The 49925-nt window shown below is 28.6% G+C and carries 54 protein-coding genes; 47 read left to right on the top strand and 7 right to left on the bottom strand.

Going from position 1 to position 49925, the window contains the following annotated elements:
- A partial coding sequence (locus tag N4A48_RS05485) for an IS3 family transposase (RefSeq protein ID WP_293664828.1) occupies positions 1 to 101 on the top strand: 101 nt, incomplete at its 5' end.
- Positions 102 to 668: 567 nt separating this feature from the next.
- On the opposite strand, the gene N4A48_RS05480 is transcribed toward N4A48_RS05485, so the two are convergent.
- Both N4A48_RS05480 and N4A48_RS05475 read right to left on the bottom strand, forming a co-directional pair.
- Positions 669 to 1220: a hypothetical protein gene (locus N4A48_RS05480; RefSeq protein WP_293664822.1), complete on the bottom strand. Its 552-nt coding sequence runs from the start codon at positions 1218 to 1220 to the stop codon at positions 669 to 671.
- Between the two features lie 224 nt (positions 1221 to 1444).
- On the bottom strand, positions 1445 to 2098 hold the full coding sequence (locus N4A48_RS05475) for a hypothetical protein (protein WP_293664821.1): 654 nt from the start codon (positions 2096 to 2098) through the stop codon (positions 1445 to 1447).
- A 454-nt stretch (positions 2099 to 2552) separates the two neighbouring features.
- On the opposite strand from N4A48_RS05475, the gene N4A48_RS05470 reads away from it, so the two are divergent.
- The 3 genes from N4A48_RS05470 (at position 2553) to N4A48_RS05460 (ending at position 5589) form a co-directional block, all read left to right on the top strand.
- Complete coding sequence (locus N4A48_RS05470; protein ID WP_293664820.1) at positions 2553 to 4022, top strand: hypothetical protein; 1470 nt, start codon at positions 2553 to 2555, stop codon at positions 4020 to 4022.
- Between the two features lie 134 nt (positions 4023 to 4156).
- Entirely contained in the window at positions 4157 to 4303 is a 147-nt protein-coding gene (locus N4A48_RS05465; protein ID WP_293664819.1) for a 2-oxoglutarate translocator, read from the top strand.
- A 212-nt stretch (positions 4304 to 4515) separates the two neighbouring features.
- Entirely contained in the window at positions 4516 to 5589 is a 1074-nt protein-coding gene (locus N4A48_RS05460) for an AI-2E family transporter (protein ID WP_293664818.1), read from the top strand.
- Between the two features lie 214 nt (positions 5590 to 5803).
- Here N4A48_RS05460 and rpmB read toward each other — a convergent pair whose 3' ends face one another.
- Positions 5804 to 5995: a 50S ribosomal protein L28 gene (rpmB, locus tag N4A48_RS05455; RefSeq protein WP_248483483.1), complete on the bottom strand. Its 192-nt coding sequence runs from the start codon at positions 5993 to 5995 to the stop codon at positions 5804 to 5806.
- A 213-nt stretch (positions 5996 to 6208) separates the two neighbouring features.
- On the opposite strand from rpmB, the gene N4A48_RS05450 reads away from it, so the two are divergent.
- From N4A48_RS05450 to N4A48_RS05425, 6 genes are all read left to right on the top strand, one after another.
- Positions 6209 to 6565 (top strand): Asp23/Gls24 family envelope stress response protein, encoded by a 357-nt coding sequence (locus N4A48_RS05450; RefSeq protein WP_293664816.1) that lies wholly within the window; start codon positions 6209 to 6211, stop codon positions 6563 to 6565.
- A 54-nt stretch (positions 6566 to 6619) separates the two neighbouring features.
- Positions 6620 to 8203: a DAK2 domain-containing protein gene (locus N4A48_RS05445; RefSeq protein ID WP_293664826.1), complete on the top strand. Its 1584-nt coding sequence runs from the start codon at positions 6620 to 6622 to the stop codon at positions 8201 to 8203.
- Between the two features lie 79 nt (positions 8204 to 8282).
- On the top strand, positions 8283 to 10337 hold the full coding sequence (gene recG, locus N4A48_RS05440) for an ATP-dependent DNA helicase RecG (RefSeq protein WP_293664815.1): 2055 nt from the start codon (positions 8283 to 8285) through the stop codon (positions 10335 to 10337).
- Between the two features lie 15 nt (positions 10338 to 10352).
- Positions 10353 to 10907, top strand: a complete 555-nt coding sequence (gene rsmD / locus N4A48_RS05435) for a 16S rRNA (guanine(966)-N(2))-methyltransferase RsmD (protein WP_293664814.1) — start codon at positions 10353 to 10355, stop codon at positions 10905 to 10907.
- 1 nt (position 10908) lies between these two features.
- Positions 10909 to 11397: a pantetheine-phosphate adenylyltransferase gene (coaD, locus tag N4A48_RS05430; protein WP_293664813.1), complete on the top strand. Its 489-nt coding sequence runs from the start codon at positions 10909 to 10911 to the stop codon at positions 11395 to 11397.
- A gap of 2 nt (positions 11398 to 11399) precedes the next feature.
- Positions 11400 to 11837: an ATPase gene (locus N4A48_RS05425; RefSeq protein WP_293664812.1), complete on the top strand. Its 438-nt coding sequence runs from the start codon at positions 11400 to 11402 to the stop codon at positions 11835 to 11837.
- A 128-nt stretch (positions 11838 to 11965) separates the two neighbouring features.
- Here N4A48_RS05425 and N4A48_RS05420 read toward each other — a convergent pair whose 3' ends face one another.
- Complete coding sequence (locus tag N4A48_RS05420; protein WP_293664810.1) at positions 11966 to 13162, bottom strand: sporulation integral membrane protein YlbJ; 1197 nt, start codon at positions 13160 to 13162, stop codon at positions 11966 to 11968.
- 190 nt (positions 13163 to 13352) lie between these two features.
- Here N4A48_RS05420 and N4A48_RS05415 point away from each other — a divergent pair, with 190 nt between their 5' ends.
- The 5 genes from N4A48_RS05415 (at position 13353) to N4A48_RS05395 (ending at position 19854) form a co-directional block, all read left to right on the top strand.
- Positions 13353 to 13811, top strand: coding sequence for a chemotaxis protein CheX (locus N4A48_RS05415; RefSeq protein WP_293664809.1), 459 nt, complete (start codon positions 13353 to 13355; stop codon positions 13809 to 13811).
- 251 nt (positions 13812 to 14062) lie between these two features.
- A complete protein-coding gene (locus tag N4A48_RS05410; RefSeq protein WP_293664825.1) occupies positions 14063 to 14668 on the top strand; it encodes a GAF domain-containing protein in 606 nt (201 codons plus the stop codon).
- 154 nt (positions 14669 to 14822) lie between these two features.
- The gene (locus N4A48_RS05405; RefSeq protein ID WP_293664808.1) at positions 14823 to 16997 is read left to right on the top strand and encodes a DNA topoisomerase III; all 2175 of its coding nucleotides are present in this window, start codon (positions 14823 to 14825) and stop codon (positions 16995 to 16997) included.
- A 20-nt stretch (positions 16998 to 17017) separates the two neighbouring features.
- Positions 17018 to 17848, top strand: a complete 831-nt coding sequence (locus N4A48_RS05400) for a CvfB family protein (RefSeq protein WP_293664807.1) — start codon at positions 17018 to 17020, stop codon at positions 17846 to 17848.
- Positions 17849 to 17955: 107 nt separating this feature from the next.
- Positions 17956 to 19854, top strand: coding sequence for an ABC-F family ATP-binding cassette domain-containing protein (locus N4A48_RS05395; RefSeq protein ID WP_293664806.1), 1899 nt, complete (start codon positions 17956 to 17958; stop codon positions 19852 to 19854).
- A 364-nt stretch (positions 19855 to 20218) separates the two neighbouring features.
- Here the strand turns inward: N4A48_RS05395 and N4A48_RS05390 are convergent, their stop codons facing one another.
- Positions 20219 to 21487 (bottom strand): nucleotidyltransferase, encoded by a 1269-nt coding sequence (locus N4A48_RS05390; RefSeq protein WP_293664805.1) that lies wholly within the window; start codon positions 21485 to 21487, stop codon positions 20219 to 20221.
- Between the two features lie 427 nt (positions 21488 to 21914).
- On the opposite strand from N4A48_RS05390, the gene N4A48_RS05385 reads away from it, so the two are divergent.
- The 11 genes from N4A48_RS05385 (at position 21915) to fabF (ending at position 30824) form a co-directional block, all read left to right on the top strand.
- Complete coding sequence (locus tag N4A48_RS05385) at positions 21915 to 23108, top strand: acetate/propionate family kinase (RefSeq protein ID WP_293664804.1); 1194 nt, start codon at positions 21915 to 21917, stop codon at positions 23106 to 23108.
- A 122-nt stretch (positions 23109 to 23230) separates the two neighbouring features.
- A complete protein-coding gene (locus tag N4A48_RS05380) occupies positions 23231 to 23743 on the top strand; it encodes a YceD family protein (protein ID WP_293664803.1) in 513 nt (170 codons plus the stop codon).
- A 13-nt stretch (positions 23744 to 23756) separates the two neighbouring features.
- The gene (gene rpmF, locus N4A48_RS05375; RefSeq protein WP_099188088.1) at positions 23757 to 23933 is read left to right on the top strand and encodes a 50S ribosomal protein L32; all 177 of its coding nucleotides are present in this window, start codon (positions 23757 to 23759) and stop codon (positions 23931 to 23933) included.
- A gap of 126 nt (positions 23934 to 24059) precedes the next feature.
- On the top strand, positions 24060 to 24617 hold the full coding sequence (gene fapR / locus N4A48_RS05370) for a transcription factor FapR (RefSeq protein ID WP_293664801.1): 558 nt from the start codon (positions 24060 to 24062) through the stop codon (positions 24615 to 24617).
- 13 nt (positions 24618 to 24630) lie between these two features.
- Positions 24631 to 25641, top strand: coding sequence for a phosphate acyltransferase PlsX (plsX, locus tag N4A48_RS05365; RefSeq protein ID WP_293664824.1), 1011 nt, complete (start codon positions 24631 to 24633; stop codon positions 25639 to 25641).
- On the top strand, positions 25634 to 26629 hold the full coding sequence (locus N4A48_RS05360) for a beta-ketoacyl-ACP synthase III (RefSeq protein WP_293664800.1): 996 nt from the start codon (positions 25634 to 25636) through the stop codon (positions 26627 to 26629). Before plsX ends, N4A48_RS05360 begins: the two co-directional genes overlap by 8 nt.
- Before the next feature lie 11 nt (positions 26630 to 26640).
- Positions 26641 to 27570: an enoyl-[acyl-carrier-protein] reductase FabK gene (gene fabK, locus N4A48_RS05355; protein WP_293664799.1), complete on the top strand. Its 930-nt coding sequence runs from the start codon at positions 26641 to 26643 to the stop codon at positions 27568 to 27570.
- Positions 27571 to 27581: 11 nt separating this feature from the next.
- Positions 27582 to 28535: an ACP S-malonyltransferase gene (fabD, locus tag N4A48_RS05350; protein ID WP_293664798.1), complete on the top strand. Its 954-nt coding sequence runs from the start codon at positions 27582 to 27584 to the stop codon at positions 28533 to 28535.
- Positions 28535 to 29299, top strand: coding sequence for a 3-oxoacyl-[acyl-carrier-protein] reductase (gene fabG / locus N4A48_RS05345; RefSeq protein WP_293664797.1), 765 nt, complete (start codon positions 28535 to 28537; stop codon positions 29297 to 29299). Before fabD ends, fabG begins: the two co-directional genes overlap by 1 nt.
- 40 nt (positions 29300 to 29339) lie before the next feature.
- The gene (acpP, locus tag N4A48_RS05340) at positions 29340 to 29564 is read left to right on the top strand and encodes an acyl carrier protein (protein ID WP_277730988.1); all 225 of its coding nucleotides are present in this window, start codon (positions 29340 to 29342) and stop codon (positions 29562 to 29564) included.
- Positions 29565 to 29585: 21 nt separating this feature from the next.
- On the top strand, positions 29586 to 30824 hold the full coding sequence (gene fabF / locus N4A48_RS05335; protein WP_293664795.1) for a beta-ketoacyl-ACP synthase II: 1239 nt from the start codon (positions 29586 to 29588) through the stop codon (positions 30822 to 30824).
- Between the two features lie 38 nt (positions 30825 to 30862).
- Here fabF and N4A48_RS05330 read toward each other — a convergent pair whose 3' ends face one another.
- Both N4A48_RS05330 and N4A48_RS05325 read right to left on the bottom strand, forming a co-directional pair.
- Positions 30863 to 31330: a hypothetical protein gene (locus tag N4A48_RS05330; protein WP_293664794.1), complete on the bottom strand. Its 468-nt coding sequence runs from the start codon at positions 31328 to 31330 to the stop codon at positions 30863 to 30865.
- A 285-nt stretch (positions 31331 to 31615) separates the two neighbouring features.
- Positions 31616 to 32998 (bottom strand): hypothetical protein, encoded by a 1383-nt coding sequence (locus tag N4A48_RS05325; protein ID WP_293664793.1) that lies wholly within the window; start codon positions 32996 to 32998, stop codon positions 31616 to 31618.
- 164 nt (positions 32999 to 33162) lie between these two features.
- On the opposite strand from N4A48_RS05325, the gene spoIIIAA reads away from it, so the two are divergent.
- The 21 genes from spoIIIAA to spo0A all read left to right on the top strand — a co-directional run.
- The gene (gene spoIIIAA / locus N4A48_RS05320) at positions 33163 to 34134 is read left to right on the top strand and encodes a stage III sporulation protein AA (RefSeq protein ID WP_293664792.1); all 972 of its coding nucleotides are present in this window, start codon (positions 33163 to 33165) and stop codon (positions 34132 to 34134) included.
- Positions 34127 to 34642 carry a stage III sporulation protein AB gene (locus N4A48_RS05315; protein WP_293664791.1) on the top strand — a complete coding sequence of 172 codons (516 nt, stop codon included), beginning with the start codon at positions 34127 to 34129 and terminating at the stop codon, positions 34640 to 34642. Before spoIIIAA ends, N4A48_RS05315 begins: the two co-directional genes overlap by 8 nt.
- 53 nt (positions 34643 to 34695) lie before the next feature.
- Positions 34696 to 34899 carry a stage III sporulation protein AC gene (spoIIIAC, locus tag N4A48_RS05310; RefSeq protein WP_330665052.1) on the top strand — a complete coding sequence of 68 codons (204 nt, stop codon included), beginning with the start codon at positions 34696 to 34698 and terminating at the stop codon, positions 34897 to 34899.
- A gap of 15 nt (positions 34900 to 34914) precedes the next feature.
- Positions 34915 to 35301, top strand: coding sequence for a stage III sporulation protein AD (spoIIIAD, locus tag N4A48_RS05305; protein WP_293664790.1), 387 nt, complete (start codon positions 34915 to 34917; stop codon positions 35299 to 35301).
- A 10-nt stretch (positions 35302 to 35311) separates the two neighbouring features.
- Complete coding sequence (spoIIIAE, locus tag N4A48_RS05300) at positions 35312 to 36466, top strand: stage III sporulation protein AE (RefSeq protein WP_293664789.1); 1155 nt, start codon at positions 35312 to 35314, stop codon at positions 36464 to 36466.
- 12 nt (positions 36467 to 36478) lie between these two features.
- Positions 36479 to 37039, top strand: a complete 561-nt coding sequence (locus N4A48_RS05295) for a stage III sporulation protein AF (RefSeq protein ID WP_293664788.1) — start codon at positions 36479 to 36481, stop codon at positions 37037 to 37039.
- Positions 37040 to 37053: 14 nt separating this feature from the next.
- Complete coding sequence (locus N4A48_RS05290; RefSeq protein ID WP_293664787.1) at positions 37054 to 37611, top strand: stage III sporulation protein AG; 558 nt, start codon at positions 37054 to 37056, stop codon at positions 37609 to 37611.
- Between the two features lie 13 nt (positions 37612 to 37624).
- Positions 37625 to 38320, top strand: coding sequence for a SpoIIIAH-like family protein (locus tag N4A48_RS05285; protein ID WP_293664786.1), 696 nt, complete (start codon positions 37625 to 37627; stop codon positions 38318 to 38320).
- 63 nt (positions 38321 to 38383) lie between these two features.
- The gene (locus tag N4A48_RS05280; protein WP_293664785.1) at positions 38384 to 38749 is read left to right on the top strand and encodes an Asp23/Gls24 family envelope stress response protein; all 366 of its coding nucleotides are present in this window, start codon (positions 38384 to 38386) and stop codon (positions 38747 to 38749) included.
- Between the two features lie 70 nt (positions 38750 to 38819).
- Positions 38820 to 39224 (top strand): transcription antitermination factor NusB, encoded by a 405-nt coding sequence (gene nusB / locus N4A48_RS05275; protein ID WP_293664784.1) that lies wholly within the window; start codon positions 38820 to 38822, stop codon positions 39222 to 39224.
- Positions 39208 to 40167, top strand: a complete 960-nt coding sequence (locus N4A48_RS05270; RefSeq protein WP_293664783.1) for an O-sialoglycoprotein endopeptidase — start codon at positions 39208 to 39210, stop codon at positions 40165 to 40167. The genes nusB and N4A48_RS05270 overlap by 17 nt, the downstream gene beginning before the upstream one ends.
- 2 nt (positions 40168 to 40169) lie before the next feature.
- The gene (gene xseA / locus N4A48_RS05265; protein ID WP_293664782.1) at positions 40170 to 41369 is read left to right on the top strand and encodes an exodeoxyribonuclease VII large subunit; all 1200 of its coding nucleotides are present in this window, start codon (positions 40170 to 40172) and stop codon (positions 41367 to 41369) included.
- Between the two features lies 1 nt (position 41370).
- Positions 41371 to 41583 carry an exodeoxyribonuclease VII small subunit gene (gene xseB, locus N4A48_RS05260; protein ID WP_293664781.1) on the top strand — a complete coding sequence of 71 codons (213 nt, stop codon included), beginning with the start codon at positions 41371 to 41373 and terminating at the stop codon, positions 41581 to 41583.
- A 3-nt stretch (positions 41584 to 41586) separates the two neighbouring features.
- Positions 41587 to 42477, top strand: coding sequence for a polyprenyl synthetase family protein (locus N4A48_RS05255; protein WP_293664780.1), 891 nt, complete (start codon positions 41587 to 41589; stop codon positions 42475 to 42477).
- 17 nt (positions 42478 to 42494) lie between these two features.
- Positions 42495 to 42944, top strand: a complete 450-nt coding sequence (locus N4A48_RS05250) for a divergent PAP2 family protein (protein ID WP_293664779.1) — start codon at positions 42495 to 42497, stop codon at positions 42942 to 42944.
- Between the two features lie 189 nt (positions 42945 to 43133).
- The gene (dxs, locus tag N4A48_RS05245) at positions 43134 to 44990 is read left to right on the top strand and encodes a 1-deoxy-D-xylulose-5-phosphate synthase (protein ID WP_293664778.1); all 1857 of its coding nucleotides are present in this window, start codon (positions 43134 to 43136) and stop codon (positions 44988 to 44990) included.
- A gap of 15 nt (positions 44991 to 45005) precedes the next feature.
- Entirely contained in the window at positions 45006 to 45815 is an 810-nt protein-coding gene (locus N4A48_RS05240) for a TlyA family RNA methyltransferase (protein ID WP_293664777.1), read from the top strand.
- Between the two features lie 16 nt (positions 45816 to 45831).
- Positions 45832 to 46278: an arginine repressor gene (locus tag N4A48_RS05235; protein ID WP_293664776.1), complete on the top strand. Its 447-nt coding sequence runs from the start codon at positions 45832 to 45834 to the stop codon at positions 46276 to 46278.
- A gap of 15 nt (positions 46279 to 46293) precedes the next feature.
- Complete coding sequence (gene recN / locus N4A48_RS05230; protein ID WP_293664775.1) at positions 46294 to 47982, top strand: DNA repair protein RecN; 1689 nt, start codon at positions 46294 to 46296, stop codon at positions 47980 to 47982.
- A 114-nt stretch (positions 47983 to 48096) separates the two neighbouring features.
- On the top strand, positions 48097 to 49110 hold the full coding sequence (gene spoIVB, locus N4A48_RS05225) for a SpoIVB peptidase (protein ID WP_293664773.1): 1014 nt from the start codon (positions 48097 to 48099) through the stop codon (positions 49108 to 49110).
- Positions 49111 to 49197: 87 nt separating this feature from the next.
- Positions 49198 to 49925, top strand: a 728-nt coding sequence (spo0A, locus tag N4A48_RS05220) for a sporulation transcription factor Spo0A (RefSeq protein ID WP_293664772.1), incomplete at its 3' end; no start/stop codon positions are given.

Below are 49925 nucleotides of genomic sequence, written 5' to 3'. Positions count from 1 at the left end.
TTAAACAATACATGACTTATTATAATAACTATAGATATCAGTGGGGATTAAAGAAGATGACTCCTGTCCAATACAGAAATCATCTTCTTAATGTAGCATAGTCTTTTTTAAATTGTCCTTTACAAAGGGTACAGATTATATATTTTAATACCCTTTATTTTTTATCCTATAGGAAATTATATCATTTTTTGCTTTGTGGATAACTTGTTAAAAAAGCTATATTTTCAACTATTTTTGAGCAACGGAGCCTGTAAGGCTCGTTGGCGACATGAGTCACCGCGTTAGCGAGTAGACGAATTTTTTATTAGTGAATTGATTTGTTTTTTTGGTACTACGTCTAAACATAAGAATTAAAACATATATTAATTAATCTGAGTCTTTGATGTAAATAGAAGAATATTTTGCTAATATAATGGTTATAAAAGCACCAATATAATATGAATATAAAGATAAAAGTCCTATAAAATTGCATATTTTTCTTTCTAACTTATAAATATTATATATATGTATACCAATAATATTATATATGATTGGACCTAGTGATAGTAATATAAAAATACGGCGTGTTTCAAAAAACACTTAAATAGCCTGACACATTTAAAAAAGAGCATGCTAAATAAAGGTAATTTATTACCATTTTTTTACTTGCAATTTACATAAAATATAAACTAATAGCCTAAAATTTCTAAGGGTTGGGGGTATTCTTTTCCAGTTAATAGTTCGATAGGACTTTTTCCTACGCGTTCTTTGCAACGACTACGTCTGTATTTTCTAGTATTAAAGTAAAACTGTAATAAATCTAAGAATTTATCATTAACAGTTCTTTTTAGAAATAAATAAGGACGAATCAAACTATTAATACATTCTACTATACTACTAGCTCTAACAACAGTTTTTATAAATAGTTTAAATTTATCTCTGATATATGAATACTTTTCTCCTAGCATTAGGCCTATTCTTCCCTCGATAATATTATACATTTTACTGTCTTTAGAATATTTTTTCTGATTCCACATCAAGTACAAAGCTTCAATATCAATTTCTTCCTTTTGAGCAAAGTCCTCCATATTTTTTTCAGCTGAACGAACAAAAGTCAGAAGATTTTCTTTATGGTTTCTTAAATATTTAATTCCATCTTTAAGATACTTATTTTTATTCTCCAGTTTTTCTAGTTCAACTAGAGCGTAGTCTATAAGAAAAATACGGTCATTATAGTTCAATCCACCTATTTCAAATGCTTCTCTAATCCAGTCATATAAGGTATTTGCTGTATCATAAATATCTATAAGTTCTATGGATTTTAATGATGCTTTTTCATATGCTTCAAGATATTTATCACTATTCTTACTAAAGGCTTTTAAGCACTTTTTCTTTAACTTATACTCGTTATTAATAGCTTTATAGGTAGTTCTTTCTAATCTAAAAATACCAGAGGATATTTTTTTTAATGCATGAAAAATATCGTCTTGGATATTGATTCCTGAAAAAGCATATTGTACTCCTTTTTAATTCCCATAGCCCCATCATTTACACTTGTTTCGAGATTTAATCCTTGTTCTTGTTTTTCTAAAAGTGATAGAGCCCAGTCGATGGCATTTCTTGTCTCACTTTCATTCATGAGATATGTATAAGTACTATGAACATCTACTCCAACTAGAATAGGTGTTGATGCTTGAAAAATTTCATCATTAGCTCCAACTTTTATTTTATCAAGAGGAACGGAATCATTAAATACTTTTGCTTTATCGGCAAAAGCATTTATGATATAGCTAATTTTACCTATTGATATATGGATACCAAATATTTGCTCTATAAATTTTTGAGCATCTTCAGTAGAACCTTTACAGATTAGCATACATCCAAAAACTATCTTTTCAGTATTTTCTTTTGTTAAATTTATGGAAGGGGTATCGCTTTTTGGATTATCAAATGATTCATGTAGAATATTGCTTACTTTTTCCTTTTGGGTATACACAAAATTTCTATTAACTCCATGTTCTCTAGATAATTCCGAAATGTTTTTTTCACAATTTGCCTTGCATCCAAGAATAATTCTCTCGTTTCGAGGAATACTATTTCTGTAAATTGTTTTTTCCATAGCCACCATCCTTTTCTAAAAGTTTTATTATCTTTAGGATGTGACTATGGGATTATTTTTTTGCAGGAAATTATTTACTGTGTAATGCTAATTTGAAACACGCCAAAATACTTATACCTTTTTTATATTTGAAATTTAACATTCAGTATTCTCCTTTCTATATATGCATGGAAAAATTTTTTGATTAAATATCATCTCAACAGCCCTTTTTTCTAATAATTTGCATAAGATAAATCTACAAAGATAATAACTCTAAATAAATATAAAATCAATTATTTTTTTAAGAAATTATATTTACTTTACTTTTTAGTTGTATGGTATATTGCTATATTTTTCCTAAAGTAGCATAAACTTTAACTGTACCATATTAAATTTTACAAAATAAGACTTAAAATTACAAAATATTACTGATATCATTTATTTATGGAAAAATAAATGTAAAAGGAGAGGTAAAATGAAAAGGAATTTTAAGTTTTTATTTATGTTAGTAATGATAGTTGTAAGTATGATTTTTTCTAGTTTTAGTGTTTTCGCTGAGGATGAGACGAAGGATGAATTTGAATGGGTAGGGGTAGATGGTGGTTCATTGAATTATGACTCCTCTAAAATTGCTGAAGATCCAGATGCAGTAGTATATAAAGATGATTTATATGTTATATTTCAGGAAAGGAATGGAAGCGAGAAGTATCAAATGAGAGTAAAAAAATATAATGGGAGCAAATGGGTAGGAGTAGATAACGGATCCTTGAATTATAATACGTCTAAAAGTGCTGGGTATTCGAGTGCAACAGTATATAATAATGAACTATATGTTACTTGGTCTGAACCAAATAAAAGTAATATAAACCAAATAAGAGCAAAAAAATATGATGGAAGTAAATGGGTAGAAGTAGGTAATGAATCTTTGAATTATGACTCTTCTAAATATGCTAACCATTCAAGTTTAACAGTATATAACGATGAGTTATATGTTACGTTTTACGAAAATAATCGAAGTGAAAATCAAATAAGAGTAAAGAAGTATAATGGAAGTAAGTGGATAATGGTAGATGATGGATCTTTGAATTATAACTATTCTAAATCCGCTTATAATCCAAATTTAGAAGTGTGCAATGATGAGTTATATGCTACTTGGAAAGAAGATAGCAATAGAGGATCAATAGCTCAAATAAGAGTAAAGAAATATGATGGAAGCAAGTGGATAGGGATAGATAATGGATCTTTGAATTATGATTCTTCTGAATATTCGTATGAACCAAATGTAATAGCATATAATAATGAGTTATATGTTATTTGGTATGAACTAAATGCAAGTAATATACATCAAATAAGAGCAAAGAAATATGATGGAAGTAAATGGATAAAAGTAGGTGATGGTTCTTTGAATTATGATTCTTCTAAAAATGCTAACCAGTTAAGTTCGACAGTATACAATGATGAGTTGTATGTTACTTGGCATGAAGAGCATGAAAATGATAAATGCCACATAAGAGTAAAAAAATATAATGGAAATAAGTGGGTAGGAATAGATAATGAATCTTTAAATTATGATTCTTCTAAAGGGGCTTATGATCCAAGTACAATAGTATATAATAATGAGTTATATGTTACTTGGGTGGAAGCGAACGGAAACAATGCAGCTGATATAAGAATGAAAAAACTTGCAAATAAAAACACAGAACCAGAAAAGCCAAGCAACAAAGGAAATAAAGCCTTACTAAGAATCATAATGGAAGAAGGAACAGAAAAAGAATATGATATGACAATGAAAGAAGTCAATGATTTCATAGATTGGTACAATAAAATATCAACTACATGTTACACTATAGAAAAAGATTATAATATAGGACCATTTGAAAGTAGACAAGATTACATAGTTAGAGATAAAATAGTATCTTTTGAGGTAATGGAATATACAAAGTAAAGATTAATATAACAAGGGTAGGAATTAAATTTCCTGCCTTTTATTATGCTAATAGTTAAAATAGATTTTTCTTGTATCACTTTTATATAAACCTGAATAAACTATAAATATGAAGAATTAATGAGGTGGATATAATGAGGAGATGCAGAAAACATTTAGTTGGTTTGATATGTATAGCAGTAGGGCTTAGCATTATTTTATCTCTAGTCTTACCAAATTGGTTGTGGATGAGCTGTTTTGCAACAGTACTTATTATAACAGGCTGTGTTTGCTTTAAATAGGGGGTATGTATTATGAAGATAGTGGCTATAAAACTTCCAAAATTTTTATCAGCAATAGTAAAATTCTTTATAAGAAAGAAATAAACAAAAAACCATTTTATAATGGTTTTTTTGTATGTAATCAAATTCATAATATAGGTATTAACTATGCTTTTATTGATAATAAATAGAATTATATGTTAAAATTAATCTAAAAATACTCGGAGGTACCTATGATAAAGAATAATAAAAAATTTATAGAAAAGTATGCAATAGTACTGATTGGATTACTAATATTGGGTTTTATGTATATGAACATAGATAGTATATCAAGTGGTTTTTCTAAGTTGTTTAGTATATTAAAACCTTTCTTTATAGCTTTTTTTATAGCGTATATATTTAATACTGTAGTAGTGTTTTTAAAAGAAAGGCTCAAAATAAAAAATGGAATAGCAATACTTATAGTATATGGGTTCTTCGTAGTTATAATGGTATTTATAGTAATAATAGTTATACCTATAGTAGTTCAAAGTATAGTCCAGATAATCAATGAAATGCCTGGTTATGCAGATAATTTAATACAAATTATGAAAAGTATGGATATTAACATATTGAATGAAATTGAAAAATATGTAGATAAAAATTCAATAGGAAGTTTGCAAAGAATTTCTAAGGCACTAAATTATTTTTTAAACAATTTTTTGATTTTTATAACTAATATAGGATCAGCTGTGGTGACTATTTCTTTTAGTTTGATAATATCTGTTTATATGCTAATTGAAAAAGAATCTTTAAAATCACTGGGATATAAAATACTAAAAAAGATTTTAAATGAAGAAAAGAGTATAGAATTTATAAAATTTAGTAAAAAAGCTAATATTATATTCTCAAACTTTTTAACTGGACTTATAGTTCAAGCTTCAATACTTGGGATTTTGTGTTTTATAGGATTTTTGATTTTGAAAGTAAAGTATGCACTTTTGTTATCAGTTATAATAGCTTGTACGAATGTAATACCGTATATAGGACCTTTTATAGGCGCTGCACCTGCTGTTTTGGTTACGCTTTTCTATGCTCCTATGAAGGCATTGTGGGTATGTGTGCTTATATTAATTCTTCAGCAAGTAGATGCAAATATAGTTGGACCTAAAATAATGGGTAATTATATAGGTTTATCTCCATTTTGGATTATATTAACAATCGCTGTTGGTGGAGGTTTTTTTGGAATAATGGGAATGATACTTTCTATCCCAATAGCTGCTATAATAAAAATAATACTTAGTGAAACTCTTAAACTAGATAAGTAAAAAATTCGTCTACTCGCTAACGCGGTGACTCATGTCGCCAACGATCCTTACAGGCTCCGTTGCTCAAAAATAGTTTCAAGTGTAGTCTTTTCATCAATATTATCTACAAATTTAAAATCATACAATATCTTATATCATAAAAAAAGCCGAACATTATGTTCGGCTTTTTTATAAGAGATAAAGATTCCTTACACAAGAAATCTTTATTATTAAACTAGACAGCTCTTTCTACGTTACCAGAACGTAAACATCTTGTACAAACGTTTAATCTCTTTGGACTACCATCAACTATAGCTCTAACTTTTCTTAAGTTTGGAGACCAAGTTCTTTTATTATGACGGTTTGAGTGACTCACTGTATTACCAGAAACCTTACCTTTTCCGCAAACTGAACAAACTCTTGCCATGATTAACACCTCCTTCAAACCTTTATCATTGGCATTAAAAACATAATTATATTATCATATTCAGCTAACTTTTGCAAGTTAAATGTTATATTTGCATTGAATATATCAAACATATAATATAAAATATATTATACATATAATATCCAATAAAGTACATATATTAAGATAAAAAATTTTTAATAAAAATATAATTATTTGTGGGGGGTTAAAAAAATGAGTGGAATAATTGCTAATAAATATGGTAATATCTATATTGATAAAGAAGTCATAGCGAAAATTGCATCTCAAGTGTCTACAGAATGCTATGGAATAGTTGGATTTAGTTATAAGTCTAAAGTAGATGGACTTGTTGAGCTTTTAAAAAAAGAGAATATGAGTAATGGAGTAAAAGTTGAAATAGAAGAAGATAATGTTAGTATAGAATTATTTGTTATTATACAATACGGAACAAAAATATCTGTTGTAGCAGACAATATAATAGATAGAGTCAAGTATACTGTGGAAAAAATGACTTCTCTTAAGGTTAGAAAAATAGATATAAATGTACAAGGAGTTAGAGTAAACAAATAGTCAGGAGGTAACAAATTGAAAGTAGAACATATAAATGCAAAGCTCTTTAAGCAGATGATATTATCGGGTGCTAACAATTTGCAAAATCATAAAGAGCTTGTAGATAAACTAAATGTATTTCCAGTACCAGATGGAGATACAGGGACTAACATGTCTCTTACTATACAAGCAGCTGTAAAAGAAGTAATTAAGGAATCGAATAATACTATTAAAGAAATAGGAAAAGCAGCATCTAAAGGATCTTTAATGGGAGCTAGAGGAAACTCTGGGGTTATATTATCTCAGCTTTTAAGAGGATTTGCAAAGGCTATAGAGGACAAGGAACAACTAGATACAAAGGACTTAGCAAATGCACTAAAAAATGGAGCGGATACTGCATATAAGGCTGTAATAAAACCTATAGAGGGTACTATACTCACAGTTGCAAGAGAAACTGGAGAGTTTGCAGTTAAAATATCTCAAAAAGAAAAAGATATAAAAAAATTCATGGAAAAAGTATTAGAAGAAGCCAACCGTTCTTTAGAAAATACTCCAAACCTTCTTAAAAATCTAAAGGAAGCTGGAGTTGTAGATTCTGGTGGAAAAGGATTAGTTTGTATATTAGAGGGAGCTTACAAAGCTTTTATAGGAGAGTTTATAGATAGAAATATTGATTTTAAAGGAATTCAAGAGGTGGGTAAAAATACAGAAATACCTACTGAGGATATCAAGTTTGCGTATTGTACTGAGTTTATACTTGATACTGATAAAATAAGTGATACTAAAATGAAAGAGCTTATACAAAATCATGGAGATAGTTTAATAGTTGTTGGAGATGATTCTTTAATAAAAGTTCATATACATACTAACAATCCAGGTCTTGTTTTACAAGAAGCTATAAAGTATGGACAACTAGATAAAATAAAAATAGATAATATGAAAATTCAACATGAAAATATATTGGTTGAAGAAGATTATGTAAGATTAGAGTCTAAGGAAATGAAAGAATATGGTTTTATATCTATAGCTATGGGATCTGGAATAACTTCAATATTTAAAGATTTTGGAGTGGATCATGTAATAGAGGGTGGACAAACTATGAACCCTAGTACGGAAGATTTTATTCAATCTATAGACAATATAAATGCAAACAACATAATTATACTTCCTAATAATAGTAATGTAATTATGGCTGCAAACCAGGCTAAAGAAATATCTGATAAGAATATAATAGTAATACCTTCTAAAACAACTCCACAGGGATTCTCTGCTTTACTTGCATTTAATCCTGAAGCAGATTCTGAGTCTAATCAAAAGGCTATGAAGTATGCTCTTGAAAATGTTAAGACAGGACAAGTGACATTTGCTGTAAGGGATACTAGCATGAATGATATAGATATAAAAGAAGGAGATATAATAGGTATTGGAGAAGGTAAAATACAAGAAGCTGGGAAAAATATAAAAGATGTAGCATTATCTTTAATAGATAAATTAGTTGATGATGAGAGTGAAATTATAACCTTATTCTATGGTGAAGAATTAAGTGAAGATGATACGAATGAATTAAGAGAAGAGATAGAAGAAAAATATGATGATTTAGATGTAGAAGTTTATTGTGGAAATCAACCGCTATATTATTATATAATTTCTGTAGAGTAAAAGTTTATATATTATCATTTTTTAAGCCATGGATATCAAATACCATGGCTTAAAAAATGGAATTTGCAGGGTGATATAGATGGATTTAAATAAAAACTTACAATACATAAAAGGCATAGGACCTAAAAAATATAAAAAATTAAATAAGCTTGATATATATACTCTAAAAGATTTAATATACTATTTTCCAAGACAATACGAGGATAGAAGTAAATTTAAGAAAATATTTAATTTACAAAATGAAGAAAAGATATCTATAAAAGGAATTATTACAGGATTTGAAAAGCACGAACCAAAAAAGAAGATGATTATAAATAAAATACAGGTAAGAGATGACACTGGTTATATAAAGCTTGTATTTTTTAATCAAAAGTATATAGTCAATAATTTCAAAGTTGGAGATAGTATAGTTGCATATGGTAAGGTTAAAAAAGAATATGGAAAAATTGAATTATTAAACTGTGAGATAGAATTTGATGCAAAGCTTGCAAATTCAATAGGAAAAATAGTCCCTATATATCCTTTAACTTATGGAGTTTCAAATAAAGAATTAGTAAATATAATACAAAGTGTATTAAAAAATGAAAACTTAGAAATAGATGAGTATATTCCAAAGGATATTGTGGATAAAAATAAAATGTGTGATCTGAATTTTGCTATAAGAAATATTCACAATCCAGAAAATTTACAAAACTTAAAAGTAGCTTTATACAGGCTTGTATATGAGGAATTTTTAATACTTCAACTAGGATTATTATACTTAAAAAGTGGAGTAGTTAATAAAGAGGGAATAAAATTTGAGAAAAATAGTAAATTAGAAGAAATTATAAAATCCCTTCAATTCTCACTTACTAATGCTCAAAGAAGATCTCTTGATGATATATTAAGTGATATGTGCTCTAATAAGGTTATGAATAGACTTGTTCAGGGAGATGTAGGGTCTGGAAAAACAGTAGTTGCTCTTTTGAGTCTTGCAAATGTAGTCTTAAATTCATATCAAGCGGCTATGATGGCTCCAACTGAAATATTGGCAGAACAGCACTTTAATTCACTTAATGAAATTTTATCTAAATTTGATATAAATATAGGACTGCTTGTTGGAAGTCTAACTAAAAAACAAAAAATGGATGTTTTAAGAAAAACTAAAGAAGGAGAAATAGATATATTAATAGGAACGCATGCTCTTATAGAGGATGGAGTTGAATTTAAAAAGCTGGGAATGGTTATAACTGATGAACAACATAGATTTGGAGTAAGGCAAAGAAATAAATTATCAGAAAAAGGAGACAACCCTGATATATTAGTTATGACTGCAACTCCTATACCTAGAACCCTAGCACTTATACTATATGGAGATCTAGATATATCTATAATAGATGAGCTTCCTCCTGGAAGACAGGTTATAGACACCTTTGCTGTTCCAAAAGAAAAAAGACTTAGAGCATACGATTTTGTTAGAAGTCAGATAGAACTTGGAAGACAAGTTTATATAGTATGCCCTTTAGTAGAAGAATCAGAGGTAATAAAGGCAAAGGCAGCAGTTGATTTATTAGAAGAGTTAAAAACGGAACATTTTTCAGATTTAAAGCTAGAACTTTTACATGGAAAGATGAAAGCCTCAGATAAAGATGAAATAATGAAAAAGTTCAAAAATGGAGAGATTGATATATTAGTATCGACAACTGTTATAGAGGTCGGGGTAAATGTTCCAAATGCTACACTTATGATTATAGAAAATGCTGAAAGATTTGGGCTAGCTCAACTTCATCAGCTAAGAGGAAGAGTTGGAAGAGGAGAACATAAATCTTTTTGTATACTTATATATGGATCAAAGAATGAAGTGACCTTTGAAAGAATGAAAACTATGGAGCAAACAACCGATGGATTTAAAATATCTGAGAAGGATTTAGAAATAAGAGGACCTGGAGAATTTTTTGGAACAAGACAGCACGGTCTTCCGGAATTAAAGATAGCTAACATATTCAAGCATATTAAAATATTAAAAGAAGCTCAAAAAAAAGCACAAAATATAATAAAAGAAGATGAAAAATTAAATCTTGATAAAAATAAAAAACTTAAAAAAGAAATAATAAATAGATTTGAGAAAAAATTAAACGATATAACATTAAATTAAAAGAGGAGGATTTATATGAGAGTTATTTCTGGAAGTGCTAGAGGATTAAAACTTAAATCTCCAAAAAACATGGACGTAAGACCTACTACTGATAGAGTCAAAGAATCTTTATTCAATATCATAAGTGATAGAGTTATGGAAAGCTTTGTATTAGATCTGTTCTCGGGAACAGGATCACTTGGTATAGAGGCTTTATCAAGAGGAGCTCAAAGAGCTACATTTGTAGATGCTAGTAAATTTAGTATGGATATAATAAAAGAGAATATAAAAAAGGCTAGAGTTAACGATAAAAGTGAATTAATGTTGTCGGATAGTATAAGTGCTGTAAATAAATTAGGTGTTAGAAGAGATAAATTTGATATAATATTTATGGATCCACCATATTTAAAAAACTTTATAGAAAAAACATTAATAGAGATAAGTAAAAGAGAAATATTAGAAGAAGATGGAATAATAATAGTAGAACACGATATAAAGGATGAAGTAAAAGATAAGATAGAAAAACTTGAAAAATACAGAGAAAAAAAATACGGAAATACAATGGTTTCTTTTTTTGCTTGGGAGGATTAAAATGGAAAAAATAGCAGTATATCCAGGGAGTTTTGATCCAGTAACGAATGGACACTTGGACATAATAAAAAGAGCATCTAAATTATTTGATAGATTGATAGTAGCAGTTTTGCATAATTCAAGTAAAGATTCATTATTTACATTTGAGGAAAGAGTGAATCTTCTAAAAGAGGTTGTTAAAGATATAGACAATGTAGAGGTGGATTGCTTTACAGGACTTTTAATAGATTATTGTAATAATAAAAAGGTTAATGCTATAATAAGAGGATTAAGAGCTGTTTCTGATTTTGAGTATGAGCTTCAAATGGCTCAGATGAATAGGCAATTAAATAGAGATATAGAAACGGTTATACTTACAACTAGTACAAAATACTCTTTTATAAGCTCTTCTCTAATAAAGGAAGTAGGAAAACATAAAGGAGATATATCACAATTCGTTCCAAATAATGTATCTAAGCAGGTGTATAAAAAACTACATGGGAGGGAATAGTATTGGAATTACTAAAATTAATAGAAGAAATAGAAGATTTAGTAGAAGAAAGCTCTGGGATTCCATTCGGAAATAAGGTTTTTGTTGATAAAAAACAATTTTTAGAAATAATAAAAGAAATAAGACTTCAATTACCTGATGAAATAAAGCAAGCAGAGTGGATTAATACAGAAAGACAAAGAATACTTGCAGAAGCTCAACAAGAGGCAGATGCTATAGTTGAAAATACTAAATCTTATGTGCAAGAACAGGTAGAAGAAAGTGAAGTTTTAAAAGAAGCTCAAAAGCAAGCTGAGCAAATAATTCAGCAAGCACAAAATACATCTAAAGAAATAAGAAGAGGCGCAAAAGAATATGCTGATAAGATACTTGGAAAGGTTCAAGTAGATTTAGGAAATATAATGGAAGTTATAGCTTCTAATAGAGAAGAATTAAAATAAAATTTGTTTACTCTCTAACGCGGTTACTCATGTCGCCAACGATCTCTACGGGCTCCGTTGCTTAAAAATAGTTGCAAATATAGCTTATATAGTTTCTTATAGGTAAAAAATAGTCTAGTGCGTAGCTACTAGACTATTTTTTTGCTTATATCATTAATATATGTAAGTATATATACTATAAAAATAAATATAAAAAATATACTATTATTAAAAGGAATATTAGTAAAAACTTTATCGACGTATATATTATAAAAAATAGAATTATTAAAGGTTTGTATATCTAGAGTGTTTTTAAATATAGGATAAAGTATATAACATAGTAAAAATGAATTAACGCCATGTAAAAGTTTACCAAATATATAGAGAGGTATATTTATATCAGTATGAGATAAAAAATTACAACATTGAGCAAGTATTGATATTCCGCTGAATGATATTATGAATGTACAAATTGATATTTTAAATATTAAAGAAGTTCCACTAAGTAATGATACATTATTACATCCTATTGTTATCTCGAATAAACCACTTATAAATGCTTGAATTACTTCAATTGATATATTGAATGGATGAAAAAATACAAATAATATAGAACTAATTAAATCTATAAATTTTAACACAGTGAGTATTTTAAATAATACAGAAAAAACTATAACAAATCCACATACCACTAGAATTGTGTTTATTCCGTTTCTAACTGAATCTCCAAATATAGAATAAAATCCTTTTTCTTCATCTTCATAGAAAATTATTTTTTTTAGCCTAGTTAATATACTGGTGTTGCTGTTATAACTTTTAATATCTGATGAAGTATTATAAAACCTAAATAAGATACCGATACTAAGTGCGCCAATATAGTGACATAAAAGTATGAAATATCCTATTTTAGAATTGTTAAACATACCTATTCCAACAGACCCTACAATGAATAAGGGTCCTGATGTAGAACAAAATGAAGCTAGTCTTTGAGCTTCTACTTTTGATATTTGATTGTTTTGTCTAAGATTGGATGTAAGTTTTGAACCAATAGGATATCCAGAAAGTATAGATATAGCAAATATTAAGGAACTTTTCCCTGGAACATTAAAAAGTATCCTAGAGGGTTTTTCTAAAAATACTCCAAGAATGTCCATAACTTTTAAATTTATTAAGAGATTAGCTCCTATTAAAAAAGGGAGGAGTGATGGAATTAATATATTAATACAAATATTCATTCCTACTATTGCAGACTCTATAGATTCTTTAGGAAATATAACTATACTCATTATGAAGAATAGAACTATTATTCCGGGCAGTATAGAACTTAACAATTTTGAATTTTTCATATAAACGCCTCCAAAATATTAATCTAAGATAATTATATTAAAGTATTTGTTAATCTATGATTTAAAATAAAGTTCAAATTAAGATTATTTTGTCAAAAAATAATATTTTGATTAATCAAGTGTGATATAATTATAAGAAAAAGGGTATATTTATAATATATAAATATATTTTTTAAAGAGGTGATGGTATATGAGTTCAAAAATAATAAATTATTTCTTAAATTCCGTTCTAGACATAATGCCTCAATTAGGATTTAGCAATATTGAAAAAGGAGATATTTTTGTTAAAGAAAGTAATATTAAGGTAGAAGGTGTAATGCTGAATTTGGGTGTGGTAGGAGATATAAAGGGAAATGTAATTTATAATATGAGTGAAGTTGATGCAAAAAAGATAGCATCTAAGATGATGATGGGAATGCCAGTTTCTGAATTTGATGATATGGCTCAAAGTGCTATATCTGAACTGTCTAATATGCTTACCGCAAAAGCTAGTATAAATCTTGAAAAAGAAGGAATAAATACTAATATATCTACTCCTACATTGACTCATGGAAAAGATTTTGAAGTTAAAACGAATACGGATAAAATCATAACTAGCGAAGTTTTAGTAGATGGTATATCTATTGAAGTCAATATTGCTTTTGAATAAATAAGGACAAGCAGCTAACATAAATGTTAGGTGTTTTCTTATTTTAAAATATCTAAATTTGTAACGAGTCCATTTAGGACTCGTTTGCTTATTCAAAAGCTAAAAGTTCTAAGACTACATCTGAATTAAGTTTCACTTTATATGTAAAAATAAAGACTTTTTCATAAATAGTATGATATAATTTTAGAAAATATACTTAATAATTCAATTGGACATTTGAAATAAAAGAAGAGAAAGAGGTTATGAATGTGATGTTAACAAAAGTAAATGAAGATATACAAAAAACTTGTGAAAATATATCTAAGTTACTAGATGTTGAGGTTACTTTGGTTGACTCTAATTTGGTTAGAATAGCTGGAACTGGGGAATTTGAACAAAAAATTGGAACAAGCATAGATAAAAATTCTATATACTCTCATGTGTTAAAAACAGGAAAAACTTATACTATGAATGAAAAATATGATAGTGAAAAATGTGGGCAGTGTAACCAAAGGTATTATTGTAAAGAAATTGCAGATATATGTTGCCCTATTAAAATTAATAATACTGTAATAGGTGTAATCGGACTTGTAGCTTTTGATGAAAAACAAAGAGATATTATGCTTTTGAAAAAGAGTGAACTAATGCTTTTTATATCTAATATAGCTGATCTTATGTCTTTGAAACTTAAGTCTATAGATCATATTGAATACCTTAATGATAAAATAAGTTCTTTTGAAGAATTAGAAAAAAAAGAAATTTTAAAAGCTATAAAAAAGTATGGAGATAATACAGATGGTATGAAAAAAACAGCAGAGGCTTTAAATATAGGAATAGCTACTCTTTATAGAAAAATAAAAAAGTACGACATAAAGTAAATAATATACATATTTATTTCCTGGGAAAAATCATATAAAAAAATTATCAATTTCCTATTCGTTATAAAAAAGACTATGCTTCATAGTCTTTTTTATGCGTAAAAAATAACTGAGTCACCGAGTTGATGATATAAATTTGGAAAGGAAGCTTATTATGAAAAAAATATTAGTTTTAGCTGAAAAACCTTCAGTGGGGAAAGATATAGCTAGGGTTTTGAATTGCAATTTAGATAAAAATGGATATATAGAAGGTGAAAAATATATTGTGACATGGGCTTTTGGTCATTTAGTTACATTAGCACCTCCAGAAAATTATGATGAAAAATATAAGTCTTGGAAGATAGAAGATTTACCTATGCTTCCAGATAAATTAAAGTTAGTTACTATAAATAAAACTTATAAACAATTTAGTACCGTAAAACGCTTAATGAACAGAACTGATGTCACTGAAATAGTGATTGCCACTGACGCAGGACGTGAAGGTGAGCTTGTAGCAAGATGGATAATAGAAAAAGCACGAGTTAAAAAAAGTATAAAAAGACTTTGGATATCATCTGTTACAGATAAAGCTATAAAAGATGGTTTTAATAATTTAAAACCAGGGAAAAATTATGAAAATCTATATAAAAGTGCAATTGCACGTGCTGAATCAGATTGGTTAGTAGGAATTAATGCAACTAGAGCATTAACATGCAAGTATAATTCATCTCTTTCTTGTGGAAGAGTTCAAACTCCTACACTTTTTATGATATTAAATAGAGAAAATGAGATAAGAAATTTCAAATCTAAGGATTTTTATGGAATAAAAGCTGTTATAAATGATGTTGAATTTATATGGCAGGATAGTAAAACTAAAAATACTAACATTTTTGATAAAGAAAAGTGTGATAGTGTAATAAACAGTATAAATAACAAAAAAGCTAAGGTTATAGGTGTAGTAAAAAAAAGAAAAAAATCATTTGCTCCAAGTCTTTATAATTTAACTGATCTTCAAGCTGATGCAAATAAAATTTATTCTTATTCAGCTAAAGAAACCTTATCTATAATGCAAAAATTATATGAACAACACAAATTACTAACGTATCCAAGAACTGATTCAAGGTATATATCAGAAGATATAGTAGATACTCTAAAGGATAGAGTTAAGGCTTGTAGAGTTGGAAAGTATTCTAAGATAGCTTTTAATATATTGAAAAAAGATATTAAAGCTAACAAGACCTTTGTAGATGATTCAAAGGTTTCGGATCATCATGCAATTATACCAACAGAAGAATCTAGTGGGTTTGCTTCATTGACTGATAAGGAATTTAAAATATATGATTTAGTTGTAAAACGATTCTTAGCAGTACTAAATAAACCTTTTGAATATGAAAGTATAACTATAAAAGTTGAAATAGGTAAAGAATTATTCACAGCTAAAACTAAGAGGGTGCTATCATTAGGCTGGAAACAGGTGTATGAAGATACAGAATCTGAGGAGAATGTAGTTAATAGCTTTTTAAGTAATTTAAATGAAGGCGATGAATTTGATCTATCTAATATATATCAAACTAAGGGACATACAAATCCTCCTTCAAGGTTTAATGAGGGAAGTTTACTTATTGCTATGGAAAACCCAAAAAAATATATGTTTGATGAAAATAAAGAACTTATAAAGACTATAGAGGAAACAGGAGGGCTTGGAACTGTAGCTACAAGAGCAGATATTATAGAAAAATTATATAATAATTTCTTAATTGAGAAAAAAGGCAGATATATACATATAACATCAAAGGGTGAGCAACTTTTAGATCTCGTTCCAAATGACTTAAAATCACCACTTTTAACTGCAAAGTGGGAACAAAAACTAGCTCTTATAAGTAAAGGTAAATTAAAAAAAGATAATTTCACAAATGAAATGAGAAATTATACAAACATTATAGTAAAAGAAATAAAAAATAGTGACAACAAATTTAAACACGAAAATATAACTAGAAACAAGTGTCCTGAATGTGGGAAATATATGTTAGAGGTTAACTCAAAACATGGTAAAAAGTTAGTGTGTCAGGATAGGGAATGTGGATATAGACAAAATATATCTAAAAAAACTAATGCAAGATGTCCTAATTGCTTTAAAAAGTTAGAACTTAGAGGTCAAGGTGAAGGTAAGACATTTGTATGTAAGTGTGGGCATAGAGAAAAACTGTCTAAGTTTAATGAAAGAAAAAAATCAGAAGGTAAGAAGGTAAATAAAAAAGATGTAAATAAATATCTAAAAAAACAGAAAAAAGAAAATGAACAAGGCTTAAATTCTGCATTAGCAGAAGCTTTGGCAAAATTTAAAAAATAATATTATAAAGGAGAAAATTAATGTTTAAATTAGGAGATTTTAATAAATTAGAAATAGTAAAGGAAAGAGATTTTGGTTTGTTTTTAGATTCAGAGGTTGGAGAAATTCTTCTCCCTACAAAATATGTTCCAGATAATGTTGAGGTTGGAGATAGTATAGATGTATTCGTGTATAAGGACTCTGAAGATAGATATATAGCTACTACATTAACACCAAAGGCTAAGGTAGGAGATATAGCTTTTTTAGAAGCTAAAGATATTAATAAGTACGGAGCGTTTTTAGACTGGGGACTTGAAAAAGAGTTGTTAGTTCCATACAACCAGCAAAAAGAAAAAATGAAAAAAAATAGAAAGTATATCGTAAGTGTGTATAAAGATGATGTTAGCGATAGAATAATAGCAAGTCAAAAGATAAATAAATTTATAGAGGATGAGGATATAGATCTTGTAGAAGGTCAAGAAGTAGATTTGATGATATATGAATTTACAGATATGGGTATAAAAGTTATAATAGATGGAAAGTACTTTGGACTTTTATATAACAATGAAGTATATAAAAATTTAAAGGTTGGAGATATTACTAAGGGTAATATAAAGAAAATAAGAGAAGATAAAAAAATAGATGTTACTATTAGAAAAAAAATAAATAAGGAAATAGATGAAGCTAAAGCTAAGATATTAGAAGAATTAGAGAAATACAATGGAGTTTTATATTTAACTGATAAGTCATCTCCTGAACATATAAAAAATAGCTTACAAATGAGTAAGGGAATGTTTAAAAAGGCTCTAGGAGGACTTTACAAGGAAGGTTTAGTAAAGCTTACTAGCGAAGCAACATATTTAAAAAAATAAAACAACAATCCTGTTGTATAATATAACAGGATTTTTTTCGTATATGAAATTATAATACTCATGTGTTATAATACAATATATTATTGCTAATAAAGGAATGATTGATTATGAATATAATAACTATAGAAAATATATCTAAAAGCTATTCAGAAAAAATTTTACTAGATGATGTTTCTTTTGGAATAAATGAAGGAGAAAAAATAGGGGTTTTAGGTATAAACGGAACAGGAAAGTCTACACTATTAAAAATAATAGCTGAGGTTGAAACTTATGATAGTGGGAAAATAATAAAGGCCAGAAATGCGAATATAGAATATCTCCCACAGAACCCAGAATTTGATACAGAGTTAACTGTAATAGAGCAGGTTTTTAAAGGAACATCTCCTATTATGAAACTTATAAGTGAATATGAGTACACAATTGAAAAACTAAGTAAAAATCCAGAAGATAATAATCTACAGACTAAGCTGTTGGATTTAAATCAGCAAATGGATACTATGAATGCATGGCAGATAGAAAGCGAAGCAAAAAGTATACTTACAAAACTTGGAATATCTAACTTTGATGATAAAATAGAGTTTTTATCTGGAGGTCAAAAAAAGAGAATAGCTCTTGCAAGTGCCCTTATAAATCCATGTGATTTACTTATATTAGATGAGCCTACTAACCATATGGATAATGATACTATAATTTGGCTTGAAGAATATTTGAATAATAGAAAAGGCTCTCTTATTATGATAACTCATGATAGATACTTCTTGGATAGAGTTGTAAACAAGATAGTAGAGGTTGATAAAGGCAAGTTAGATTCTTATTTAGGGAATTATAGTAAGTTTTTAGAGCTAAAACAAGAAAGGGAAGAGAGTATCCTTGCTTCTGAGAGAAAAAGAAAAAGTATATTTAGGAAAGAGTTAGAGTGGATAAGAAGAGGTGCTAGAGCTAGAAGTACTAAGCAAAAGGCGAGAATAGATAGATTTGAACAGCTAAAGGAAAATAAGCTTGAAATAAATGATAATAACATAGATGTATTTGTAGGTAGTTCAAGACTTGGCAAAAAGGTAATAGAAATAAATAATATATCAAAGAGTTTTGGATCTAAAAGAATACTTAGTGATTTTGAGTATACTTTATCTAAAGGAGATAGGGTTGGTATAATAGGTAATAATGGATGTGGAAAATCAACTCTTATAAATATGATTGTTGGAAATATAAAGCCTGATAGTGGAAATATAGATATAGGTAGTACTGTTAAAATAGGATATTTTTCTCAAGAAAATGAACATATGGATGAGAATTTAAGAGTTATAGAGTATATAAAAGAAGAAGCAGAGTGTATGTATACAGCTGATAATAAGCATATAAGTGCATCTACTATGCTTGAAAGATTCTTGTTTAATAAAGATGCTCAATGGTCATTAATATCTAAATTATCTGGTGGAGAAAAGAGGAGATTGTACTTACTTAGAGTTCTTATGAAATCTCCGAATGTACTTATTTTAGATGAGCCTACTAATGATTTAGATATTCAAACGTTGAGAATACTTGAAGATTATTTAGATGAGTTTGATGGATGTGTTATAACGGTATCCCATGATAGATACTTCCTTGATAGAGTAGTGAATAAAATATTATCATTTAAAGGAGACTCTACTATAGAGCATTATGTTGGAAATTATTCAGATTATAAAAGTTTTTGTGATCAAAAACAAGAGGTCGTAGTTAAGGAAATTGTTCAAAAGAAGGATAAAAGTTCCTATAAGAAAAAAGATACTAGGCTTAAGTTTACGTTTAAAGAGCAAAAAGAATATGAAGAAATAGATGGAGTTATTGAAAAACTAGAAAATAATATATCTGATATTGATGAATCTATAAATGGTTGTGGAAGTGATTTTGAGAAGTTACAGGAGTTAACTAAGCAAAAAGAGGAGTTGGAGAGTGTTTTAGAAGAGAAGATGGAGAGATGGGAATATTTGAATGATTTAGCTGAAAGAATAGAAAATCAATAATTGATTTTGCGATTAATCCAAAATAAAAGAGATTAAAATACCGTGAATGTATTAAATCATTCCCTAACATTTTTATCTCCTTTATTTTTAAGTGCATCCATTAAATTTAAAAATGGATTAATGAAAAATATTTTAAGGTATTATAAATATTTTACTTTGTGGATAACTTATTAAAAAAGTTACAATTTAGACTAATTTTGAGCAATGGAGCTTGTAAGGATGGTTAGTCAGTAGACGAATTTTCATATATGAGGCAAGATCTATTTTATGTTATAAAAATTAACATTAAAAAACTGTCTATAAAAATATCGTTACATTCACGGTATTTTTATAGACAGTTTTGATTACCCACATATAATTAGTTTTAAGTATTCTTTACATATATAGGAGATATGTAATAATCCATATATCCCTTAATTTTGTCTTTTCTATTTTTATAATACATAAGGTTATACATATTAGTACTTTTTATATCGTAATTTAAAAATAATTTTAGATCTTCATCTTTTACATTTACTGAGCTCAGTTTGTTTATTATAGTAACATCTGAGTTCTTTTTTATATTTCTTATTATTTCTCTTCCTTTATCATTAAAGGAGAGTATTCTAATATAAGGAATATTATTTGTATTTTTAGCTTTTACAACGTCTTCTTTTTTTATGGATAGAAGTATATTTGTGAGTATTCTTTTTATTTTAGTCATAGTATATCTTTTGGATTTTATGCTCATAAGAAGTTCATCAAGGGATGAGGTTTTCATTATAGAGTCTATTATTCTGTTTTCTATTCCTTCATTCACATCAAAGTATTTATTTATATTTTTTTCTTCTCTTAATATAGAACCTATCAATATATTATAAAACTGTTCGTCAAATACAGGGTCAAAATTATTTTCTATTTGAGATTTCATAATAGAGTAGGTTGTATTTGGAACAACATTTATTAAATCTTTTAGATTTTTATTTGATTTTAAAGATTGTCTTATGGCAGTAGCACTGCATATAGAGCTATTTATATCTGTTGAATTATATTCTGATTTAATTCTTTTTATAGTATATGGTTTTATTGAACTTTTTAATTTGATTATACTCTTTATATATTCAATTCCTAGTATGTTGTTAGAACTATTTAAAACCTCATATAAACTGTTTTCTGTTATATTTAATATTTTATTATTGCTTATGTATTTAAATAAAGCCTTAGACCTTGCTAGTGGAAATAAAAGACCTTCACTTAAATAATATTTAAGGTATTGTTTGAATTCTTCTGGTTCATCAACCAATATTTGACTTATTTGATACAGTATATCTACATCTCCTATTTCGCTTCCAAAGCAAATACTATCTATTGAGTTTGTACTATTTAACGTAGATATAGCTCCGTGGCTAAAAAATTCAGCACTTTGAGTTGCAAATAAAGTAGGAAGTTCTATTACAAGATCAACCCCTGCCTCAACAGCGGCTCTAGCTCTTGTCCATTTATCAAATAAAGCAGGTTCTCCTCTTTGTAAAAAATGACCACTCATTATAGCTACTGTATGAGTTGAATCTGATTTTTTTTTTGATTCTAAAAGATGGTGCATATGACCGTTGTGAAATGGGTTATACTCAACAATTAATCCTAAAACTTTCATATATCTCTCCTTTTTAAAGTTATTATTAAATTATATAATATAGAAAATATGATTTCTATTAAAATTATACTTTCTAAGAATTAAGTTTTACATTTTTAGAAATATTAATGTATGAAAATAAAAAATTAATCTCATACTAATGAATAGGCTGTTAAAAAGCTATACTTTTAATTTTAATATATTTTGAATATGTTGAAATAAGTAGTGTTGAATGAATTTAGAAAATATAATTTGATGATTGTCATAAAAAAAGACAAAAAAGAAGGAATATTGAAAAAAATGTAGAATGTTAAGAAAGTATTGCATTTAATTGGATTTATTTTTGTGTACAATTCAATAAAAAAATGCTATATTATTTATGTCGAGGTTATTGTAAATGTATAAACATACATAAAAATACTAAATAATAGTAGGAGGTAGTAAATATATGAACATATTAGTTATTAACTGTGGTAGTTCTTCTTTAAAGTATCAATTAATAAACATGGAAGATGAAAGTGTTATGGCTATAGGATTAGCTGAAAGAATAGGAATTGAAGGTTCTGTAGTTAAGCACCAAACTACAGGAAAAGATAAGGTATCTATAGAAGAGCCAATGAAAGACCATAAAGATGCTTTAAAAATAGTACTTGATTCTATAATACATGAAGAATATGGTGCAATTAAAGATATGAAAGAAATATCTGCTGTTGGACATAGAGTTGTTCACGGAGGAGAAAATTTCACAACTTCTGTTGTAATAACTCCAGAAGTTAAAAAAGGAATAGAAGATTGTGTTGAACTTGCACCTCTTCATAACCCAGCTAACTTAATAGGAATAAATGCTTGTCAAGAAATATTACCAGGAGTACCAATGGTCGGTGTATTTGATACAGCTTTCCATCAAACTATGCCAAAATCAGCTTACCTTTACGGATTACCATATGAGTTATATGAAAAGTATGGAGTTAGAAGATATGGATTCCACGGCACATCTCATAAGTACGTATCTAAAAGAGCAGCTGAAATACTTGGTAAAAATATAGAAGACTTAAAGATAATAACTTGTCACTTAGGAAATGGAGCAAGTATTGCTGCGGTTGATGGTGGAGTTTGTAAAGATACTTCTATGGGATTCACTCCTCTTGAAGGATTAATAATGGGAACAAGATGTGGAGATATGGACCCTGCTATAGTACCATTTATAATGGAAAAAGAAGGATTAGATGCTAATGGTTTAAGTACATTAATGAATAAAAAATCAGGTGTTCTTGGAATGACTGGAATATCTAGTGACTTTAGAGATATAGAAGGTGCAGCAACTAAGGGTGATGAAAAAGCTATAGTAGCAATAGATGCTTACTGCAACAGAGTTAAGAAATATATAGGTTCTTACATGGCTGAAATGGGTGGAGTAGATGTAGTTCTATTCACTGCTGGTATAGGAGAAAATTCTATATCTATGAGAGAGCAAATCTGTTCAGGTCTTGAAGGATTAGGAATGAAGATAGATAAGGAAAAGAATGATGTTAGAGGAAAAGATACAGTTATAAGTACAGATGACTCTAAGGTTAAGCTTTTAATAGTACCTACCAATGAAGAGTTAATGATAGCAAGAGATACTCTTGAATTAGTTAAATAATTTATTTTACTAAAAAGGTAGGTATTATCCTACCTTTTTTTAAGGTATCAAGTAAAAATACTTGACAAACTAATTAAGCATTTGTATAATAAATTTTGCAGTGTATTATTGAGGTGATTAATATGACAATAAACTTATCTAGATTAATAAAAAGAGAAATAACGGTTTTGGACTTGAATTTTTCACAAAAAGTTGATAGTATTAGTTGTTGTGGTAAAAACTATAGATTAACTTCTCCTGTTGAAGTTAATGGACAAGTAACTAATGTAGATAAACAGCTTTATCTAGATTGTAATATTAAATTCTCTGTTGTAGACTCTTGTAGCAGATGCTTAAAAGATGTTGAAGTCAACATAGAAGATGATGTTAAAGCTTTTATAGTTGAAGATGAAGATTGTGTTCTAGAAGATGAAGATACTATTGTTTGCAATGGGGACGAATTAGATTTTAAAGATATAATTGAGAATACTTTTATATTAAATGTTCCAGAAAGAATAACATGTGATGAAGAATGTAGAGGTCTTTGTCATTCATGTGGAGCTAATTTAAATGAAGAAAAATGCAATTGTCATAATGACGAAGAATTTACTGATCCCCGTTTTTCTAAATTAAAAGACTTTTTTAAAAATGACTAAGGAGGTGGGATAAATGGCAGTACCAAAGCGTAAAACATCAAGATCAAAGAGAGACTCAAGAAGAGCAGCTAACTCGAAGATGGTAGCAACTGGATTCGTAAGTTGCCCACAGTGTCATGAGCCGAAATTACCACATAGAGTATGCCCGGATTGTGGATACTATAAAGGTAAAGAAGTAGTAGCTAAATAATAAAAAGCATGTAGTTTATAACTACATGCTTTTTATTTTTTGCTCTATTGATTTATATGACTAATTATTATATACTAATATTAGTAGCTGGTACTAATATTAGTATATAATTTAGGGGTGAATAATGTGAAAAGAAAAGGCAAACAAGAAAGACAAACGGAACTTTCCAAAATATTAAAAAAAGACCCTTTTTATACAGATGAAGAATTATCGGATTATTTTGGTGTTAGTATACAGACTATAAGATTGGATAGACTTAAACTTGGAATACCTGAACTAAGAGAAAGAGTAAAGCTTGTTGCTGAAAATAATATAAATAAAGTTAAAACTATAGGTAGCAAGGAAATAGTTGGAGAGATAATAGACTTAGATGTTGGTGTCTTAGGGATTTCAATACTTGAAACGACTGATCATATGGTTTATTCTAAGACTAATATAGTGAAGGGGCATTTTGTATTTGCTCAAGCGGAATCATTAGCAATGGCGGTTGTAGATGCACCTGTTGTTTTAATGGGAGTTGCTAATATAAAGAATATAAATCCAATAAAAGCAAATGATAGATTAATAGCTAAAGCTGAAGTAATAAGAGTTAGAGATAAAAAACATTATGTACACGTTAAAATAAATAATAAAAGTCATGAACAGGTTTTTAGAGGAAAGTTCATATTCGATGAAATAAGTTAAGGGAGTGATGAATATAAAAATAGTAGTTGATTGCATGGGAGGAGACAATGCACCGTACTCTACAGTTGAAGGTATAGTGGATGCTATAAAAGAATTTAATATAGATATAATAGCTACGGGAGATAAAAATGTATTAGAAGAAAATTTTAGTAAGTATGAATTTGATAAAAGTAAGTTGGAAATAATTCATACAAGTAAACTAATATTAAATGAAGATAAACCAGTAAAAGCTATAAGAAGTAAGAAGGATTCATCTATGGTAGTAGCTCTTAACTTAGTTAAAGAGAAAAAGGCAGATGCTATAGTTTCTGCTGGAAATACTGGAGCGCTTTTAGCTGGAGGGCTTTTTGTACTTGGTAGAATAAAAGGTATAGATAGACCAGCACTTTGTAGTTTTTTACCTAATAAAAAAGGAATGTCTATACTACTAGATGCTGGAGCAAATGCAGACTGTAAACCTAGAAATTTACTAGAATTTGGAGTTATGGGATCTGTATATGCAAGCAAAATACTGGAACTTGATAATCCAAAGGTTGCTATAGTAAATGTTGGTCAAGAAGAAGGAAAAGGGAACGAATTAACTAAAAAATCTTACAACTTATTAAAATTAAATGAAGATATAAACTTTATAGGAAATGTAGAAGCAAGAGAGATACCTTTTGGCTATACAGATGTAGTAGTATGTGATGGCTTTACAGGTAATGTAGTGTTAAAGGTTACAGAAGGAGTAGCTATGACTGTGTTTTCTATGTTAAAAGATACTTTTTTAACTAATATGAAGACTAAAATAGGAGCTATGTTTTTAAAAGATGATCTTAAGCAATTAAAAAACAATCTTGATTATAGTGAATATGGAGGAGCACCACTTCTAGGGGTAAATGGAGGACTTATAAAAGCACATGGAAGTTCTAACTCCAAAGCTATAAAAAATGCAATAAAGCAAGGTATACATTTTACAAGGGGCAATGTTATTAATGAAATAAAGGTTAAAATAGATAAATTGGGAGTTGATAAGATTGAATAGATTAAAAAGAGCAGGAATATTGGCTACAGGAAGTTACGTTCCAGATAAAATTATTACTAATTTTGATTTAGAAAAAATAGTAGACACAACTGATGAATGGATATCTTCAAGAACTGGTATAAAAAAGAGAAGAGTAGTTGAAGAAAATATGGCTACTTCGGATATAGCAACTCTTGCTGCTGAAAAAGCTATGAAAAGTTCTGGAATAAATCCAGAAGAAATTGATCTTATAATAGTAGCAACTGTTACTCCTGATATGTCGTTTCCATCAACTGCATGTATGGTTCAAAAAAATATAGGAGCTGTTAATGCAGCTGCATTTGACTTAGAAGCTGGTTGTTCAGGGTTTGTATATGGGTTAAGTGTAGGAAAAAACTTTATAGAAACTGGTATGTATAAAAAAGTACTTGTAATAGGTGCTGAAACTTTATCTAAAATTATGGACTGGACAGATAGAAATACTTGTGTATTATTTGGAGATGGAGCAGGTGCGGCTATCTTAGGAGAAGTGGATGAAAATGAGGGGATTTTATCTACATATCTAGGAGCTAATGGATCAAGCGGAGAATGTCTTAAAATGCCTGCGGGAGGTTCTAGAATGCCTGCAAGTGAGCAAAGCATAAATGATAGACTTCATTATATAAAAATGGAAGGGTCTGAAGTGTTTAAATTTGCAGTTAGAGTAATGGGAGATTCTGCTAAAAAAAGTATAGAATTAGCGGGATTAAATGAAGAAGATATAAATTATGTAGTACCTCATCAAGCAAATATTAGAATAATACAGGCATCTGCAAAAAGACTTAAAATGCCTATGGACAAAATATATGTTAACTTACATGAATATGGCAATATGTCTGCAGCGTCTATACCTGTAGCTCTTGATGAAGCATATAGAAAAGGAAATATAAAAAAAGGTGACAACATAGTTTTAGTAGGATTTGGAGCTGGGCTTACATGGGCTTCAAGTGTTATTAAATGGAGTATCTAGGAGGAGAGAAGATGAACAAAGTATGTGAACTTTTAGGAATAAAATATCCTATAATTCAAGGGGGGATGGCATGGATAGCAACTGCTGAGCTTGCTGCAGCTGTATCTAATGCTGGAGGACTTGGACTTATTGGAGCTGGAAATGCTCCTGCTGATGTTATAAAAAATGAAATTAAAAAAGCTAGAGAACTTACTGATAAGCCATTCGGAGTTAATGTAATGCTACTATCTCCATTTGTAGATGAAGTAATGGAAGTTATCTATGAAGAAAAAATACCTGTTATAACTACAGGAGCAGGAAATCCTGCTAAGTATATGGAAAAATTAAAATCGATAGGAACTAAGATTATTCCTGTTGTTCCATCTGTAGCTCTTGCTAAGAGAATGGAAAGATGTGGAGCAGATGCTATTGTTGTAGAAGGAACTGAAGCTGGAGGTCATATAGGAGAACTTACAACTATGGTATTAATACCTCAAGTTGTGGATGAAGTAAGTATACCTGTTATTGGAGCTGGTGGAATTGCTGATGGAAGAGGAATTGTAGCTGCATTTTCATTGGGAGCTAGTGCTGTTCAAGTAGGAACTAAATTTGTATGTAGTGAAGAGTGTATAGTACATGAAAATTATAAGAATACTATTATAAAATCTAAAGATAGAGATGCAATAGTTGCATGTAGAAGCACAGGACATCCTGTTAGAGCTTTAAAGAATAAGCTTATGAAAGAGCTTATAAAGCTTGAAAAAGAAGGTGTAGATTCTTCTTTTCTAGATGAAAAGGGAGTAGGAGCACTTAAAAAATCAGTAATAGATGGAGATGTAGATAATGGATCTGTAATGGCAGGACAAAGTGCTTCTATGGTAAAAGATATAAAATCTTGCAAAGATATTATAGAGGATATGATGAGTGAAGCTAAGGATATAATGTCTAACTTAAGCTTTTAGGAGGTATTTATATGGGTAAAATAGCTTTTGTATTTCCAGGCCAGGGATCTCAATATGTAGGTATGGGCAAGGATATATATGAAAATTATAAAGTTTCAAAACAAATATTTGATAAAGCTGATGAAGTTTTACATATGAATTTAAAATCTATAATGTTTGAAGGTCCCGATGAGGAACTTACTAAAACTGAAAATACTCAACCAGCAATACTTACTTTAAGTACAGCTTTACTTGAAATATTAAAAGATGAACTTGATGTGAAATTTGATGCATGTGCAGGACTTTCTTTAGGAGAGTATTCTGCTCTTGTAGCAGCTGATGCTCTATCCTTTGAAGAGGCTGTAAAACTTGTTAAAAAAAGAGGTAAATATATGCAAGAGGCAGTTCCACAAGGTGTAGGAACTATGGCTGCAATACTTGGCCTTGATAGAGATATACTTATGGATGTATTAGATGAATTATCTAGTGAAGGAATAGTTGAGGCTGCTAACTTTAATAGTCCAGGACAGATAGTAATATCTGGAGAAATAAAAGCTGTAGAAAAGGCTGTTAGTCTTTGTAAAGAAAGAGGAGCTAAAAAAGCTGTTATATTAAATGTAAGTGCACCTTTTCATTCTTCTATGTTGAATAAGGCTGGAGAAAACTTGAAAAAAGAGCTTGAAAACATACAATTAAATTCTTTAAAACTACCTGTTTTAACTAATGTTACTGGAGATTATGTTGAGAATGATAAAATAAAAGATACTTTGGTAAGGCAAGTCAGTTCATCTGTGTTATGGGAGGATTCAATAGAAAAGCTTATAAAAGATGGATTTGATACCTTTGTTGAGGTGGGTCCTGGTAAAACTCTTAAAGGATTTATAAACAAAATATCTAAAAAATCAAAAGTTAAAGTAAATATACATAATGTTGAAAATAAAGCTACTTTAGAAAAGTTTATACAAGATATGAAGGAGGCACAGTAATGATTGATTTAAAAGGTAGAGTTGCTCTTATAACTGGAGGTTCAAGAGGGATAGGAAAATCAATAGCTATAAAGTTTGCTTCATTAGGAGCTGATATTGCTATAGCTGATATTGCTACAAATCATACTTCAATAGAAGAATCAGCACTTGAGGTTAAAAAAGAAATAGAATCTATGGGAGTAAAATGCTTTATTGTAGAGTGTGATGTGTCCAATTTTGAAGATTCGCAAAATATGGTAAAAGAAGTTATAAATCAATATGGAAAACTAGATATATTAGTAAATAATGCAGGTATAACTAGAGATACTCTTTTAATGAAAATGAAAGAAGAAGATTTTGACAAGGTTATAGCTGTAAATCTAAAAGGAGTATTTAACTGTACAAAGGCTGTAACTAGACCTATGATGAAGCAAAAATATGGAAAAATAATAAATATGGCATCTGTAGTTGGAATTATGGGAAATGCAGGTCAAGCAAATTACTGTGCTTCTAAGGCTGGTGTTATAGGTTTTACAAAATCAACAGCAAGAGAGCTTGCATCTAGAAATATAACTATAAATGCTATAGCTCCAGGATTTATAGAAAGTGATATGACTAAGGTATTAAAGGATGAAGTGAGAGCTTCTTATGAAAGTGGTATTCCTATGAAAAAAATGGGTCAAACAGAAGATATAGCAAATGTAGCAGCATTTTTAGCTAGTGATATGTCTTCGTATGTAACAGGTCAGACTATTAATGTCGATGGTGGAATGGTAATGCAATAAAAAATTAAAATATATGATAAAAAATTAGGAGGTATTTAATATGTTTGAAAAAGTGAGAGATATAGTAGCAGATCAATTAGGAGTAGATAATGTAGAGGAAATTAAATTAGAGACATCTTTAATAAAAGATTTAGAAGCAGATTCATTAGATGCAGTTGAAATAATGATGGCTCTTGAAGATGAGTTTGAAATAGAAATACCAGATGAAGAAGCAGAAAAGTTTACTTGCATAGGAGATATAGTAAAATATATCGAATCTAAATAAGTAGTTTTGGAGGTACTAATTATGAAAAGAAGAGTTGTGGTTACGGGTATAGGATGTGTAACTCCTGTTGGAACAGGAATAGATAAATTCTGGAACAATGTTAAAAATGGAGTTTGTGGAATAGATAAAATAACTAGATTTGATACTACTGATTATCCAACTAAGATAGCAGCAGAGGTTAAAGATTTTGATGCTTCTGATTTTATAGATAAGAAAGAAGCAAAAAGAATGGATAGATTTACTCAATATGCAGTTGCTGCATCTAAAATTGCAATGAAAGATTCAAATATAAATATAGATAATATAGATGCAAATAGATTTGGAGTTATAATAGGATCAGGAGTAGGTGGAATAGAGACATTAGAAGAACAACACAAAAGACTTATGGAAAAAGGACCTAAAAGAGTAAGTCCGTTCTTTGTACCTATGATGATAACAAATATTGCTGCAGGTCAAATATCTATAATGGTTGGAGCAAAGGGACCTAATACAAGTGTTGTTACAGCTTGTGCATCGGCTACCCATGCTATAGGAGATGCTTTTAAGGCTATCCAAAGGGGAGATGCTGAAATTATGATTTCAGGAGGAGCAGAAAGCCCTATAACTCCACTTGCTGTTTCTGGATTTTGTACAATGAAGGCAATGTCAACTAGGAATGATGATCCAAAAACTTCATCAAGACCATTTGATAAAGATAGAGATGGATTTGTAATGGGAGAAGGATCAGGTATGCTAGTATTAGAAGAACTAGAGCATGCCTTGGCTAGAAATGCAAAAATATATGCTGAGATAGTTGGATATGGAGCAACAGCAGATGCATACCATATAACAGCTCCTGCAGAGGGTGGAGAAGGTGCTGCTAGAGCTATGCAAATGGCAGTAAAAGATGCAGGTCTTAAGTTGGAAGATGTAGATTACATAAATGCTCATGGAACTAGCACTCCTCTTAATGATAGAAATGAAACTTTAGCTATCAAATCTTTATTTAAGAATCATGCGTATGACTTAGCAGTATCGTCAACTAAGTCTATGACAGGACACTTATTAGGAGCAGCTGGAGCAGTTGAAGCTATAATATGTTCTTTAGCTATAAATGAAGGCTATTTACCTCCTACCATGAATATTCAAAATCAAGATCCGGAGCTTGATCTTGACTATGTTGTAGGAAAAGGAAGACAAAAAGATATTAAATGTGCTCTTACTAATTCGTTGGGATTTGGTGGACACAATGGAACACTTGCATTTAAAAAATATGAATAATCAAAAATCGCATATGCTTTTGCATATGCGATTTTTGATTATTCGGTTATTTGGAAATGATTTGAGATTGAGTCTTTAAGTTTATTTTCAATCTCTTCTTTCTCCTTTTTCTTTTTCTCATCTATTTTATTCTTGATTTCATTTTTTGCTATTTGTTTTTGTGCTTCTATTTGTTTATCTGCTGCTAATTTTAATTCATCAGTGTATTTGTTTAATTCTTTATTAACACGATTAATTTCTTCATTTTGATATTTTTGCAGTTCTTGAACTGTTTCCTTAGCCTTTGCTTGAATATGAGAATCTAACTCTTGCTGTTCTTTTTCACTAATTTTATTAATTTCTTTTTCTGTTTCAGATGAAATCCTATTTTCTATTGAAGCAATTCCTTTTTGAATAAGAGAAATGATATCTGTACCTAAAACCGCAGCTGCATAAACATTAAAACCACCAAGTGCAACTAAAATTACAGTCGTAATTATAATTACTTTTTTATTAATTTTTTTCATCATAGATCCCCTTTCTCAATAGTTATATCTATAATCGATATTATATATTGCGAAGAAAATAGCGTCAATAAATGTCGAAACAATGTAAACTTAACGTAAATAAAATGTAATAAAAAAGAGTTAGCTTCTATCTAGAAACTAACTCTTTTTTTCTATAGGGAACTATATCGTTTTTGTTTTGTTGATAATTTGTTAAGAAAGCTACAATTGAGACTATTTTTAAGCAACGGAGCCTGTAAAGGATCGTTGGCGATATGAGTCACCGCGTTAGCGAGTAGACGAATTTTAACATGGTTTTTGGCATTCAAGATTTAATATAACTCGTATACCAGCTTCTACAGGTAAAATACCAGCTCCTAAGAATATTTGATTATCTGGAGTTGTTAGATTTACTTGTTCAAGCTCATTTTTAATAACAGTGCTTCCTGATACTGAACTTGTCATCAACTTAAATTTAAGAATTTTTTGAGCGCTACCTCCCTTTGGTATCTCTATATTATCACAAGTAATTCTAATGTCTGCATTACCTGTAACATCTGTATTTATAGGTACAGGTTCTCCCGTACCTGCAAATACAACATTACAACCATCAAAATCTGAGAATCTAACTGTTATACCTGTTGGGATTAAAAGATCATCTAATATGCTAACTTTAGAGTTAGGAGAATCGCCTACATTAGCTATAGTTACTCTAAATTCAGCTAAACCATTACCTAAAACATTACAACACTTATTAGATTCTAGCTTAACAACATCAATAGTAGCAGTAGCTCTATCTGATGCTTCTGTGCCTTCTGATGTTACACTAGCAATGTTATTTATTATATATTGTCCAGGAGATGATATACCTGCTATTGGAATAGTATAAGTAACAATTATTTCTTCACCTGGACTTAATTTTCCTAAATTACCACTTATTCTTATTTCTCCATTAGGATTGATAACAGTTTTTAGTTTACCAGGAACAGTTTTAAATTTTCCAGGTGTTAATTGAGTAGGTAAGAAGAGTATATCTGAAAGTTCAACATTTTCTAAGGTTGCATTACCTATATTATCTACTTCTAAACTATATTCAAGTTTTGCTTGATTATTCTTTATTATAGTGTTTACATTTTTAGTTATAGATAACTTACCTTGAGGGTTACATTCAGGAACTAGAAATCCTCCATTACAATCAAAAACTGTTGCAGTAGAATCTGTATTAATTGATATAGGCTGCGTTGATTCAGGGTAATTGCCTTTTAATTCTAATCTATACGCAACAGATACTCCCTTAGAATATCTATCGTTAATTTCTATTTTTACGAATTGGAAACCTTTTGGAGCATCTCCAAAGATAGAATCTGTCTTAGTTAAAGTATAAGGTATAGAAGTCCACTTACCACATCCATCTATTTTTTCAGATACAGTCAATGTTTCTGTACGAACAACTTCACATATAGGAATAACAAATGAAGTCACAGGTATTGTGGCATCATTACAGTCTGTTATTAATTTATAAGTCCAAAAAGATTTATTTAAAGAAGATACATAACTAGGGTTTGTAACCACTCTACCATCTAGCAAACAATGACACTCTGGTTGAACAATCGAAATACCTATATCTTTATTACAACAATTTAAATTCTTATAAGATTTACTTTCACAAACCTTTGGATTTTTTGCCATATAAGATCAACTCCTCATTTATAATATTACAAAAGATTTCTTCAAGGTTAATATATTCTAAAACAAATAAATATGTGATAATAAATCAAAAAAAGATTAATATATTAATGCATATTTTTGTTATTAACATAATATTATTTAAAAATAGGGAGGAGGACGAGTTTATGAATAAACTTTCAGAAGAAATTATAAATTCATTAAGTCCAAAAATAAAGCGCTTTTTCATAAGTGCAGACTATAAATTTATAAGTGATATAGAAGAAATAAGACTTAGAGTCAATAGACCATTAATAGTTAATATGAATAACAAGGATTATTTTTTTAATATAAAGACTGATAAGTTTTGTGATAATAACCAAAATACCTATATTACTACAAGAGAGGATATAGAACAAACATTTCAGCTTATATGTAAGTATTCTATACATTCCTTTTTAGATGATATAAAAAAAGGATTTATAACAATAAAAGGTGGACATAGAGTAGGTATTGGAGGAAAAGCTATTGTAGAAAAAGATGAAATAAAAAATATAAAGCATATATCATCTTTAAATATAAGAGTTTCAAGAGAAATAAAGAACTGTTCAAAAAATGTAATTAAATACATAATAAAAAGTCAAAATGAAATATACAATACATTGATAATATCTCCTCCACAGTGTGGAAAAACAACTCTGATAAGAGATTTAGTTAGAAATATAAGTACTGGTATTAATGAGTACAAGTTTAAAGGAATAAAAGTTGCAGTTATTGATGAAAGAAATGAAATCTGTGGATCATATCATGGAATACCTCAAAAGGATGTAGGAATAAGAACTGATGCAATAGAGTCTTGTCCTAAGGATGTAGGAATTATGATGCTTTTAAGAAGTATGTCCCCAAATGTAATAGTTACAGATGAAATAGGAAGCACAAAAGAAATAGAATCTCTATATTCTGCTTTAAATGGAGGTGTATCGCTTATAACATCTGTTCATGGTAGTGGAATTGAAGATATTAGAAATAGAAAGGAATTAAATACGCTCTTAGATAAAGAATTATTTAAAAGAGTTATTGTACTATCTTGCAAAAAAGGAGCAGGTACAATAGATAAGGTATATGACCTAGAAGAAAAGAGGTGCTTATTCATTGCTTAAAATAGTGCTTATTATATTTATGCTAATATGCTTTTTCTTATTAGGAGAAGAACTTTATAGGTCTTTTAAAAAAAAGTACAGCGATATATCAGATCTTGTAAAGGTACTTGAGGTACTTAATATGCAGCTTGAATTCGGATTATATACATTAGAGGAGGTATTTGAAAAAGTAGGATACAAAAAAGAATTTAATATAAGTTACTTTTTTGAAATGCTGAGCATGAAGCTTAAAGAAAATAATAAAAGCTTAGATGATATAGTAAAAGAATCCACTTATATAATAACCCAAAAAACCAATCTTGGAATAAATGAAATAGATGAGATAACTAATTTAATAAATAATCTCGGAAAAAGTGATTACTATTCACAAAAAAGAATAATAAATCTTGCAATTGAAAATCTAAAAAAAAATGAAAAAGAAGCATTTTTAGAAATTAAAACAAAAGGTATATTGTATAAAAAACTGAGCTTAACGATGGGATTTTTATTGGTGATAATATTTTTATAGATAGATATTAAATAGATATATCATAAATAAAAATTTTAAAAGGGGGAAAATTTATGGGAATAAATGTGGATTTGATTTTTAAAATAGGTGGTATAGGGATACTTTTATCTATACTTCATACTGTTTTAACTAGGGCTGGCAAAGATGAATGGTCTTATATTGCAAATCTTACAGGGGTTGTGCTTGTGCTTATGATGGTTATAAAAGAAATTAGCAATTTATTTAATGCTGTAAAGACTATGTTTAATCTTTATTAAAAGGGAAGTGGTAAGTTGGAATTTACGAAATTAATTTCAGTGGCTTTTATTGGAACTATACTATCTGTATTATTTAAAAAAGAAAGACCAGAGATAAGCATGGCTATAGCACTAATTACAGGGGTTGCTATATTTACTGTATCTATATACAAGATAAACTATGTAATAAACTGTATAAATGATTTAACTAAGAAGATAAATATAAGCCATATGTATTTTTCTACAATAATAAAAATAGTAGGCATATCGTATTTGATGGAGTTTGCTATTCAAATATGCAAAGACAGTGGGGAAGGAGCTATAGCTACTAAGCTTGAATTTGGTGGAAAAGTAATAATACTTACACTATCTTTTCCTATTCTTTTATCAATACTTAATACGATAGTAAATATTATTCCTTAGGAGATTACTTATGAAAAAAAGAGTGTTCGTTAAAGTTTTAATTATGTTTTTTTTAATGACAAATCTAGCATATGCACAAAATGACTCAAAAGGGGAGATAAATAATTATATAGACAATCAATTAAAAACTATTCAAATAGACAGACTGCAAAAAACTTTTGAAAATGAGCAAGTATTTAAGAATATTAATTTAAAAAGCTTTATTACGGATGTTATGAAAGGTGAAAAAAATATATTAGACATAATAGATAAAGGACAAGTGAAAAATTATTTATTCAAAGAAGTTAAATTGAATTTCAAAATTTTAATTACGGTATTAATTTTATCGCTAATATCTGCAGTACTTAAAAATTTGGATAATTCATTTTCAGGAACAGCTATAAGCAAGGTATCCAACTATACAGTTTTTGTACTATTGATATCAATAACCTTTATTGGATATAAAGACGTTCTTGAAATAGCTAAAGTAACAATAGATAATATGGTAAATTTCATGCAAATAGCAATTCCTATTGAAATGGCTTTCTTAGTAACTTTGGGATTTCCTGTTACTTCAGCATCTTTAAGTCCTATATTTTTAGGAGGTATAGTTTTTATAAATATAGTATTTAAAACATTTTTAATGGTAATAATGGCACTTTCATTTTCAATACTTATAATAAACAATATATCGAGTAATATAAATCTTAAGAGACTATATAACTTTACTAAACAGATAAGTATATTTACGGTAGGTTTTTTACTAACTATATATCTTGGGATAATATCTATTCAAGGAATATATGTTACATCGTTTGATAAATTTTCTATAAAAACTATTAAATTTGCTGTTGATTTTATTCCTGTTGTAGGAGGATTTGTATCTGATTCTATAGAGATACTTCTTTCATCATCATATTTATTGAAAAGTGTATTAGGAGCAGCCTCTCTTGTAATACTAATAGGTATATGTTTAATACCAATATTTAAGATAGTGTCTATTATACTTGTTTATAAATGTTCATCTATAATCGTAGAGCCTATATCAGATGATAATATATCTACATATTTAAATGAAATGGCAAACCTTATGATAATAATTTTATCTTCAGTTGTTGCTGTTGGAATAATGTTTTTTATAACAATAGCTATACTTGCATCTATCGGAAATGTAACGAGAATGTAGGAGGAAGTCTTTATGAATAGTATAAAACAATGGATAAGTAGTATATTGATTGCTGCATTTGTTATAAATGTTATAGATATATTAGTACCTACGGGAAGCTTCAAAAAGTACATAAATATAGTTTTAAACTTTATATTCATATTTATAGTTATAACACCTGTTTTAAATACAGTATCAAAAGATATTTATATAGAGGATAAAATACTAAAACAGTTTAATGAATTTCAATATGAATATAATCATGAGCTTATGAGTAAAAGCTCAATAGATGAAGAAGAAATTATGTCTAATTACGATAATTATTTAAAACAGAGCATAAATATGAAATTAGAGGAATCTGGATATCAATTAACTGATATAGAGACTGATGAGGATGGACAAAAAAAATTAATTATAAAAGATCTAAAAACTAGTGAAAATAGTAATAATGATACTAAAGAAAAAATACAATTAAAAGAGAATGAAAATTATAAGCAAGCTTTTAACGAACTCAAAGATGTTGAACATAAAAAAGTAAAAGAAGATTTAAACAAAATCTTTAAAATATCCATTGAAAAAATAAAAATTAACTAATGTGAGGGATGAAGATGAATCTTGATAAGAAGAGGATATACACTATTTTAGCTGCAATAATAATATCATTAGTACTTCTTGTGAGTGTTTCTGGTATATTTAATCATAATGCAGATAAAAATTATCCAAATGCAAATCTAGTTGATAAAAATGATTCCAGTAGACGAACAATAGTTAGCAAAGAGGATGAATTAGAAGATAGGCTTGAAAAAATACTAAGCAACATACAGGGGGTAGAGTCAGTAAAGGTAATGATAACATTTGAGACCAATGGAGAACTAGAACCTGCTTTTAATGAAACAGTGGCAACAGAGACAACACAGGAAAATGACTCAACTGGGGGAAGGAGGGTTGTAACAACAGAAAACAAAACTCAAACTATAGTAACAAAAAATAACAATCAGGGAAATGAACCTATATTACTAAAATCTATAGAACCACAAGTTAGAGGAGTTATAGTTGTAGCTGATGGTGCAGAAGATACTGTAGTAAAACAAAGGCTATATGATGCTGTTAAAACAGTACTTCAAGTATCTAGCCATAAAATAGAGGTTTACCCAAAAAACAAATAAGGGGGATTAGGTTATGAATTTTAATAAGAAGTTTTTAAAAAGTAGAAATTTTGTTGTATGTGTATTAGTATTTATGTTAGTAGTTGTATGTACCATTAATTATCAATTTAGTAAACAGTCTATGCTTGAAACATCTAGTGATCTTGAAGAATATGAGGAATTACTTTCAGCTGAAAATGAAAACATAGATGTAGATAAAGAAGAGGTTAAGGAAACAGCTAATGAAAACATAGATTCTAATATAGATTCTCAGGAAATAAAAGTTGTAGATAGTAACAAAAGTGAAGCTGAGGAAAAGGTTAAAGAAACAACTGCAAATATAACAAAAGAAATGGCATCGAAAGAGAATATGCAAAAGGATACATATTTTATAGATATAAAAATGAATAGAGAAAAGGAAAGAGGGGAATTAATAGAAGAATTAGATGCAATAGTTAAAAACCCATCTTCTAGCAAAAAATCAATAGAAGAAGCGTCTAATATGAAGTTAAATTTAGTTAAGTTTAGAGAAGCCGAGCTCAATATAGAAAGTTTACTTACTGCTAAAGGTTTTGAAAATCCAGTAGCATATGTTAGTGAAAATAATGCAAGTGTAGTGGTTGATAGAGAAAAACTTAACAAAGATGACGTTGCGAAAATATTTGATGTAGTATATACTCAAACAAAACTTCCTTTTGAAAATATAAAGATAATGGAATGCAAAAGATAGTTTGTAAAATTTATTTTCATTTGGTATAATTAAAGTATAATTTAACACTTTGGAGGTGTACCTTTGGAAAATAAAGATTATGGCCAAGTAAAAATATCTGAGGATGTAATTGCCACTATATCAGGAATTTCTGCTTCTGAAATAGAAGGTGTAGCAGCTATGAGTGGGAGCATTACAGGAAATATAACAGAAATTTTAGGTAAAAAGAATTTATCTAAAGGTGTTAAAGTCGTAGTAGAAGAAGATGAAGTATTCATAGACGTATTTGTAATGATAGAATATGGTGTCGTTATACCAGATGTATCATGGAAAATACAAGAAAATGTTAAAACAACTATTGAAACTATGACTGGATTAAATGTATCTCAGGTTAATGTTCACATTCAAGGAATTACTTTTAAGAAAGAAACAATTGAAGAGAATAGTTAATAGGAAATATATTAACCCTCTGAATAATCAGAGGGTTAGTTTTGTGTATATAATATTTAGGAGGTTTATAATGAGCAGAAAGATAAGTAGAGAATTAGGGATGAAAATGGTTTATCAAATGGATATGACTAAAGAATATAATAGTGAAAAGGTTGAAGAATTTATAGAGGAAAATTCTCATGAAAACTTTGATAAACAATACCTAGTTGATTTAGGAAATAAAATTATAGAAAATAAAGAAGATATAGATTCAGTTATAAGTAACCATTCTAAAAAATGGAAAATAAATAGAATAGCTAAGGTAGATCTCAGTATACTAAGAGTTGCTGTAGCTGAGATAAAATATATAGATAATGTTCCATTTAAAGTTGCTATAAACGAAGGAATAGAACTAGCAAAGAGATATTCAGATGATGAATCTACTAAATTTATAAATGGTTTATTGGGAAGTGTAATAAATGATATCCAAAAATAAAATAATTTTAGGAATAGACACAAGCTGCTATACGACATCTATAGCAGCTATAAATTTAGATAAAGAAATAATAATAAATGAAAAGAAAATGTTAAAAGTTAAGAAAGGAAATAGAGGACTCAGACAATCTGATGCATTTTTTCAACATACAAACAATTTAGGAGATATGTTTGGAGAGTTAAAAGCTAAAATTATAGATTATGATATAGTAGGGGTGTGTGTATCTTCAAGACCAAGACCTATTGAAGGATCGTATATGCCTGTATTTAGTTGTGGTTATAAATTTGCAAAAACTATATCCTGCGTATTAAATTCAAAATTATACAAAACTTCACATCAAGAATGTCATATAGAAGCAGCTTTTTATGATACTAATATAGATAAAGAGAAGTTTTTGTGTATACATATGTCTGGAGGAACTACTGAAATACTACTTGTCAATAGAAAATTATATGGATATGATATAGACATAGTAGGTGCTACTAAGGACATAAGTACAGGACAACTTATAGATAGAGTAGGGGTAAAGCTTGGATATGAATTTCCTTGTGGAAAGTATTTGGATAAAAATGCACTAAAATGTGATAGAGATGTTCATAATATGAAAATATCATCTAAAGAAGGATATATCAATTTTTCAGGTGTTGAAAATCAAATATTCTCTATAATAGATGAGTACTCTAAGGAATATATATCTAAGGTTGTTTTAGACTCTATTTTAAATTCTATATATAAATCGGTTGTCTATTTAAGTAATAAATATAATTTAAAAGATGTATTATTCGTTGGGGGAGTATCTTCTAGTGAATATATATCCAATAAGATGATTGATAAATTAAGTAATAATAAAATAAATGCTTTTTTTACAAAACCTAGTTTTGCAAAGGATAATGCCATAGGATCAGGTATTATTGGAGTTAATAGATTTTTAAGTGAGGTATAATTATGAAATTAAAGGCTCTTTCAGTTAGTGAGGTTAATTCTTATATAAAGAGGATTCTTACCAATGATCCTATATTATATAATTTAAAGGTGAAAGGCGAAGTATCTAATTTAAAAGTTCATACAAGTGGGCATATATATATGTCTTTAAAGGACAATAAATCTAAGATAAACTGTGTTATATTCAAAAACAATGTTCCTAAAGATTTAAATTTAGAGGAAGGTCTAAAGGTAAGAGCATCTGGCTATATATCATTATATGAAAAGGATGGAAGTTACCAGCTTTATATAAATTCAATTGATATTGAAGGGCTTGGGAACTTACATGTAGAGTTTGAAAAGCTTAAACAAAAACTTAAAAGTGATGGTTTATTTGATCCAAAATACAAAAAGAAAATACCTAGTATTCCTCAAAATATAGGGGTAATAACATCTTTAACAGGAGCAGCACTTAGGGATATTATAAATGTTATATCTAGAAGATATCCAAAGGTCAATATTAAGATATATCCTGTTTTGGTTCAAGGAGATAAATCAGCTGATGATATAGTTAATGCTATTGATTTTTTGAATAAAAGACAATGTATAGATGTTATAATACTAGCTAGAGGTGGAGGTTCAATAGAAGAATTATGGTCATTTAATGAAGAAAAGGTTGCAAGAAGCATATTTAAATCACAAATTCCTATAATAAGTGCAGTAGGGCATGAAACTGATTTTACAATATCAGATTTTGTAGCAGACCTTAGAGCTCCTACTCCATCAGCTGGAGCTGAAATATCTGTTCCATTTTATTTAGATATAAGGGAAAGACTCGATACATCTAGGAAAAGAATTAATAAAATATTTGAAAACAAAGTATATACATATAAAAAAGATTTAGATAGCACAAAAAAGGATATTGAGATTGGTTACAAAGAAATAATAAAAGATAAACTTATAGAAATGGATAACTGTTTAAAGGATATTGAAAATTCTATTAATAGAAAACTTATTTTAACTAGAAATGAGTTAGAGTATATAGGGCAAAACTTAAATAATTTAAGCCCATTATCTATAATGTCTAGGGGATACACCTTAGTTGAAAAAGATGATAAACTAGTCAAAAATCCAAAGAATTTAAAACAGGGAGATAATATTAATGTATTATTTGAAAAGGCTTGTTTAAATTGTAAAATACAGAATATAAAAGAGGTAGATTAGTATGAAATATGAGGTTGCATACAAAAGGTTACAAGAAATTATTAAAAGCTTAGAAGAAGAAACTATATCTTTAGATGAATCTTTAAAACTTTATGAAGAGGGCATAGGGTTGTATAGACATTGTAATAAGTTATTAGAATCAGCTCAACTTAAAATAACTAGGTTTTCAAACGATACTTTAGAAGAAATAGAAGTTGATATTGAGGAGGTATAAAAAATGGATTTTAAATCAGCATTAAAAGATAAAAAAATATATTTTGAAAGTAGATTACAAAGTTATATACCTAATATGAATACATATCAAAAAACTTTATTTGAAGCGATGAAATATAGCTTAGATGCAGGAGGTAAAAGACTTAGACCTATACTTTTGATGGAAAGTGCTGCTTTATTTAATAACGATATAGAAGATACTATACCTTTTGCATGTGCTATGGAGATGATTCATACATATTCTCTTATACACGATGATTTACCTGCTATGGATGATGATGATTTAAGAAGAGGAAAGCCTACAAACCACAAGGTTTTCGGAGAAGGAATAGCTGTTTTAGCTGGAGATGGACTTTTAAATTATTCATTTGAAATAATGCTTGAACATGCTTTAAAGAATGAGAAAAATAGTTATAAATATATAAAGGCTATGAACGAAGTAGCTAAGGCGGCAGGAGTTAGAGGAATGATTGCAGGTCAGGTTGTGGATCTTGAAAGTGAGAATAAGAAAATAGATAAGGATACCCTAGACTTTATACATATGAATAAGACGTCTGCTATGATTATAGGGTCTATGAGAGCTGGAGCTATAATTGGAGGAGCAAGTGATAGTGAACTTGAAGATATAACAAATTATGCCAAAAATATAGGTCTTGCTTTTCAGGTTGTAGATGATATATTAGATATAGTGGGAGATGAAAAAAAACTAGGAAAAGATATTGGAAGTGATTTAGAAAACAACAAGTCTACATATCCGTCATTATTTGGTATTGAAAAATCAAGAGAAATAGCTAGAAATCTTATTGACGATGCTAAAAAATATATATATGGTTTTGATGGAAAAAACGAGTTTTTAAATTGTTTAGCTGAGTATATTATAGACAGAGAATGTTAATTTAAGGAGGACATAAAGTGACTTTTATTGAGGGGATTTTAAACAATCAAACTTTTTCAGTGTGTTTTATATCTTGGTTTGTTGCTCAGATATTAAAGGTCATACTGACTTTTATATTTGATAAGAAGATAGATATTTCAAGGTTTGTGGGTTCAGGTGGTATGCCAAGTTCTCATTCATCATTTGTTACAAGCCTTGCAACAGCTGCTGGAATACAAAGAGGATATGAATCGTTAGAATTTGCCGTGACACTTGTATTTGCTTTAATAATAATGTATGATGCATCTGGAGTTAGAAGAGCTGTTGGAAAGCAAGCTAAGATACTAAATAAAATGATAGAAGATATACAAGAACATAGAAAAGATATCTTCAATGAAAAAAGGTTAAAAGAACTTGTAGGCCATACTCCGGTAGAAGTTTTAGCAGGAGCTATATTAGGTATTGTAATAGCTAATATTATGATTTGAAAATGATCTACTAATATGCTATAATATCTATGCTTTTTACTCTATAGAAATTATATGACTTATATGATAAAGATATATCCTAGTAATAACTTATCAAAATCTAATATAGTTTTAAATATTAGATTTTAGAAAAAATACTAGGGTATATTTATATATTTAAAAATAAATTTTAGAAAGTAGGATGAAGTTATGTATAAATATTTATACAATGTAAATAGTCCTGAAGATTTAAAGAAAATGAATATAAAAGAACTTAATGAATTTACTAATGAAATAAGAAAGTTCTTGGTTAAATCTGTATCTAAGACAGGAGGACATTTGGCATCTAATTTAGGTATAGTAGAGTTAACCCTTGCCTTTCACTATATATTTGAAACACCAAAGGATAAGATTGTTTGGGATGTAGGTCATCAAGCTTATGTACATAAAATGATTACTGGAAGAACTAGTGAATTTGAAACTCTTAGAAAATTTAATGGTCTAAGTGGGTTTCCTAAGAGAAATGAAAGTGAACATGATGCATTTGATACAGGTCATAGTTCAACATCTATATCAGCAGGGCTTGGTATTGCTATGGCACGTGATATAAAAAAAGAAGATTGCGAAGTAGTATCTGTAATAGGAGATGGAGCTTTAACTGGAGGGATGGCTTTTGAAGCACTTAATCATTTAGGTCATACACAAACAAATATGACTGTAATATTAAATGATAATGAAATGTCTATAGATAAAAATGTTGGAAGTATGTCTAATTATCTATTAAAGCTTAGAACTAATAAAGCTTATAAAAAAATGAAGGTGGAATTTGAGAATATCACTAATTATATACCTAAGATTGGAGATACAGTATATAAAACTGCAGATAAAATAAAGGACAGTTTAAAATACATTGTAAGCCCAGGTGCTTTATTTGAGGAAATGGGAATAAAGTATTTTGGTCCAATAGATGGACACAATATAGAAGAACTTATTAAAACTTTTAAAACGATAAAAAAATTTAAAGGACCATCGATAGTACATGTAATAACAACAAAAGGAAAAGGTTATAGATTTGCAGAAAACGACCCTGGAAAATATCATGGGGTAAGTCCATTTGACCCCAAAAAAGGTATTCAAAAGAGTTCTAAGGGAACATATTCAAGCGTAGTAGGAGAAAAAATGATTGAAATGGCTGATACGGATGGAAATATAGCTGCTATAACAGCTGCAATGCCATCTGGAACAGGCCTTTCTAAATTTCAAAATACATATCCAGAAAGATTTTTTGATGTAGGGATAGCAGAGGGACATGCAGTTACCTTTGCGAGTGGTCTTGCGGCTAATGGAATAAAACCTTATTTTGCTGTATATTCAACATTCCTTCAAAGAGGATATGATCAAATAATACATGATGTTGCTCTTAGTAATCTTCCTGTAACCTTACTTCTTGATAGAGCAGGTATTGTTGGAGATGATGGAGAAACTCATCATGGAGTATTTGATTTAAGTTATTTAAACTCTATACCTAACTTAACTGTTATGGCACCAATGGATAAATATGAGCTTGAAAAAATGTTAGATTTATCAAGAACAATGTACTGTCCAGTTGCTATAAGATATCCAAGAGGTGAAGTTTTTAAGTATAAGAAAGATGACTTTGAGTTAAATATAGGTAAATGGGATATAATGAAAAAAGGAAGTAATGTAGCATTGATCGGTATAGGATCTATGGTAAAAACATGTCTAAAGTGTGCTGATATATTAAAAGAAAGAGGAATAAATATAACAGTAATAAATGGAAGGTTCTTAAAACCGTTAGATTCTAAGATGCTAGAAGATATATACAAAGAATATGACTACATAGTAACTGTTGAGGACAATGTTTTAATTGGAGGATTTGGAAGTAGTGTATCTTGTTATTTATCAAAGCTTGGATATAAAGGTAAATTTATAAATATAGGATTTGAAGATAAATTCATAGAACATGGAAAAGTAGACATACTTTATGATAAATATGGTTTATCGCCTCAAAAAATAGCACAAAAAATAATTGAAGAAATCAGATAGGAAAGGTAATAAATAATGAAAAAAAGAATAGATATTTTACTAGTTGAAAATGGACATTTTGAAAGTAGAGAAAGAGCAAAAAAATCATTAATGGCAGGTCTTATATTTGTAGATAATCAAAGATGTGATAAAGCTGGTACTATGGTAAAAGAAGATTGTAAGATAACAATAAAGGGAAAACTAATACCTTATGTTAGTAGAGGTGGACTAAAGCTTGAAAAATCAATAAAAAACTTTGATGTAGATGTAAAAGACAAGGTATGTTTAGATATAGGATCCTCCACAGGCGGATTTACTGATTGTATGCTTCAAAATGGAGCTAAAAAAGTGTTTTCTATAGATGTTGGATATGGTCAGCTAGCATGGAAACTAAGACAAGACGACAGAGTTGTATGTATGGAGAGAACTAACATAAGACATGTGGAAATTAATGATTTAGGAGAATATGCTGATTTTGCATCTATAGATGTATCTTTTATATCACTAAGACTGGTTATACCAAAAGCAAAAGAGTTACTTAAAGAAAATGGAGAAATAGTAGCACTTATAAAACCACAATTTGAAGCTGGTAGAGAAAAAGTTGGTAAAAAAGGAGTAGTCAGAGAAAAACAAACACATATAGATGTAATTAAAACAATAACAGGATTCGTACATCAAAATGGGTTTGACATATTGAATTTAGATTATTCTCCTGTAAAAGGTCCAGAAGGAAACATAGAGTACTTACTTCATATAAAGAAAAGTAGTGATTTAAACAAAATAAATGAATTAAATTACGATGAAACAATTTTAAAAGTAGTAGAGGATTCTCATCAAAAACTGTAATTAGGAGGATTTAAAGTTGAAAATATCAAGGCATAACAAAATATTAGAAATAATCGAAAGCAATGATATAACGACTCAAGAAGAGCTTGCACAAAAGCTTAAAAATCATGGAATGAATGTTACTCAAGCTACAGTTTCAAGAGATATAAAGGATTTGAAGTTGGTCAAAGTTTTGACAAAAGATGGAAATTATAAGTATGCAGCACTTAAAAAAGAAGAAAAGGGATATTCTGATAGACTTATAAGATTATTAAGAGCAGTATTGGTAGGGATTGACTCATCTGAAAACATTGTATGTTTAAAGACAATTCCTGGGTCTGCACAATTAGTTGCAAAAGCAATAGATCAACTAGAACTCAAAGAAGTAATAGGTACAATAGCAGGTATTGATACTGTATTTGTATTAATAAAAAGTATAGAAGATGTAGATACAATAAAAGGTAGATTTAGAAAGCTAATATAGATAAGGGGGATTATCGTGATCCTTGAGATGTATATAAAGAATTTTGCACTAGCGGAAGAAATTAGAATAGATTTTGAAGAAGGATTTAACATATTGACTGGAGAAACTGGTTCTGGTAAATCTATAATAATAGACGCTCTTAATCTTTGCCTAGGCGGAAGGTATGATAAATCACTTGTAAGAAAAGGAATGGACAAAGGTCTTGTAGAAGCTACTTTTAATGTTACAAATGAAAAAGTTATAAAAGAATTATTAGAATATGGTATAGATGCATCTTTAGATGATAATTTGATAATATCAAGAGAATTATATAGCGATGGAAAGAATATAAGTAGGGTAAATGGAAGAAATGTAAGAATATCTTTTTTGAAAACAATAGGGTCTTTATTAGTAGATGTACATAGTCAACATCAAAATCAGGTTCTTTTTAACAAAGACAAGCATATAGAATTTTTGGATGTATATGGACATCAGAAAATTGAACCTGTAAAAAAAGAATATATAGATGTATACAATAAGTACTTTAATTTAAAAAAGAAAATAAATTCATTAACTGAGAATAAAGATGATATTCAAATAGCAAGGGAAATAGACCTTTTGAAATTTCAAATACAGGAAATTGAAGAAGCGGATTTAACTTTAGGAGAATATGAAGAACTCTTAAAAGAGAGAGAAATACATAGAAATAGTGAAAAAATATATACAAGCTTAAATAATTCATATTCCAATCTATATGAATCAAACTATAATGCATTCGATTTAGTATCTAAAGGCATTAAGGATTTAAAAAGTATTGCAGATATAGATGAAAGGTTAGAACAATTTCATATTTCGTTAGAAGAAATAATGTATACTCTTCAAGATATATCAAAAGATATAAGGGACTATAAAGAAAACATAGATTTTGACGTTAAAAGCCTTGATGAGATAGAGATAAGAATAGATACGATAAACAATTTAAAACGAAAATATGGAAATTCTATACAAGAAATTTTAGAATATAAAAATAAAATAGTTAAAAGGCTGGAAGATATAGAAAATAGAGATGAAAAAATAATAGAATTAAAAAATGACTTAGAAAAAAATGAAAGTGTATTAAAAGAAAAAAGTGAAAGAATAACATCTATAAGAAAAGAAATTGCAAATAAATTAGAAGATGATATATGTAAACAACTTTATTCTTTAAATATGAAAAATGTTGTATTTAAAGTTGATTTCAATAAAAGAAACGAATATCTTTTAACTGGAAAAGATATTGTAGAATTTATGATATCATTTAATGTAGGAGAGGATTTGATGCCTATATATAAGGTTGCATCTGGTGGTGAAATGTCAAGGTTTATGCTTGCATTTAAAACTATATTATCTGATATAGATAAGGTAAATACGCTTGTATTTGATGAAATAGATACAGGTATAAGTGGAATAGCAGCAGAAATAGTAGGGAAAAAATTAAAAAAAATATCTAATAAAAAACAAGTTATAAGTATAACTCATTTGCCTCAAATAGCAGTGAATGCAGATTCACATTTTAGAATAGAAAAAATTGTACAAGAAAGTAGAACTTATACAAAAATAGAAAAATTAAATAAAAAAGAACAAATAGAAGAAATAGCAAGACTGATATCAGGATCTAATATAACTCAAAAAACTATAGAACATGCTAAAGAAATTCTAGAAATAGCTCAAAATAAAGATGGATAAGCATCTTTATTTTTTTTGAAGAACTTTTTTACAATATTATAATTATTTGTGGAGGATATAAAAGTACGTTTTTAGGAAGATTAATATTAAAATGACATTAAGGAAGTGATAAATATGGCTAAAATTTCCAAGAGAAAATTTTTAATTTTAATATTGATTTTATCTTCATTATTGACAAGTTTTACATCTTTTAATTTGATTTCACAAGCCTTTAATCAAAATAAATTAGAATTGATTCCACTTGGGAATATAGCTGGAATAAAACTTGACACAAAAGGAGTATTAATTATAGGAATAGATGAAAATTATTTAAAATATAAAGATAGGAATATAAAAATTGGAGATATAATAGTTAAGATAGAGGGAAAAGAAGTAAATAAGGCACAGGATATAAAAGATATTATAGACAATACAAACAAACACTTTGTAAATGTGACTATAAAAAGAAATGGTAAATATATATCTAAAAATGTAAAACTGTATAAAGATGGTAAAGATGATTCCTACAAAATAGGAGTGTGGGTAAGAGATAAAATAGCTGGTATAGGAACATTAACTTGTTATAATCCAAAAACTAAGGAATTTTATGCTCTAGGCCATGGAATAACAGATGTTGATACAGGAAGCATAATAGAAGTGAAAAAAGGTTTTTTATATAAATCCAAGGAAATAGGCGTTAAAAAAGGAGTATCCGGAGTTCCTGGGGAAATAACAGGAAATTTTGATAAGCAAAATATAATGGGGGAATTCAATAGTAATAATGATTTTGGAATAAAAGGTGTCATGAACAATGAATATAGATGGGATAATTTAAAACCTATAGAAGTTGGCCATTATTATGAAGTTGAAAAAGGTGATGCGTATATACTGTTTTCTGATAAAAATAATAAAATAAAGAAGTATAAGATAAAGATTAAAAAAATATTCAATCAAAATAAGCCGAAATCTAAAAGTATGATAGTTGAAATAGTAGATAAAAATTTGATAAACTATACAGGTGGAATAGTACAAGGTATGAGCGGTGCTCCAATAATACAAAATGGGAAACTAATGGGAGCTATAACACATGTATTTGTTAATAATCCTAAAAAAGGATATGCCATATTTATGGATTGGATGTTAAAATAAATCAAAATAAATTAAAGGAAATCTAATACAGGTGTCGAATTAGTTAATTTGTACAAATATAATATTTTTTTATTGGGGGGTAATTTTGTGAAAGAGAAAATAAAATTAATAATAGCCGATGATAATAAGGATTTTTGCCAAATATTAAAAGAATATTTGCAAAATGAAAATGATATAGAAATATTAGGTATAGCTAAAGATGGTATTGAGGCACTTGATTTGGTTTCAGAAAAACAACCAGATTTATTAATACTAGATATAATAATGCCTCATCTTGATGGTCTTGGGGTTATAGAAAAATTAAATACTATGGATATAGAGAAAATGCCAAAAATAATAGTATTATCTGCTGTTGGACAAGATAAAATAACTCAAAGAGCAATAAACTTAGGAGCAGATTATTATATAGTTAAACCTTTTGATTTTAGCGTATTTATAAATAGAATAAGAGAATTAGTTGGACAAAGAAATATATCAATACTTCAAAATGATAAACCATTAACAACATATAAACCTGTTAAAACTGAATTTATACAAAACAATGGAAATATAGAAGCTGAAATAACTAATATAATACATGAAATAGGAGTTCCAGCTCACATCAAAGGATACTTATACTTGAGAGAGGCTATAAGTATGGTAATAGATAATGTAGAACTTTTAAGTGCTGTGACTAAAGAACTATATCCTAATATAGCTAAAATATTTAATACTACTCCATCAAGAGTAGAAAGAGCTATAAGACATGCTATAGAGGTAGCTTGGAGTAGAGGAAAGGTTGATACTATAAATCAATTATTTGGATATACAGTTCA

The sequence above is a fragment of the Tepidibacter sp. genome, from assembly GCF_025210165.1.
Taxonomy (GTDB): domain Bacteria; phylum Bacillota; class Clostridia; order Peptostreptococcales; family Peptostreptococcaceae; genus Tepidibacter_A.
This window is presented reverse-complemented; position numbering and strand designations above follow the sequence as displayed.

Bases quoted from the DNA above. Each gene is read 5' to 3' on its own strand.
- N4A48_RS05475 (WP_293664821.1), bottom strand. From the start codon at position 2,098: ATGGAAAAAACAATTTACAGAAATAGTATTCCTCGAAACGAGAGAATT.
- N4A48_RS05470 (WP_293664820.1), top strand. From the start codon at position 2,553: ATGAAAAGGAATTTTAAGTTTTTATTTATGTTAGTAATGATAGTTGTA.
- N4A48_RS05465 (WP_293664819.1), top strand. From the start codon at position 4,157: ATGAGGAGATGCAGAAAACATTTAGTTGGTTTGATATGTATAGCAGTA.
- N4A48_RS05460 (WP_293664818.1), top strand. From the start codon at position 4,516: ATGATAAAGAATAATAAAAAATTTATAGAAAAGTATGCAATAGTACTG.
- rpmB (WP_248483483.1), bottom strand. From the start codon at position 5,995: ATGGCAAGAGTTTGTTCAGTTTGCGGAAAAGGTAAGGTTTCTGGTAAT.
- N4A48_RS05450 (WP_293664816.1), top strand. From the start codon at position 6,209: ATGAGTGGAATAATTGCTAATAAATATGGTAATATCTATATTGATAAA.
- N4A48_RS05445 (WP_293664826.1), top strand. From the start codon at position 6,620: ATGATATTATCGGGTGCTAACAATTTGCAAAATCATAAAGAGCTTGTA.
- recG (WP_293664815.1), top strand. From the start codon at position 8,283: ATGGATTTAAATAAAAACTTACAATACATAAAAGGCATAGGACCTAAA.
- rsmD (WP_293664814.1), top strand. From the start codon at position 10,353: ATGAGAGTTATTTCTGGAAGTGCTAGAGGATTAAAACTTAAATCTCCA.
- coaD (WP_293664813.1), top strand. From the start codon at position 10,909: ATGGAAAAAATAGCAGTATATCCAGGGAGTTTTGATCCAGTAACGAAT.
- N4A48_RS05420 (WP_293664810.1), bottom strand. From the start codon at position 13,162: ATGAAAAATTCAAAATTGTTAAGTTCTATACTGCCCGGAATAATAGTT.
- N4A48_RS05415 (WP_293664809.1), top strand. From the start codon at position 13,353: ATGAGTTCAAAAATAATAAATTATTTCTTAAATTCCGTTCTAGACATA.
- N4A48_RS05410 (WP_293664825.1), top strand. From the start codon at position 14,063: ATGTTAACAAAAGTAAATGAAGATATACAAAAAACTTGTGAAAATATA.
- N4A48_RS05405 (WP_293664808.1), top strand. From the start codon at position 14,823: ATGAAAAAAATATTAGTTTTAGCTGAAAAACCTTCAGTGGGGAAAGAT.
- N4A48_RS05400 (WP_293664807.1), top strand. From the start codon at position 17,018: ATGTTTAAATTAGGAGATTTTAATAAATTAGAAATAGTAAAGGAAAGA.
- N4A48_RS05395 (WP_293664806.1), top strand. From the start codon at position 17,956: ATGAATATAATAACTATAGAAAATATATCTAAAAGCTATTCAGAAAAA.
- N4A48_RS05390 (WP_293664805.1), bottom strand. From the start codon at position 21,487: ATGAAAGTTTTAGGATTAATTGTTGAGTATAACCCATTTCACAACGGT.
- N4A48_RS05385 (WP_293664804.1), top strand. From the start codon at position 21,915: ATGAACATATTAGTTATTAACTGTGGTAGTTCTTCTTTAAAGTATCAA.
- N4A48_RS05380 (WP_293664803.1), top strand. From the start codon at position 23,231: ATGACAATAAACTTATCTAGATTAATAAAAAGAGAAATAACGGTTTTG.
- rpmF (WP_099188088.1), top strand. From the start codon at position 23,757: ATGGCAGTACCAAAGCGTAAAACATCAAGATCAAAGAGAGACTCAAGA.
- fabK (WP_293664799.1), top strand. From the start codon at position 26,641: ATGAACAAAGTATGTGAACTTTTAGGAATAAAATATCCTATAATTCAA.
- fabD (WP_293664798.1), top strand. From the start codon at position 27,582: ATGGGTAAAATAGCTTTTGTATTTCCAGGCCAGGGATCTCAATATGTA.
- fabG (WP_293664797.1), top strand. From the start codon at position 28,535: ATGATTGATTTAAAAGGTAGAGTTGCTCTTATAACTGGAGGTTCAAGA.
- acpP (WP_277730988.1), top strand. From the start codon at position 29,340: ATGTTTGAAAAAGTGAGAGATATAGTAGCAGATCAATTAGGAGTAGAT.
- fabF (WP_293664795.1), top strand. From the start codon at position 29,586: ATGAAAAGAAGAGTTGTGGTTACGGGTATAGGATGTGTAACTCCTGTT.
- N4A48_RS05330 (WP_293664794.1), bottom strand. From the start codon at position 31,330: ATGAAAAAAATTAATAAAAAAGTAATTATAATTACGACTGTAATTTTA.
- N4A48_RS05325 (WP_293664793.1), bottom strand. From the start codon at position 32,998: ATGGCAAAAAATCCAAAGGTTTGTGAAAGTAAATCTTATAAGAATTTA.
- spoIIIAA (WP_293664792.1), top strand. From the start codon at position 33,163: ATGAATAAACTTTCAGAAGAAATTATAAATTCATTAAGTCCAAAAATA.
- spoIIIAC (WP_330665052.1), top strand. From the start codon at position 34,696: ATGGGAATAAATGTGGATTTGATTTTTAAAATAGGTGGTATAGGGATA.
- spoIIIAE (WP_293664789.1), top strand. From the start codon at position 35,312: ATGAAAAAAAGAGTGTTCGTTAAAGTTTTAATTATGTTTTTTTTAATG.
- N4A48_RS05295 (WP_293664788.1), top strand. From the start codon at position 36,479: ATGAATAGTATAAAACAATGGATAAGTAGTATATTGATTGCTGCATTT.
- N4A48_RS05290 (WP_293664787.1), top strand. From the start codon at position 37,054: ATGAATCTTGATAAGAAGAGGATATACACTATTTTAGCTGCAATAATA.
- N4A48_RS05285 (WP_293664786.1), top strand. From the start codon at position 37,625: ATGAATTTTAATAAGAAGTTTTTAAAAAGTAGAAATTTTGTTGTATGT.
- nusB (WP_293664784.1), top strand. From the start codon at position 38,820: ATGAGCAGAAAGATAAGTAGAGAATTAGGGATGAAAATGGTTTATCAA.
- N4A48_RS05270 (WP_293664783.1), top strand. From the start codon at position 39,208: ATGATATCCAAAAATAAAATAATTTTAGGAATAGACACAAGCTGCTAT.
- xseA (WP_293664782.1), top strand. From the start codon at position 40,170: ATGAAATTAAAGGCTCTTTCAGTTAGTGAGGTTAATTCTTATATAAAG.
- xseB (WP_293664781.1), top strand. From the start codon at position 41,371: ATGAAATATGAGGTTGCATACAAAAGGTTACAAGAAATTATTAAAAGC.
- N4A48_RS05255 (WP_293664780.1), top strand. From the start codon at position 41,587: ATGGATTTTAAATCAGCATTAAAAGATAAAAAAATATATTTTGAAAGT.
- dxs (WP_293664778.1), top strand. From the start codon at position 43,134: ATGTATAAATATTTATACAATGTAAATAGTCCTGAAGATTTAAAGAAA.
- N4A48_RS05240 (WP_293664777.1), top strand. From the start codon at position 45,006: ATGAAAAAAAGAATAGATATTTTACTAGTTGAAAATGGACATTTTGAA.
- spoIVB (WP_293664773.1), top strand. From the start codon at position 48,097: ATGGCTAAAATTTCCAAGAGAAAATTTTTAATTTTAATATTGATTTTA.